The organism is Sphingomonas gei, assembly GCF_004792685.1.
GTDB classification, from domain to species: Bacteria; Pseudomonadota; Alphaproteobacteria; order Sphingomonadales; family Sphingomonadaceae; genus Sphingomonas; species Sphingomonas gei.
On the sequence record NZ_SRXT01000001.1, the window covers coordinates 346,030 to 401,732 of the forward strand.

At 65.1% G+C, this 55,703-nt stretch carries 57 protein-coding genes and 1 tRNA gene (2 of these 58 only partly in view); 35 read left to right on the forward strand and 23 right to left on the reverse strand.

Features of this window, described 5'->3' with window-relative positions:
* The 6 genes from E5A73_RS01375 to E5A73_RS01400 all read right to left on the reverse strand — a co-directional run.
* Nucleotides 1-205: the 5' end (the start) of a lasso peptide biosynthesis B2 protein gene (locus tag E5A73_RS01375; RefSeq protein WP_168355767.1), read on the reverse strand. 461 nt of this gene lie to the left of the window's left edge; 205 of the gene's 666 nt are visible here — the first part of the coding sequence; its start codon is at nt 203-205; its stop codon lies beyond the left edge, outside the window.
* 38 nt (nt 206-243) lie between these two features.
* The gene (locus E5A73_RS01380; RefSeq protein WP_135962009.1) at nt 244-375 is read right to left on the reverse strand and encodes a benenodin family lasso peptide; all 132 of its coding nucleotides are present in this window, start codon (nt 373-375) and stop codon (nt 244-246) included.
* Between the two features lie 128 nt (nt 376-503).
* Nucleotides 504-1,106, reverse strand: coding sequence for a GntR family transcriptional regulator (locus E5A73_RS01385; RefSeq protein WP_168355768.1), 603 nt, complete (start codon nt 1,104-1,106; stop codon nt 504-506).
* Entirely contained in the window at nt 1,103-1,984 is an 882-nt protein-coding gene (locus E5A73_RS01390) for a phytanoyl-CoA dioxygenase family protein (protein ID WP_135962011.1), read from the reverse strand. Before E5A73_RS01390 ends, E5A73_RS01385 begins: the two co-directional genes overlap by 4 nt.
* A 16-nt stretch (nt 1,985-2,000) precedes the next feature.
* Nucleotides 2,001-2,621, reverse strand: coding sequence for an acyl-homoserine-lactone synthase (locus tag E5A73_RS01395; RefSeq protein ID WP_135962012.1), 621 nt, complete (start codon nt 2,619-2,621; stop codon nt 2,001-2,003).
* A 78-nt stretch (nt 2,622-2,699) separates the two neighbouring features.
* Nucleotides 2,700-3,449: a LuxR family transcriptional regulator gene (locus E5A73_RS01400; RefSeq protein WP_135962013.1), complete on the reverse strand. Its 750-nt coding sequence runs from the start codon at nt 3,447-3,449 to the stop codon at nt 2,700-2,702.
* A 342-nt stretch (nt 3,450-3,791) separates the two neighbouring features.
* Between E5A73_RS01400 and E5A73_RS21985 the strand changes: the two genes are divergently transcribed.
* From E5A73_RS21985 to E5A73_RS01420, 5 genes are all read left to right on the forward strand, one after another.
* Nucleotides 3,792-4,142: a transcriptional regulator domain-containing protein gene (locus E5A73_RS21985; protein ID WP_420822556.1), complete on the forward strand. Its 351-nt coding sequence runs from the start codon at nt 3,792-3,794 to the stop codon at nt 4,140-4,142.
* The gene (locus E5A73_RS21990) at nt 4,129-4,503 is read left to right on the forward strand and encodes a DNA -binding domain-containing protein (protein WP_420822557.1); all 375 of its coding nucleotides are present in this window, start codon (nt 4,129-4,131) and stop codon (nt 4,501-4,503) included. The genes E5A73_RS21985 and E5A73_RS21990 overlap by 14 nt, the downstream gene beginning before the upstream one ends.
* Nucleotides 4,504-4,754: 251 nt before the next feature.
* A complete protein-coding gene (locus E5A73_RS01410; protein WP_135962015.1) occupies nt 4,755-7,046 on the forward strand; it encodes a hypothetical protein in 2,292 nt (763 codons plus the stop codon).
* A gap of 105 nt (nt 7,047-7,151) precedes the next feature.
* Nucleotides 7,152-8,087 carry a hypothetical protein gene (locus tag E5A73_RS01415; RefSeq protein ID WP_135962016.1) on the forward strand — a complete coding sequence of 312 codons (936 nt, stop codon included), beginning with the start codon at nt 7,152-7,154 and terminating at the stop codon, nt 8,085-8,087.
* Nucleotides 8,036-9,274, forward strand: coding sequence for a hypothetical protein (locus E5A73_RS01420; protein WP_206366353.1), 1,239 nt, complete (start codon nt 8,036-8,038; stop codon nt 9,272-9,274). Before E5A73_RS01415 ends, E5A73_RS01420 begins: the two co-directional genes overlap by 52 nt.
* A 40-nt stretch (nt 9,275-9,314) precedes the next feature.
* On the opposite strand, the gene E5A73_RS01425 is transcribed toward E5A73_RS01420, so the two are convergent.
* Together E5A73_RS01425 and E5A73_RS01430 are read right to left on the reverse strand one after the other, a co-directional pair.
* Nucleotides 9,315-10,247 carry a hypothetical protein gene (locus E5A73_RS01425; protein WP_135962018.1) on the reverse strand — a complete coding sequence of 311 codons (933 nt, stop codon included), beginning with the start codon at nt 10,245-10,247 and terminating at the stop codon, nt 9,315-9,317.
* A 49-nt stretch (nt 10,248-10,296) separates the two neighbouring features.
* Nucleotides 10,297-11,316 carry a DUF4238 domain-containing protein gene (locus E5A73_RS01430; protein WP_168355769.1) on the reverse strand — a complete coding sequence of 340 codons (1,020 nt, stop codon included), beginning with the start codon at nt 11,314-11,316 and terminating at the stop codon, nt 10,297-10,299.
* A gap of 54 nt (nt 11,317-11,370) precedes the next feature.
* On the opposite strand from E5A73_RS01430, the gene E5A73_RS01435 reads away from it, so the two are divergent.
* From E5A73_RS01435 to E5A73_RS01445, 3 genes are all read left to right on the forward strand, one after another.
* A complete protein-coding gene (locus tag E5A73_RS01435) occupies nt 11,371-12,309 on the forward strand; it encodes a DUF4238 domain-containing protein (protein WP_135962020.1) in 939 nt (312 codons plus the stop codon).
* A 590-nt stretch (nt 12,310-12,899) separates the two neighbouring features.
* Entirely contained in the window at nt 12,900-13,355 is a 456-nt protein-coding gene (locus tag E5A73_RS01440; protein ID WP_135962021.1) for a DUF2958 domain-containing protein, read from the forward strand.
* A 96-nt stretch (nt 13,356-13,451) separates the two neighbouring features.
* Complete coding sequence (locus tag E5A73_RS01445; RefSeq protein WP_135962022.1) at nt 13,452-15,308, forward strand: ParB/RepB/Spo0J family partition protein; 1,857 nt, start codon at nt 13,452-13,454, stop codon at nt 15,306-15,308.
* A 206-nt stretch (nt 15,309-15,514) separates the two neighbouring features.
* Here E5A73_RS01445 and E5A73_RS01450 read toward each other — a convergent pair whose 3' ends face one another.
* On the reverse strand, nt 15,515-15,889 hold the full coding sequence (locus tag E5A73_RS01450; RefSeq protein WP_135962023.1) for an excalibur calcium-binding domain-containing protein: 375 nt from the start codon (nt 15,887-15,889) through the stop codon (nt 15,515-15,517).
* Nucleotides 15,890-15,988: 99 nt separating this feature from the next.
* On the opposite strand from E5A73_RS01450, the gene E5A73_RS01455 reads away from it, so the two are divergent.
* Nucleotides 15,989-16,975 carry a hypothetical protein gene (locus tag E5A73_RS01455; RefSeq protein ID WP_135962024.1) on the forward strand — a complete coding sequence of 329 codons (987 nt, stop codon included), beginning with the start codon at nt 15,989-15,991 and terminating at the stop codon, nt 16,973-16,975.
* Nucleotides 16,976-17,029: 54 nt separating this feature from the next.
* On the opposite strand, the gene E5A73_RS01460 is transcribed toward E5A73_RS01455, so the two are convergent.
* Complete coding sequence (locus E5A73_RS01460) at nt 17,030-17,884, reverse strand: pPIWI-associating nuclease domain-containing protein (protein ID WP_135962025.1); 855 nt, start codon at nt 17,882-17,884, stop codon at nt 17,030-17,032.
* Nucleotides 17,885-18,411: 527 nt separating this feature from the next.
* Here E5A73_RS01460 and E5A73_RS01465 point away from each other — a divergent pair.
* From E5A73_RS01465 to E5A73_RS01480, 4 genes are all read left to right on the forward strand, one after another.
* A complete protein-coding gene (locus tag E5A73_RS01465; RefSeq protein ID WP_135962026.1) occupies nt 18,412-18,732 on the forward strand; it encodes a DUF736 domain-containing protein in 321 nt (106 codons plus the stop codon).
* Nucleotides 18,733-18,894: 162 nt separating this feature from the next.
* Nucleotides 18,895-19,128 carry a helix-turn-helix transcriptional regulator gene (locus E5A73_RS01470; protein WP_135962027.1) on the forward strand — a complete coding sequence of 78 codons (234 nt, stop codon included), beginning with the start codon at nt 18,895-18,897 and terminating at the stop codon, nt 19,126-19,128.
* A complete protein-coding gene (locus E5A73_RS01475; RefSeq protein WP_135962028.1) occupies nt 19,121-19,693 on the forward strand; it encodes a S26 family signal peptidase in 573 nt (190 codons plus the stop codon). Before E5A73_RS01470 ends, E5A73_RS01475 begins: the two co-directional genes overlap by 8 nt.
* Nucleotides 19,681-20,289 (forward strand): lytic transglycosylase domain-containing protein, encoded by a 609-nt coding sequence (locus E5A73_RS01480; protein WP_135962029.1) that lies wholly within the window; start codon nt 19,681-19,683, stop codon nt 20,287-20,289. The genes E5A73_RS01475 and E5A73_RS01480 overlap by 13 nt, the downstream gene beginning before the upstream one ends.
* Nucleotides 20,290-20,409: 120 nt before the next feature.
* Here E5A73_RS01480 and E5A73_RS01485 read toward each other — a convergent pair whose 3' ends face one another.
* Nucleotides 20,410-21,081: a hypothetical protein gene (locus E5A73_RS01485; protein ID WP_135962030.1), complete on the reverse strand. Its 672-nt coding sequence runs from the start codon at nt 21,079-21,081 to the stop codon at nt 20,410-20,412.
* Nucleotides 21,082-21,292: 211 nt separating this feature from the next.
* Between E5A73_RS01485 and E5A73_RS21675 the strand changes: the two genes are divergently transcribed.
* The gene (locus tag E5A73_RS21675; RefSeq protein ID WP_240699963.1) at nt 21,293-21,880 is read left to right on the forward strand and encodes a hypothetical protein; all 588 of its coding nucleotides are present in this window, start codon (nt 21,293-21,295) and stop codon (nt 21,878-21,880) included.
* Nucleotides 21,881-22,210: 330 nt separating this feature from the next.
* Complete coding sequence (gene rlxS, locus E5A73_RS01495) at nt 22,211-24,193, forward strand: relaxase/mobilization nuclease RlxS (RefSeq protein WP_135962031.1); 1,983 nt, start codon at nt 22,211-22,213, stop codon at nt 24,191-24,193.
* Nucleotides 24,194-24,245: 52 nt separating this feature from the next.
* Here the strand turns inward: rlxS and E5A73_RS01500 are convergent, their stop codons facing one another.
* Nucleotides 24,246-24,491 (reverse strand): hypothetical protein, encoded by a 246-nt coding sequence (locus tag E5A73_RS01500; protein ID WP_135962032.1) that lies wholly within the window; start codon nt 24,489-24,491, stop codon nt 24,246-24,248.
* Nucleotides 24,492-24,652: 161 nt separating this feature from the next.
* On the opposite strand from E5A73_RS01500, the gene E5A73_RS01505 reads away from it, so the two are divergent.
* From E5A73_RS01505 to E5A73_RS01520, 4 genes are all read left to right on the forward strand, one after another.
* On the forward strand, nt 24,653-25,456 hold the full coding sequence (locus E5A73_RS01505; protein ID WP_135962033.1) for a lyase family protein: 804 nt from the start codon (nt 24,653-24,655) through the stop codon (nt 25,454-25,456).
* Between the two features lie 23 nt (nt 25,457-25,479).
* Nucleotides 25,480-26,946 (forward strand): caspase family protein, encoded by a 1,467-nt coding sequence (locus tag E5A73_RS01510; protein WP_135962034.1) that lies wholly within the window; start codon nt 25,480-25,482, stop codon nt 26,944-26,946.
* A gap of 170 nt (nt 26,947-27,116) precedes the next feature.
* A complete protein-coding gene (locus E5A73_RS01515) occupies nt 27,117-28,610 on the forward strand; it encodes a hypothetical protein (protein WP_240699964.1) in 1,494 nt (497 codons plus the stop codon).
* Between the two features lie 164 nt (nt 28,611-28,774).
* On the forward strand, nt 28,775-29,680 hold the full coding sequence (locus E5A73_RS01520) for a HEPN domain-containing protein (protein WP_135962035.1): 906 nt from the start codon (nt 28,775-28,777) through the stop codon (nt 29,678-29,680).
* Nucleotides 29,681-29,908: 228 nt separating this feature from the next.
* Here E5A73_RS01520 and E5A73_RS01525 read toward each other — a convergent pair whose 3' ends face one another.
* The 3 genes from E5A73_RS01525 to E5A73_RS01535 form a co-directional block, all read right to left on the reverse strand.
* Complete coding sequence (locus E5A73_RS01525) at nt 29,909-30,196, reverse strand: type II toxin-antitoxin system RelE/ParE family toxin (RefSeq protein ID WP_135962036.1); 288 nt, start codon at nt 30,194-30,196, stop codon at nt 29,909-29,911.
* Complete coding sequence (locus E5A73_RS01530; protein ID WP_135962037.1) at nt 30,193-30,495, reverse strand: type II toxin-antitoxin system RelB/DinJ family antitoxin; 303 nt, start codon at nt 30,493-30,495, stop codon at nt 30,193-30,195. Before E5A73_RS01530 ends, E5A73_RS01525 begins: the two co-directional genes overlap by 4 nt.
* 69 nt (nt 30,496-30,564) lie before the next feature.
* Nucleotides 30,565-31,869, reverse strand: coding sequence for a hypothetical protein (locus tag E5A73_RS01535; protein WP_168355770.1), 1,305 nt, complete (start codon nt 31,867-31,869; stop codon nt 30,565-30,567).
* A 238-nt stretch (nt 31,870-32,107) separates the two neighbouring features.
* Between E5A73_RS01535 and E5A73_RS01540 the strand changes: the two genes are divergently transcribed.
* The 14 genes from E5A73_RS01540 to E5A73_RS01605 all read left to right on the forward strand — a co-directional run bounded on the left by E5A73_RS01540 (nt 32,108) and on the right by E5A73_RS01605 (nt 44,440).
* On the forward strand, nt 32,108-34,132 hold the full coding sequence (locus tag E5A73_RS01540; RefSeq protein WP_135962039.1) for a conjugal transfer protein TraG: 2,025 nt from the start codon (nt 32,108-32,110) through the stop codon (nt 34,130-34,132).
* 3 nt (nt 34,133-34,135) lie between these two features.
* A complete protein-coding gene (locus E5A73_RS01545; RefSeq protein WP_135962040.1) occupies nt 34,136-34,540 on the forward strand; it encodes a CopG family transcriptional regulator in 405 nt (134 codons plus the stop codon).
* A 41-nt stretch (nt 34,541-34,581) separates the two neighbouring features.
* Entirely contained in the window at nt 34,582-35,535 is a 954-nt protein-coding gene (gene trbB / locus E5A73_RS01550) for a P-type conjugative transfer ATPase TrbB (protein ID WP_135962501.1), read from the forward strand.
* A 2-nt stretch (nt 35,536-35,537) separates the two neighbouring features.
* The gene (locus tag E5A73_RS01555; protein WP_135962041.1) at nt 35,538-35,867 is read left to right on the forward strand and encodes a TrbC/VirB2 family type IV secretion system protein; all 330 of its coding nucleotides are present in this window, start codon (nt 35,538-35,540) and stop codon (nt 35,865-35,867) included.
* On the forward strand, nt 35,867-36,142 hold the full coding sequence (locus tag E5A73_RS01560) for a VirB3 family type IV secretion system protein (RefSeq protein WP_135962042.1): 276 nt from the start codon (nt 35,867-35,869) through the stop codon (nt 36,140-36,142). The genes E5A73_RS01555 and E5A73_RS01560 overlap by 1 nt, the downstream gene beginning before the upstream one ends.
* Nucleotides 36,136-38,577, forward strand: coding sequence for a conjugal transfer protein TrbE (gene trbE / locus E5A73_RS01565; RefSeq protein WP_135962043.1), 2,442 nt, complete (start codon nt 36,136-36,138; stop codon nt 38,575-38,577). The genes E5A73_RS01560 and trbE overlap by 7 nt, the downstream gene beginning before the upstream one ends.
* A 24-nt stretch (nt 38,578-38,601) precedes the next feature.
* A complete protein-coding gene (gene trbJ / locus E5A73_RS01570; RefSeq protein WP_135962044.1) occupies nt 38,602-39,357 on the forward strand; it encodes a P-type conjugative transfer protein TrbJ in 756 nt (251 codons plus the stop codon).
* 120 nt (nt 39,358-39,477) lie between these two features.
* Nucleotides 39,478-40,782 (forward strand): P-type conjugative transfer protein TrbL, encoded by a 1,305-nt coding sequence (gene trbL, locus E5A73_RS01575; protein ID WP_135962045.1) that lies wholly within the window; start codon nt 39,478-39,480, stop codon nt 40,780-40,782.
* A gap of 3 nt (nt 40,783-40,785) precedes the next feature.
* Nucleotides 40,786-41,583, forward strand: coding sequence for a conjugal transfer protein TrbF (gene trbF, locus E5A73_RS01580; RefSeq protein ID WP_135962046.1), 798 nt, complete (start codon nt 40,786-40,788; stop codon nt 41,581-41,583).
* Nucleotides 41,580-42,461, forward strand: a complete 882-nt coding sequence (gene trbG, locus E5A73_RS01585; RefSeq protein ID WP_240699965.1) for a P-type conjugative transfer protein TrbG — start codon at nt 41,580-41,582, stop codon at nt 42,459-42,461. The genes trbF and trbG overlap by 4 nt, the downstream gene beginning before the upstream one ends.
* Nucleotides 42,458-43,690: a TraB/TrbI/VirB10 family type IV secretion system protein gene (locus E5A73_RS01590; protein WP_240699966.1), complete on the forward strand. Its 1,233-nt coding sequence runs from the start codon at nt 42,458-42,460 to the stop codon at nt 43,688-43,690. Before trbG ends, E5A73_RS01590 begins: the two co-directional genes overlap by 4 nt.
* The gene (locus tag E5A73_RS01595) at nt 43,690-43,908 is read left to right on the forward strand and encodes a DUF2274 domain-containing protein (protein ID WP_135962047.1); all 219 of its coding nucleotides are present in this window, start codon (nt 43,690-43,692) and stop codon (nt 43,906-43,908) included. The genes E5A73_RS01590 and E5A73_RS01595 overlap by 1 nt, the downstream gene beginning before the upstream one ends.
* A 5-nt stretch (nt 43,909-43,913) precedes the next feature.
* Complete coding sequence (locus E5A73_RS01600; protein ID WP_135962048.1) at nt 43,914-44,150, forward strand: MerR family transcriptional regulator; 237 nt, start codon at nt 43,914-43,916, stop codon at nt 44,148-44,150.
* An 86-nt stretch (nt 44,151-44,236) separates the two neighbouring features.
* Nucleotides 44,237-44,440 carry a DUF6771 family protein gene (locus tag E5A73_RS01605; protein WP_135962049.1) on the forward strand — a complete coding sequence of 68 codons (204 nt, stop codon included), beginning with the start codon at nt 44,237-44,239 and terminating at the stop codon, nt 44,438-44,440.
* A gap of 53 nt (nt 44,441-44,493) precedes the next feature.
* On the opposite strand, the gene E5A73_RS01610 is transcribed toward E5A73_RS01605, so the two are convergent.
* A complete protein-coding gene (locus E5A73_RS01610; protein WP_135962050.1) occupies nt 44,494-45,399 on the reverse strand; it encodes a DUF2726 domain-containing protein in 906 nt (301 codons plus the stop codon).
* Nucleotides 45,400-45,469: 70 nt separating this feature from the next.
* On the opposite strand from E5A73_RS01610, the gene E5A73_RS01615 reads away from it, so the two are divergent.
* Nucleotides 45,470-46,681: a hypothetical protein gene (locus E5A73_RS01615; protein WP_135962051.1), complete on the forward strand. Its 1,212-nt coding sequence runs from the start codon at nt 45,470-45,472 to the stop codon at nt 46,679-46,681.
* Between the two features lie 137 nt (nt 46,682-46,818).
* On the opposite strand, the gene E5A73_RS01620 is transcribed toward E5A73_RS01615, so the two are convergent.
* The 6 genes from E5A73_RS01620 to gyrA form a co-directional block, all read right to left on the reverse strand.
* Nucleotides 46,819-46,893, reverse strand: a tRNA-Glu gene (locus E5A73_RS01620).
* A 42-nt stretch (nt 46,894-46,935) separates the two neighbouring features.
* Nucleotides 46,936-48,264, reverse strand: coding sequence for a PepSY-associated TM helix domain-containing protein (locus E5A73_RS01625; protein WP_135962052.1), 1,329 nt, complete (start codon nt 48,262-48,264; stop codon nt 46,936-46,938).
* Nucleotides 48,264-50,264, reverse strand: a complete 2,001-nt coding sequence (locus E5A73_RS01630; RefSeq protein WP_135962053.1) for a TonB-dependent receptor family protein — start codon at nt 50,262-50,264, stop codon at nt 48,264-48,266. The genes E5A73_RS01625 and E5A73_RS01630 overlap by 1 nt, the downstream gene beginning before the upstream one ends.
* Before the next feature lie 57 nt (nt 50,265-50,321).
* Complete coding sequence (locus tag E5A73_RS01635) at nt 50,322-50,738, reverse strand: hypothetical protein (protein ID WP_168355771.1); 417 nt, start codon at nt 50,736-50,738, stop codon at nt 50,322-50,324.
* Between the two features lie 54 nt (nt 50,739-50,792).
* Nucleotides 50,793-51,140 (reverse strand): DUF952 domain-containing protein, encoded by a 348-nt coding sequence (locus E5A73_RS01640; protein ID WP_135962055.1) that lies wholly within the window; start codon nt 51,138-51,140, stop codon nt 50,793-50,795.
* Between the two features lie 182 nt (nt 51,141-51,322).
* Nucleotides 51,323-54,067: a DNA gyrase subunit A gene (gene gyrA, locus E5A73_RS01645; protein WP_135962056.1), complete on the reverse strand. Its 2,745-nt coding sequence runs from the start codon at nt 54,065-54,067 to the stop codon at nt 51,323-51,325.
* Between the two features lie 266 nt (nt 54,068-54,333).
* On the opposite strand from gyrA, the gene E5A73_RS01650 reads away from it, so the two are divergent.
* Nucleotides 54,334-55,596, forward strand: coding sequence for a tetratricopeptide repeat protein (locus E5A73_RS01650; protein ID WP_135962057.1), 1,263 nt, complete (start codon nt 54,334-54,336; stop codon nt 55,594-55,596).
* A gap of 49 nt (nt 55,597-55,645) precedes the next feature.
* Here the strand turns inward: E5A73_RS01650 and E5A73_RS01655 are convergent, their stop codons facing one another.
* Nucleotides 55,646-55,703 carry the 3' portion of an Lrp/AsnC family transcriptional regulator gene (locus E5A73_RS01655; RefSeq protein ID WP_135962058.1) on the reverse strand. 410 nt of this gene lie beyond the right edge of the window, so only the last 58 of its 468 coding nucleotides appear in the window; the start codon falls outside the window, past its right edge; its stop codon occupies nt 55,646-55,648.

Genomic DNA, 55,703 nt, shown 5'->3' on the forward strand with positions numbered 1-55,703 from the left:
CACCGGCGCGCAACAGGCCTTGTTGTTCGAGTCCCTCCAGGATCTTCGCATCCTCCGGCGCCGAAGGGCCGGCGGCGGCCAGTCGTTGAAAGCTGCGTTCGGCGTCGGGGGAGAGGCAGAAATAGCGGTCGGCGCGCAGATCCAGGAAGACCGTCCGACCTGCGACGTGACAGAAGCTGACGCCGGGCTTGAGGATATGGGCCATGGCGATGGGCGCGCGGCCGGCGGCCGCGCGCCTCGCGATCATTCGTCGGTCAGGCCGGCGAGGATGCGGCCGTCGCCCACATCGGGGAAGTCGCCCTTGGGGCCCTTGGTCTCGACGCTGGCGGCGCCGAGATCGATCAGGTCGGACGGGGTCTCGTACTTGCGTTCCATGACACGTCTCCTTGCGCGCTGCGGACTTTCGCAGCGGGAGACAGGCTAGGCGCGACCCGACGCTATCCGAATTTTATAGTGAGAATATATCGCGATTGTTTTCGGCGGCGACGGGAAAGGGCTTGGGGTCAGCTATCGCGATAGGCCGCACGCACGATCTCATGCGCCATCCGGGCACGCCTGCGGAAATAGCCCGACACCTCGTGAAGCAGCGCACGTCGGCCGCGCTCGGCCGACGCCGCGATCGCATCTATTTGCGGGACGAGGTCCCCGAGCGCCAGCGTCTCCACCCTGCGGACCGCATGCAGCCGGTCGTTGATCGCCGCGATCGCGCGACGGTGCTCGAGATTTGCCGAGCCCTGCGCGATGGCCTGGAACAAGGCGGCGGTGCGCGCCGCGATATCCATGTCCGGCGCAACGGCCGGGCACAGCGGCAAGGATGCCGGGCTGCCGCTCCGGATCGCCAATGCGGTCACCTGTCCCGCCCAATGATACAGGTCCTGCAGGTCGGGCGCGGTCAGATGGGGCCGGTAGAAGCCCTCGCCGGTGCGGGTTTCGACCAGCCTCTCGCCGGTCAACTGATTGAGCGCGTCCCGCACCGGGGTCACGCTGCTGCCGAGCGATTCCGAGAGCAGGGCCGGGTCGAGCCGTTCGCCGGGATGGAATTCGGCATCGAGCAGGCGCGCTTTCAGCGCATCATAGACGCGTTCCGAAGTCGCGCCGGCATTCATGGCGCGTCTCGCTGTGCTGCGGCAAAGTCCGCAATCAGCGCAGCCTGATCCGGGCGCAGGGCATCGATCGCGGCAAGCGGGCGGACCGTGTCGGAATCCAGCAGGATCGAAGGGCATTGCCCTTCATAATTGCCGAGATTGGGTCGATGCTGGCGATAGCCGACCAGCGCGGCGAGCTCGGGCGCGAAGGCACGCGCGACCGCGGGCGGGTAGGCGAGCATCTGGTTCTCATAGGGCTTCAACCAGCCCAGCGAGTAGCCGACGACCAGCCCGCGCCGTGCCTCTTGGGTCCGGTTGGCGCCCGCACCGTGCAGCGTCGAGCCGAGGAAGAGCAAGGCATCGCCGGGGTCCATCGCGGCGGCGATGCCGGCGGATGCGGGCGGTGGGTCGAGTGCGGCGGCGCCGTGTGTGCCGGACCAGACCAGGGTCGCCCCGTTCTCGTCCCGGAACGGTGTTAGCGGCCAGATCACGTTGAGGAGGCATTCGAGCGCGCCGGCCGGGACCCGCCACATATCCTGGTCGCGGTGCGGCATCTGCGCCGGTGCGCCGGGATGAATCGCGATCGCCTGGGCGACGTTGAGCTGGATACAGTCGCACCACGGCGCCAGCACCGCTTCGGCGATCCCCTGCACGACCGCGTGCTGGACAAGGCTCGCCATGCGGTCCGAGCGGGCGAGCAGGCGGCCGAAGCGCTTGGTGGTCTCGCCGTAGAAGCCGCCCTGGCAAAAGGGTGTCTCCGCGAACGCCGGCGCGAGCTCCGCGTCGAGCGCCGCGATCGTCGCGGCGGGAAGGGCGGACCGCAGGATGCACCATCCGTCCCGGGTGAGTCTGGCGCGCGTCTGATCGATCGCGGCGGCCAGCATCGGGTTGTGACTCATATCGACTCTCCTCGGATCAGGCGGCTGCCAGGCTCTTGCCTTCAAGCAGGTCGGGGCGCGGGGCGATCCCCGCCGCGGCGAGCCGGCGCGGCGTATCGGGGTCGATGTCGATGGCGAGCGCGCCGAGCAGCTTGCCATCGACCGGCACCGGCAGCCCGAGCGGCCGGCAGCGCCAGCCAAAGGCGAGGATCTGCTGCAGCCAGCCCATCTCGGCGATGGCGGAATAGCCGCGGATCCCGTTCGCCAGCGCGTGGTCGGCTAGCGCGGCGACCAGCGTGTCGCGCACCGTGCGGCGCTCCTGCGCCGTCTGGCTCCGATCCAGGCAGAAGCGCGTCACCTCGAAGATGTCGTCGGCACGGGGCGGCGCGTCCTCGCACAGCTCGGGATAGAAGCTGTCGAGGATATGCGGCCGCGTGGTCGGCAGCAGCCGCGCCGATCCAAGATGGCCGCCGTCGCGGTCGGCGAGGATGATATAGTGCGCGTGCGCGTCGTCGAACTGGTCGACTTCATAGGTGCCGTTGAGGACCGGCACGTCCCATTTCAGCAGATCGACGAACACCCGCTTCCGTGCGGCGAACATCGCCCGCATCACCGCGTCCGGAACGGGGCAGGCTCCAGATCCCGTCACATGCAACATGGTCTCAACTCCTCGGTCGTGGGAGGACCAAGGGTCGCGATTAGCTGCCCGGCGGGATATGCCGGAAAAGGGGTATAGTCAGCGCTTGAAAATGTCGGTGAAGGTGAGCGTTCCGTCGAACAGCGCCCGGATCGCCACCAATGTCCGTTTGTTCACGCCGTACCGCTCGCACGCCTGCTTGATATGGCGCGCCACGGTCTCCTCGCTGAGCCCCAGGATGCGGCTGATCTCCCAGTCGCCCTTGCCGCGGGCGGCCCACAGGATGCAGTCGCGTTGTCGGTCGGTCAGCACCGGCGCCTCCTCTTCGGTATCGATCTTTCGCGTCGACCACAGCCGCCGCGCGCCCTCGAAGGCGAACAGGCCGGCCCATTGCGCCAGCGGCAGCATCGTCTCGGGCAGCGGCCGGTCGGCGCCATTGGCGAACGAGCAGGAGCCCAGCGTCTCGCCGGGGATATTGGCCGGCACGGTAAACCCGTCGCCGATGCCCTGCTCCGAGCCGAGCGCGAGCACGCGCCGGTCGCCGGCGGTCAGCGCGATCAGGTCGTGCATCCGCGACCAGGGAAAGCCGAGGCTCGTCTTATGGCTGGCGCGATGCACCGGGTCCGAAATGCCCAGCGCCTGTTCGTCATAATAATCGGCCCATTGCGCGGGGTAGTTATGCAGCCGGATCGCCGTGCCCGAGGCGCTCAGGATATCGACATGATGGGTCAGCGCGAAATACTGGAACCCCAGGATTTCGCATATCTCGACCATCGCCGCGGCCAGGTCGTCGCTGTTCGTCGCAGCCTCCACGGCTTGGACGAACTGTCCCATTGTGTGCATGCCCATCGGGCACCCACTCGACCATGGGCGGCATCTCAAGCTGCCGCGGACCCCGTGATCGACCTTTCATGCTCTCTCTGGCCGGACGGCGGCTTCTCACACCGTCGTCAGGCAATAGGCAGACAAATCGTCGCATCTACAGTGGCTTGGAGAGCAAAGGAGTCAAGTTTATATTGTCAATATATTTGGAATCCGTCGGAGAGATCTAATCATCCATTTTGGAGGAATTTACCTCCGGTCCGATTGGACTGTCGCTCCTCATGACGTGGCAGGGCTGATCGCATGGCGGGCGACTGGCGCGACGCGCGTTCCTATGCACGGCTGCGCGGCATCGATCGCGCCGGCCTGATGTGGGAATGGCTGCGCCGCGACCCCAGCTATGTCGCCTGGTACACCCGCGCCAGCACCGCGACGCGCGGCGCGAGCGGGCTCGCACCCGGCGCCGACCCCGTCCTGTGGGGGATTCACTTTCGCCGAGCGGCCGGAGGTCGAGGCCCCCGACGCGCGGATCCTCTGGCGTGCCGATTTCGATCCGGGGACGCTCCACGTCGTCGCGGCACCCATCGGGCGCGGCGATCCCGATGCGATCGATCCCGCCGCACTGGCACCCTGGCTGACGATCGTGCGCGACGGGCAGGGCGAGCATGCTGTGCTGTCGGATGGCTGGCACCATATCCGGCTCGATGTGGAGCAGGGTAGTCTGGCCGCTGGCGAACCCGTCCTGCTCCACTATCGGCTGAAGGGGATTGCGACCGCGGAGCCGCGGATCCTGCCGTTGCGGCGGCTGATCGACCTGTGCCGCAACCGCCGCTTCTCGAAGTCGCTCTATCCGCCCGACCCGCGGGTGGAGCGCTGGATCCTGGCGCTCCGCGTCCATGATGCCGTTATGGACGGCGCGAGCCAGCGCGAGATTGCCCGTGTTCTGTTCGACGATGCGCCGGTGCGCGGCGAGGGGGATCGGCGGTCGGATTCGATCCGGTCCCGGGTACGGCGGCTTGTTGGCGAAGCCCGTCGTCTCGCCGGCGGCGGCTATCGGGCGCTGATGCGGCGGGGGGACTGAGGTGAGGGCTGGCGCCCCGCACGCCGGCGGCGTGCGACCGCCGCTCTATGGCCGCCTGCGGCCGGCCACCGAGCCCCGCGCGGCGGGTCTCGGCCTGACGGTGACGATCGGCTGGCGGGGTAGCAGACGCGCGACCCCCACTCGGTAAGGACCAGCAGAGCAAGTTGGGGCCGTTGCGCGGAACGGCAACGGAACTAGCGTGAAGCGACGTTATGTTCTATGTTCGTTCCTTGATATCTGGAGTCCGCGAATTGAAGGGTTCGACCGCAGATAGTTTGGGCGACATCTACGCCGACCGGCCCGGCATGGTGGTCAGGGAGCTCAAGGGAGCGGGCATTGATCGCGACGCGCATCGGTCTTCCTCGATTGACGAAGCTCGGAGTGCGATGGAGGCATTCCCCCGGCACATGGATGAGATCCTCGCCGTTTTTCGGGAGGCCTACCCGCTTCACATCATCGCGACGATCGCGTGCTGGGGCATGAGCCACCCCGCCGGACCGGACGAGGTTTCGACCGACGGGCTCATCAAGGGGATCGAACAACATCATATCGAGCTGCTTCAGGCACTGTTGCTGACCCTTGAGCACTGGGAATGGGGCCGTGAGCCCGCCAGCAATCAGCAGATCCAGACTGCGATCGATGCGGTGCAGGCGCTTGCGACGGCCTTCCATAGACGAAGACTGATCCAGCTCGAAGATCTGGGCGATGACCTGGATCGCTTGATCAGCGCGGGATTGCAGGAGCGGATGCGCGACCACACCCAGATGGTACGCAACTGGGGCTATTATGACGACATGGTCCGGATCGTCCGGTCACTCCATGCGCCCCTGGATGACGCTTTCGCAGCGCGTCACGGGTACAGCCCAAGCGATATGGTCGATATTGCCGAGGCGCTGGTCGATCTGCACCAGGAGCGGATCGGCGGACGTTTCGTGCTCCTCAAGGACATTTTCCGCGGTCGCACCCGCAAAGCGATCGTTCATGGGTTCTTCTCGCGCTACGAAGGCGTGGCCGGAGACCCAGACGCATTCCTGGCGTCGCTCCCGAAGCGGATGCCGCTTCGCCATCTGAGGACCATGCTGCTGAGCCATGCCGACCGCTGGCTCGTGATGGAGATGCGGGTCGAGCCGGGCGTGATCGCGGAGCGGCTCGGCAAGCCGGTGGCGCTGGTCACCAAGGTTTTCGAGGCGCTTGCGCTGCGCCCCGGATCGCTGCGGCAGCACGAGAAGGAGCATCTCTTCCTTTCCAATCCCGTGTGGCTGAAGCCTGCCGTGCAGGTCGATAGCGACTTCCTCTTTTTCGCGCCGCAGTCGCACGTCAGTTTCCTGCCGGCGATATTGCGCACCCTCGTCGCGGAAGCTGGAATGGCCAAGGCGCTGGAGAAGCGGCGAACGGTCTATCTCGAGGAGGAGATGGCGCGCGTCATCGGTGAGGTTCTTCCCTCGGCGACGTTGCTGCCCAATGTGAAATGGTACTGGGAAGGCGTCCGCTATGAAACGGACCTGATCGCCGTGCTGGATCGGGTGGTGCTGATCGCCGAAGCCAAGTCCGGTGGGCTGACCGCCAGCGGCCTGCGCGGGGCACCCGATTCTGTCCGCAAGCATGTGCGGTCGCTGGTCGTCGAGCCCGCGATCCAGTCGGCGCGCTTGCGCGATATCCTTCTGGCGGCGAGGAATGGAGAGGGCGATGCGCGCGCGGTTGTGGAAGGGTTGGGTCTCGGGGTCGATCCCGCGAAGATCGACACGATCATCCGCGTTTCGGTGACCCTGGACGATTTCTCGACATTGGCGTCCGCCCAGGCTGACCTGAAGCGGACGGGATTGGTTCCGGATGATGTCGACCTTCCCCCGACCATGGGGCTGGCCGACCTTTGCACCTGCGCGCATATCCTCGACGACCCGCTCTACTTTCTCCACTATCTCGCCAAGCGCGAGCGGTTCCAGAGCCAGGTTCCGATCTTCGGTGACGAGCTGGACTATCTCGGCACCTATCTGGTTTGCGGCCTCGAGTTGCCGGAGATCGAGGCCGGCACGCACAAAGGCATGTTCAGCGGCATGTCTCAGGCGATCGACCGCTATTATATGGGACGCGGCATCGGACGGCATGGCCCAAAGCCACGCCCGGCGGTGGAGCTCTATGTCGCTGCGGTCCTCGACCGCCTGCGCTCGCGAGCGACGCCGAGCTGGACGACGATGGGTCTCGCGCTGCTCGATGCGGTCCCCCCTGGCTCGGAAGAATTTGTCGAAGAGGCGCTGGAGGAGCTCGCAGAGCAGGTCAGCGCAATCGGTCCTGATCCGGACCGACCAGGCGCACTGGTGGCAAGCGGCGCCTGCGGACATGCGGTCGCGGTGTTTCACGTCTTTCCGAAGGCGCTTGAGGACGGGGTGCTCGACCGGATGGTGCTACTCGCCGACGACGCGATGGAGACGCTCGACACGCGGCGGTGCGTCGCGTTCGCGCGCATGCTCGAGCGCTGGGATCTTCCCTACGCCTATGCGGCGCCGATCCGGGTGCCCGCGGAACCGCCAGTCGCAGCCGGCTAGACAATGCCCTCCAGCGTTCACACCATTCCGCGCAACCGGATGCGCTGGATCCCGCGGGACCTGCGCCTCGCGCACGAATATTGTTTCTTTCTCCATGACGAGTGTGTGCGGCTGCTCGCCGAATATGAGGCGGCCAGAGCGCACATCGTCACGGTCAAATTTCGCAGTAAGGTCGAGAACAAGGCCTTTTCGAAGATCGCCAGGACGAGCCCTGTCGAGGCCATGCGCGCTACCGGCTATCCCGAAGAGGCGCGCCGGGTAATCCTCAACACCATCACCATGGCGATGGTGTCAGACTGCCTGCATCACCTCTATGAGGCGCTGCGCTGCATGGAGAAGCGCAAGGTCATCGTTGCGCACAACCTACTGCGCAAGCCGCTCACCGACAATCTGATGTATCTGTCCTGGATGCTCGGCGACGAGGACGCCTTCTATGCGACGTTCACCGCGGAGGATGGCGATGCCGTCATATCGCGCGCGATGGCCAGTCAGCGCTTCGCCATCCTCGAAACGACCCTCGCGGCGCTCCCGATCTCCAATGTGTTGACGGCAGCATTCGTCCATCGGAGCCTCTTCGACCGCAACAATCCGTCCGGCCTGTACGGGTTGTTCCAGCACGCGGTCCATCTCGTCACTGCGAAGCATGCTGAGCTGCGAACCGAGGCGGAGAATTTCAACTTCATCTTCAAGAACTATGCCGACGACGATCTGTACGAGCTTCTCTACGACATACTCCCCCAGCTGATGCTGTACCTGGCGCATGTCATTGCCGGGCTCTTCGACCGGATGCGGCCGATGGACGCCGGGGCGCACAGGGCGTTCGAGGTACGCTCGATTCTCGGTCTCTATTTTGTCGAGGGCGGCGAGAATGAGGGACATGCCCTTGCTCAACTGGAGAATGTGCGTGGCTTCCACTGCGCGGCGTGCAAGCATCCCTTCTCGTTGACGCCGCACAACGGGGCGCGGCTTGTGCTTTCGGAATCCTACCGATGCGTCAGCTGTCGGCGGGTCCAGCCATTCCCCTATTCTTGGCTGTTTTAGGCAGCGGAGTGGGATTGGAATGCTGGCGTGCGAACCTCGATCCGGATGGAACAGCGATGACCGACGAGACCAGTGAGGACAGATTGAAGCGCCTGGCGCAAGCCGGCGATTGGGTCATGAAGTTCGCCGAACTCCAGGGGCAGGATGGCGAGCCGCCGCGATCGATTACCTTTGTCGGCATCGAATTCAAGCCATTGGCCTATCAGCAGCTCGTCGACGCGCGGTTGCACCAGCCGGTGACCGTGCCGCTCGACTGGCACAATGCCAGATTGGTCGAGACGGACGTCCCGGGCGTCGATCTCGACGGCATCGCGAAGGGTAACGCGACGCTCGAAAGCATATTCTCCTCGACAACGGTGAGCCTTCAGCGCGGCGGCTGGCTTCCCTCGGGGCTGGCTGTCACCCGTCGCGGAGTGACCGTGCTGCCCGACCGCAACGTCGTCGCCCAGATCAAGGCCCGGTATGACGGCGGTGCCGTCGTCACGGCGGATCGCGACTTCCTCGACATGCTCGCCGATCTTGAGGTGCGGATAAACCCGTTGCTGTTCGCGATGGAAGGAAACGGGCGCGGCGTTCCTGCGCCCTCGCTTGTGGAGGCGCAGCTTCAGGAGGCCGTCCAGCTCATCCGCGAGGCGCTGCCCAAGGCGGAACTGGTCATTGGCGACGACAATCTGAAGGGCGCGCTCGGTCTGATTGAGGATACCCGCCCGGGCCTCGAGCGAAGGCAGGCCTTTTTGCTCGATATCGCACCGTCGCTGGACCCACCTACCAGCCGCCGCATGCTCGATGCGCGGTGGCGGGAGATACTGGAAGCAGCCGATCGCCATGGCGTGCCGCTTGCCACACTGGTCGTCCTCGCCGCGTTGAGCGCAGCCGCCGTGCCCAATTCCGGGAGCCCGGCCAAGAAGGTCCTCAAGTTCCGCCCGGGCTATGCCGAGGGCGACGCCTATAACGCGCTCGCCGACCTGCGATCGCTCGAACTCCTGATCCACCTCTACGCACTGTTTCCGGAGGAGCGGCCGGCGCTCTTTACCGCGGACAAGGCGCTGGCGCTGTTCTGGACCGGCATCCAGCCACACGGTTTCCGGATGGAATCGGATGGGCTGACCTTTGACCTTGCCCCGGTAGAAGCGCTGCTTCCCGGCGATACGATCACGCGCTGGCAGGAGGCGATCCGGGCAGAATGATGCGAGACCCGGCTGGTTCAGGTCGATGCCGAAGTGCCGCTCACAGGTCGAATATCGAGGTCATCAGCACCGCCCCATAGTGTTTGTCGAGGCGTGCCTGCCGGGCCAGGTTCACGAACGGCTTCTCGGCGACGACCATGTCCGCAAAGGGCACGACCATCGTGAACGCCGCCATGTCGCGTAGATCATTCTCGGTGATCGCGCGCGCTTGGTCCTCGAGGCGCACGACCAGTTCGCGCTCGACGTTCAGGATCGGGATGTCGACAGCGATGCTGCGCACCAACGGCGAACCGATATCGCGGACCGTCTGCCAATCCAGTCCGAGCTGTCGCCCCGTCGCGAGGATAAAGTCGAGCTCGTCGAGGATCAGCCTCGCGCCATAAGCGCGTTTCCGCAGCGCGAGCGCCTCGCCAGCGGCGACCGGACGCCTGGACTCGATGCCGGCGATGAGCGCCGCCGAGCTTGCGCTGTTGCGTCGCACCGCCTCGAGCCGGACATCCTCGTCGCCGAAGGCGAGATAGTCGAAAAGCGCGCCAACAGGATCCGCTCGCAGGAAATCGAGCACCGGCTGAGGAATGTCGAAGCCATAGTCTTGCGGCGAATAGTCGGCCGCGGCTTCGAACCAGAGATCGGACAGGAACCACTGCGCGTCCGGCTCGGCCCGCGCGATATTGTGATGACGCGCGAGATAGGCGGCAAGGGTTTCCCCGAGAATGCGGCGCCGGCCACGGAACACCCGACCGCCGCTGATCACCGCCTGGGTCCGCGCCATATTCGCCCGCCTGGCCGGCTCGTTGATCTTGGCGGTCTCATAGATATTGGCGAAGGACAGGGGCACCGCGATGGCCTGGGCCCGGACGCCCTCGACGACCTTGGACAGGGCAGCATGCTCCTTCGGGAAGCTCGCCTTATCCCAGGCGCCGCGCGCCAGCGCCACCCAGGCGTTCTGATCGAGATAGAGTAGACGGGTCACTGATTACTGTTGCTTCCTTCCGGTGTCAGATGCCGTCTATCGGGAGATACTATGATGCGGCGTCGTCGTCTTCCGCTGCCTTGGCCTGCTTGCGGGCCAAGACCCATTTCCCGAGCTTCTCGATCTGTGCCGGATCCGGACCGCCGAACATGGTGCTCTGATTGGCGACGATGCGGTTGAACTCTTCGAGCGCCGCGGGATCGAACTTCGCCAATGTGATCGTGCCCTCTGCCATGCCGGGGCCGATTGCCAGCCTAGGGGTGATGGGAAGCCAGGCCTCGCCGTCTTCGTCCTCAAGCGACTGGCCGGTCCGCACGACCGGCATGCTACCGATGATGAAGCCGTCCCCTTCGTCGGGCAGCTGCAGGATCACCAGACCCCGCCGGGCAAACAATGACAGAATGCGCGCGCTATCGACCGCCAAGCCCTGCACCTTGCCACCCTGCATCAGCCGCTTGCGGCTCTCTGGCGTATCGAGTTCCGCCAGCCGGTCCAGCTGGTCGGGATGGCGTGCCCGCAGTTCAGCAAAGATCTCGTCGAGCGCTTCGCTGCCTTTGAGTGAGGCCGCCTGTCCGAGGAAATCGGGCACGCGCTTCCATTGCGTATAGAAGAAGCGGTCGAGCATGGCTTTTTCCGCTTCGTTGAAGGTCGGCGCCATGCCGAGTCGCGCAGCGTCTTCGATCTTCTTGAGCAACGGCTCGGCCGCGGTTTCCAGCGCGTTCAGGCGCTTCTCGAACCAGGTGTCCTTCTCGCCTGCTTCATTCTCGGTCGAATAAAGATGCGTCTCGCCGAACGTCTTGTTGTGCCGCTGGGGCATGACCTTCCCGACATGCCTGTTCCAGACGTGAAGCCATTTCTTCGCATCGATGAATCGCTTGAGCTGCATCTTCGCGACGAAATGCTGGAATTTCTCGGTATTGGCGTCGGCCACAGGGTTGCCTTTTCGAACATTGGCAGTGCCCAGCCGAATGGGTGAGCGGTGCGTGCCTCGCGCGATATTGGTCGTAGCGCCTCGCCGGTCCAGCCATGCCCCCTCGGAATCGGAATTTCCGATCGAAATCTCGTCCATGCGCGACATTGAAGTCGGACACTTCAGCCCCAAGTGCCTATCTGTCGAAAGGGCATGGACACGATGCTTCCGCCAGTACCGAAGAACCAGCATTATGTTTGGCGCTACTATCTCGAGGCTTGGGCCGTCGACGATCTCCTCGCATGCTATCGACAGCGCGATCGCAAGCCGATCAGAACCAACCCCAAGAACATCGCAAGCCAGACCTATTTCTACCGTGTTCCTGCGCTGTCCGAGGCCGAACTGAATTATCTGGAGCTGGTCATCGCGAACCGTCCGGACGAGGGCGCGCGCCAGGTACATCGTAACTTCGTGAAGCTGTTCCAGATGCCCGCCAAGGTGCGGCAAATTGTCGAACGTCACGGTCGGCCCGATGTGCGTGCGGCGTCCGAGGCGCTGCTGGATCATGCCGACCGGAGCCTGGGCGAGCGTTATCAGGTCGGGATCGAGAACAAGGGATTGCCCCTACTGGAACGGTTGAAGGCGCGAGATGCCGCGTTCTGGAAGGATGGCAGCGGCATCGACGACTTCCTTTTCTTTATCGCGAACCAGTATCTGCGCACTGCGCGTATGCAGAACCTGATCGCGCGGATCACCGCACCGCCAGGCGTGGATCTAGGCAAGGTCTGGTCGATCGAACGACATATCTGGGCGACCGAGATTGGTGCGGCGCTCCTGCGGGAACGTGAGCGCTATCGCGCCGTCATCCTTGTCAACAGGACCAGGATTCCATTCATTACAGGCGATCAGCCGGTGATAAATCTCAATCCGTCCCGCGCACGCGACGTCAAGCTCTACTATCCAGTCCGGCCCGACACTGCGCTGCTGCTGACCACGGACGACTATGCGCCGGACGGCGCCAAGGAAATCTCGGCGTTCGACGCCGAGCGCTACAACTATGAGATGTACCGGTGGTCGGACGATCAGATTTATGGTCTCGACACGGCCTATCTTGCGGAGGTCTGCGCGTTGGACAAGATGCCGCTCCCCTGAGTGAAGGTGACGCTAGGTGCCGCCCAATTGATCCAGCGGAGCGGGGCGATGACGCACACTGCCGGGCCGCTGTGCTGGCCCGGGCAGGGTGCGGCGCCTGATCGCGGCCCCGCGGGCACACGCGCTCTGCAGCCGGGCGGCGCGCCCGGTTTCGCGCCCGGCGACAATTGCCGCCTTTGGGCGCGAAGCCCGACCCTGCGCCGCTCATCCGGCTGCGCCGCGCGGGGTCCCGTCCTTGTTGGGTCGGCGGTGAACCGCCGAGGATGATACGGTCGCCGCTGGCGCGGCGGCGTTGTTTTGGCCTCTCCCGGTGGCGCGGGAGTGGGCGGCGCGCCCTGCTAGGCCCGCCCGCGTGCCCGGCAAGCCGGGCTGCGCCCGGCTCCTTCACTGCCGTTGCGGCCCCTTCGGGGTGCCTGACCCGCTCGAGGCGGGCCTCTCCGGGCGCTCTTGCCGCCCACCCCCGCTTCCGGGGGAGGCCATGGGGTTTTGGGGCGGTGGAGGAGGCTTGCGATGCGTCCCGACCATCCGCGTCCCGCGTGCCGCAACCGGCGGGATTTCTTGCGCGCCTTCCAAATCGAAGGGGCCTGACCATGAAGCTGCTCACCGCCGACCTCCGCGCTGCGTTGCTCGCCAACGCCGCCGCGCACGCCGCAGACGACCGGGGGCACGACCCCGTGCCGGTCGTCAAATTCTTCAATCCCATGGGGCCCGCGACATGGCTCGCGACCGAACTCGATGCCGATGGCGACACCCTGTTCGGGCTCGCCGATCTCGGCTTCGGTTGCCCGGAACTCGGCTATTTCAGCCTGTCCGAGATCGCCGCGCTGCGCCTGCCGCTGGGCCTGCGCATCGAGCGCGACATCGGCTTTGCGACCATCGCGCCGCTGTCGGTCTGGGCCGAGGCCGCGCGCGGCACCGGGTCGCTTCTCGGCGCGCAGGCGGTGATCCGCGCCGTCGAGGCGGCGGGCGCATCCACCCGGCCATCGACCGACCCGGACGGCGCGGCCACCGCGACCGATCCCGACCCGCTTCCGCCTGCCGATTGAACAGGCGGCTGCCGCGCGGCGCGGTTCGTCGCACCCAAGCCGGTCCCGCCATTCATGGAAGGAGCGACGGGACCGGCGCTCACAAGGAGCATCCCCATGAAACTCGACTTCATCCCGCTCGACAAGCTGGTCGTGAGCCCGACCAACATGCGCCATGGCAAGCGCCCGCCCGATGTCGCCGACATCCTGCCGACCGTGCGCAAGCGCGGCGTCATCGTCCCGCTGATCGTCCGGCCGAATTGCGCGCCGGATGGCTATGAGATCGTCGCGGGCGCGCGGCGCTTCACGGCGGCGGGCATCGTCGCCGGAGAGCGCCGCGCCGAAGGCGGCGAGGGCGAGCCGCAGGACGACATGCTGCCCTGCGCGATCCTCGAAACGGGCGACGACGCCGACGCCATCGAACTCTCGCTGATCGAGAACACGGCGCGCCTTGATCCCGACGAGGTGACGCAGTGGGTGACCTTCACCCGGCTGGTCAAGGAGGGCCGCAGCCCCGACGACATCGCTACGACCTTCGGCCTGCCCGACCTGACCGTGAAGCGCATTCTCGCGCTCGGCAATCTGCTGCCGCGCATCCGCACGCTCTACGCCGACGACAAGATCGACCGGGTGACGGTCCGCCACCTGACCATGGCGAGCAAGCGCCAGCAGCGCGACTGGCTGTGCCTGATCGACGACCCGGAGCAGCGCGCGCCCACGGGGGCGCAGCTCAAGGCATGGCTGCTCGGCGGCCAGTCGATCCCGGCCAGCCTCGCCCTGTTCGATGTCGAGGCCAGCGGGCTCGCGACGGTCGCCGACCTGTTCGGCGAGGATCGCTGCTTCGCCGATCCGGCGGCGTTCTGGACCGCACAGGACGCCGCCGTTGCCGCGCGCCGCGACGCCTATCTCGCCGAGGGCTGGGGCGAAGTCGTGATCGTGCCCAAAAGCGAGCATTTCTCCAGCTGGGAATATGAGAAACGCCCCAAGCGCAAGGGCGGGCGCGTCTATATCGACGTCCGCGCGACCGGCGAGGTCGCGTTCCTCGAAGGCTATGTCACCCGGCGCGAGGCCGCGCGGGTGCCGAAAGCCGACGCCGTCACCGCCGAGAAGGCCAAGCGCCCCGAACTGACCTCGGCGCAGCAGAGCTACCTCGATCTGCATCGCTTCGCTGCCGTCCGCGCTGCGCTCACCGGCCACTCCGGCGTCGCGCTGCGCCTGATGGTCGCGCACCTCGTCGCTGGGTCGTCGCTCTGGACGGTACGCCGCCAGCCGCTCGCCTCTCGCGATGCGGCCACGCAGGAAAGCGTCGAAACCTGCCGGGGCGAGACGGTTTTCGATGAGCGTCGCCGTGCGGTGCTGGCGCTGCTCGGCATGGACCCGGAGCGCGAAACCTTGTGCGGCACCAGCAGCGACGACCGGGGGGTGGTCGGCATCTTCCTGCGCCTGCTCGACCTGCCCGACGCCGCCTTGGGCGACGTGATCGTCATTGCGATCGGCGAGACGCTGGCGGCGGGCGACGCGGCGGTCGAGGCGGTTGGCCTGACCCTCGGGCTCGACATGGCCGACTGGTGGCAGGCGGATGGTGCGTTCTTCGACCTCATCCGCGACAAGGAGGTGCTGGGCGCGATGGTCGCCGAGGTCGCGGGCGAGAAGATCGCCGCCGCTAACGCCAAGGAGAAGGGCAAGACCTTGAAGCGGATCGTCAGCGACCATCTCGATGGCGTCGGCGGACGGGCCAAGGTCGAGCGCTGGGTGCCGCGCTGGATGGCGTTTCCGCCTGCTGCCTATACCGTGCGCGGCGGGGTCGGCACGGTGCGGGCGAACGCGAAGGTCGCCACCGTGAGGGCTGATCTGGAGGCCAGCGCGGTGCCGGATCGCGACCCCGATCCGACCGCGCCCGAGGCAGCGGCGGTCGTGCCGGACCTCGATGCGGCGAATGACGCCGGGGCAGCGCCTGAGGTTGCCGCCGCCTGAGCGGAGACGGGACGCGCGGGGATCATCCTCGCGCGTTTCCCGCGCAACCGGCATCGGTCGCGGACCGCCGAAATCCGGCCGCGCGCCCTCGCACCTGTGGTGCTCGGGCGCGCGGATTTTTGTGCCCGCGACAGCGCGCGGTAAATGCATCGCCTTCAGATTCGATCAGCACTCTCCACGTCATGGTCGGCCTCGACGTTGGGGGATCAACGACCTCGATAGGGTTCACAGGCAATGCCGTCGCTGTCCCCGTCCAGGCCTTCGCGATAGCCAGGTTCCCCGGCATAGATGGGGGCCGTGCCGGCAGCACGCGCGTCATCGCATCTTCGCCAAGTATCGCCGGGTTGCGGTTCCCGGGCGCGGACGATCCCCGTTAGAACGCCGATGGGCTTTACGGTTTTGTAGAGTGCCGCTCGGCCGTTCGGGGTCGTCGCAACGCTGGCTGTGCCGAAGACCGCGCCCGCAATCGCTGCGATACCCAGGAGGTGCAGCGCAGACTGCCGATCCTCACCCCTTCGCTTGCGGCGATAGCGCACGCCCAGGCGGATCGGAACGGCGCGGAAGGGTTTCCGGGAACGCATACCGGCAAGGGTATCGGGTATCGGTAAATGGCAGGTTCCATTGACCGGGAGCGGTTGGTCAGGGGGATTGCACCGGGCGCGGCCCCGTAGACGAATGACATGGTTGCGAGCTCGTTCCTGCTGGCGTTATCTTCGCAGCGGGGGGAGAACGACATGGAACCATGGCCAAAAATACCTGAAGATGTGGTCACGTGGTTCCGGACGACCTTTGGTGAGGCAAATCGCAGGGTCTGCGAGCGGCTCGTCAATGTTCCCAACATCCGCGAAACTTCGCTCGATGATGGCCTGATCGAAGCGCTGATCCCCGATAGCGCGCCGAGGCTTCTACCATCCGGCGCGATCGTGCGGATGGACACGCACAATATTGGCGGCCTGCGACGTTTGGGCGCACCGCATTGGGATTGGGACTTTCCACAGCGGCGTCGCTGGGAGACGGCGGATATTGCCATTCTGGTTTTCGTCTATCGGCGCGATACGCTCATCGCGAAGAAGATCGGGCTCCTGCAATCAAAGCGGCTGTTCCCGACGAATCAAGATGTCGACGACGAGGATGAGATCGGGTTCCTGCACGGTATGAATGCGTTCATCCGGCGAGACGGACACCAGGCAGCGGCGGCGTTGCACCGAACTTATCGCTTCGACGAGACATGCGCCTATTCCGCGATTCATGCCGGCGATCGACAGGTCGAGCTGATCGATGCGCTCAATCGCGACTTCGGCAAGGGAGTCTACTATCTGCTCTACACCCCGCCCGAATTGCCTTTCTCCGTCGACTATCCGCTCCGGCAGCGTATTCGCGTTGAAGACATGCCCGTCGGCAACCGGGTTATGGATGCGGATGACGTACATCGCGTTCTGGCCGCTTTGGGCGATGGTCAGTCCCCGACGTTCGCGCAGCTGCAGGCCGGGAGCGGCGCCCGTAACTGGCCCCTCGAAACCTGGGCGAGCGACCTGTTGCTCACCTGCCAGGTTGGCCAGCAATTCGACGACAGTACCGATGATCGTGTACGGTATTTCCTTGAGCGGCGGTCCGGCCCGATCGGTGCCGCGCTCGCTGCGTCGATCACCCTGTCCGAGGAAGCCTAAGGCAAGCCCTGCGCGTGGCTGGATATCCTTCAGGTTCGCGCGGAACAGGAGCACCTATTCGTAGTAACTGCTCGTATCGACTTTCAGACGGATGGCGTAGGGATCGATTTCGAGCGGATTGCCGGCTTCCCCGCTGACCTTGGCGCGATAGGGATAGCCGTCGCTCGATCGCATGCCGATATCGTTCGCGACGTCGGAGTCGGAGCCGTATTGGAGTTCGACCACGACTTCGCCCGTGACCACGAAATCGATATGCTCGGCATCGAGGCGCTTGACCTCGATCGTCTCGATCCAGTGATGGTCGACCCGGGTGTGGGTCGAAAGCTCGTCGAGCTCCTGGATCGTATCGAGGATCATGCTTTCGAACACCGCGTTGTGCAGCGCGCCCGCGACCGCGTCGTTGATCCGCTCACGGGCATCCTCGGTATCGTCGAGAAGCGCGGGGATCTCGACGAGAACGTCGTGGAGCATGTCGCGCACCTCGGACCCTTTATGCACGACCGTATCCGCTCTGACATGCGTCGCCTTGTGCAGGCCATCCATTGCCTGGAGCAGGGGTTTGGCCAGCGCGGCGGCGTCGAGCTTCAACTTCTCCTTGACGAACGCGTCTGGGAGGCCCGCCTGGACGATGTAGCGCGCCCGCTGCGCGCGTGTGACGGTTTTGGTGTCCTTTGCCTGTTCGAACCATACGCATCGCCGCACCTCGTCGTCAGGGGCCAGGGTGTGAAGCACATGGGTCACGAGTTCGCGCAGCCCGCTCGCCACGAGGTTGCCGCGGATCGGATTCTGCTTGTCCCGCGCGGCGCGCATCACACCTTTGAGGATCGTCTTCAGGAACCTGTCCCGCGGCATCGCCGCGAGCACCGCGCGTCGCGCCTCGTCGATATCCGCCCAGCTTGTCCCTGTCATTGCCCTGTTCTTCCTTCGCGATCGTGCGCACCGATCATGCCAAAGCCCGGACGGTGCGAACCTGACGTGCCGACGTGGTGGCTGAGCGGATCGCCCGCAAGCTGTTGCACATAGGGCGACGCTCCGCCGACGCCGATCTGCCGTGTGTCAGCCCGATTTGCCGGCAGGGGGATGGGTTTCGGCAATGCGGTCTGGGCGCGGGGCGGCGGATCGAGATCGACACGCCTGCCGCCTATCGCGGGGCTTTGATCGAAGCCGGACCCGGTCTCGCATGGCACGCCCTGTACCGTTCTCGGCTCCTCGGGCGCATGACCTGGAACGGCCGCCGACCTCCCGAAACCATCGCCTTCCGGCTTATTTCCCCGACCGCTGGCGCGGTCTCCTCGCGGTCGCTTCGCTGCAAATAAGCCTTTGGCTCCGGTCCTCCGCTGGCGCTTCGGCCTGCCGGTTCGGGTGTCCGTCTGGCCGTCCCTGAGGTCCGCCCATCGCCCGGAACGGTTCGGGCGAGCATCTCAAGGAGACCTGCAATGTCCGCCATCGGTTATGTCACCCGCGAAGGAAACGGCTTCAAGGGCGAGCTTCGGACCCTCTCGATCCGCACCGGCATCACCATCGTCCCCAACAGCCGCAAGGCCAAGGACACCCAGCCCGACTATGTCGTCATGGCGGGCGGCGTCGAGCTCGGCGCCGGCTGGAACCGCCGCGGCGAGATGTCCGGCAACGACTATGTCTCGCTCAGCCTGGCCGCCCCCGAATTCGGGCCGCGCCGGCTCTACGCCAATCTCGGCCGCGCTGCCGGCCAGGACGATGACGAGACCTTCGCCATCATCTGGAACCCGGCCGACTGAGCCCTCCCGCGCTCCGCGCCCCGACCGGGCGCGGATCGCCTGGCCGGCACGGGGGTCGAAAACGCATAGGGCTGTTTCCGACCCTGCCGGGCATGGCGTTCGAGGTTCAATTGGGTGTCCGGGCGGCGCGATCCGGCTGCCGCCGCATAGCGGACGACCCCGATGAGCGAACCCGACGACACCGGGTCGCGCGCGCAACAGGCGCGCGCGATCTGCCCATTCCTGACGACCAAGCAGACCGCCTTCCATCTCGGGCTCGCGCCCAGCACCCTGAAGGGCATGCGCACCGAGGGGCGGGGGCCGGTCTGCCGCCTGCATGGTCGTGCCTGGTACTATCACATCAACGATATCGAGGCCTGGTCGAACGCCCGGCGCAAAGGCGGCGACCATGGTTGAGCGCCGCGACCTTCCGCTCTTCGCCTGGGGCGAAGCCTTGCGCGCGGCCCGCCGCCGCCGCCGCAAACTGACACGCCGCGCGGCCGCGATCGCACTCGGCTGCAGCTGCGTCCTCGCGACGGCAATCGTGCCGCCGCGGCCGCAGCTGGTGTGGAATGCGAGCGCCAGCGCGCCGGTAGGGCTCTATCGCGTCACGCCCGGCGTGCAGCTCGACCGCGGCGATATGGTGATCGCGCGGGTCCCGCTCTCGGTGCGCGCGCTGGCCGCGCGCCGGCACTATATTCCGGCGAACGTGCCCCTGGTGAAGCGCGTCGCCGGCGTGCCGGGTGACCGGGTCTGCGCCATCGGACCCACGGTCACCGTCAATGGGCGAGCGCTCGCGGCGCGGCGCGCCAACGACCGGCTCGGTCGGCCGCTGCCCTGGTGGATCGGTTGCCGGACGTTGCGTGATGGTGCGCTGTTCCTGCTGATGGCCGGCACGCCGGATTCGTTCGACGGGCGCTATTTCGGTCCCACCGATGCTGCGGACGTGGTCGGCAAGGCGACGGCGCTATGGGTACGCTGAGATCTCTCGCGCTCGCCGCGTCGCTTGTGCTGGCGTGCCCGGCGGGGGCGCAGACCGTCTCCGCCTGGCGCCCGTTCTCGATCGAGGCGTCGCAGCGCTTCGGCGTGCCGGTCGCGTGGATCGAGCGCGTGATGCAGGCGGAAAGCGGCGGCAGGACGAGGTTCGGCGGACGGCCGATCGTCAGCCGCGCAGGCGCGATGGGGCTGATGCAGCTGATGCCGGGCACCTGGGCCGAGATGCGTGCCGCGCTCGGGCTCGGTAGCGATCCGTTCGATCCGCGCGACAACATCCTCGCCGGCACCGCCTATCTGCGCCGCATGTACGACCGGTTCGGGTATCCCGGCCTGTTCGCGGCCTATAATGCCGGGCCGGGACGATATGCCGCCTATTTGGCCGGCCGTCAGTCGCTGCCGGACGAGACGGTCGGTTATCTTGCAGCTGTCACCTCTGGTCGGCCAGCAGTATTGGCGGCAAGCATCGAGAGGCGTCCAACCATATTCGTCTCGCTTGGAAACCTGTCAGGCGCAGGCCAGACCGCCCCGTCGCGCCCGGATGCGCTTTTTGCGGTGCGCCGTTCAGACACCCGCATTCCATAATTTTGGGCCGTCCGGGCGCGCAGATCGGCTTCCAATGCAGCCGCTGCTCGACGACCCGTTCCGCTGGAACGGGCCGATCGAGATCGGCGGCAATAGCGGGCTCTCGCCGCTGGAATGGGATCAGGCCGCGCGACGCCTGGGCGGCGGTAGGTCGCGCAGCGGCAGATAGAGCAGCTTGAAATAGTCCTCGGCGAGCTGACGGGCGGTGTCCGGCAGCAGCTTCTTGATCGAGCCGGTGAACGCCTTGGCATAGAATAATGGCTTGCCGGGGGCGCCGCGCGCCCGCTCCTGAAACAGGCGAAACATGACCCGGACAAGCTCGCTGCTTTCCGGTCCGCTGACATGCTTGTCGCAATCGGAATCGATCGTCACGCAGTCCCATTCGAGCTCGGCATAGTGTCGCGCCATCTTGACCATCATCATCGGCCGATTGCGCGCTTCACAGACACGGAAATGACGCTCGTTTGCGCCGCGATCGCCCTTCCTGAACCAGGTATAGGGTGTCTCGTCGAGCACGTCCTCGCGCATGGCGGCAAGGTAGGGCTCCGCCTCGATATTGGCGTAGCCGAATGCTTCGATCCGTCGACCGAATAGTTCGGGCTCGGCATCGGCCAAAGCGGGAGGCTTGCCGGTCTCGCCGACAATGGCCGCGCGCAGCGCGGCATTGGTGCCGAAGCCGAGGCTCGACGCAAGCGCTTCGGTCAGATGTCCGGAGCGTATTTCAGGCAAGGAAATCCGCAGGGCCGCCTTGGCGGCGTCGACATTGGGCTGAGTCAGGATGAATAGGGGCATGACGAACCGTCCTCGTGTGAAGGCCGCTTATCGCCGATTACAAGACGGCCCGAGGGTCCGGCTGTCGAAGTCCTGTCACTCTACTCTGCTTGGACCCGGCGACAGGTCTGGTGAGAGAAACCGAGCGCATCATAGCAAGGCGATCGCAGCCAGCAAGGCAGTCGAGCGTCAATCGTGTGGATAAGGGGGGCTCGTCTCGGATCGTCCGAGCATGGCGGCTGCCGACGCGCCTGTGCAAGGCCGGCGGCCCCTCCAATTTTGCTGCGAGATGGAGCGCGCTGCGCGCGCAGTTTTGTTCGTAGCAGCGCAACATAATCGGTTCCTCCGCCGCCGCTTCGCGGTGCCTGCGCTGCGCTCCGGCAGCCCTGACAGGCACGCCGGCAACCGCCGTCGAGAGGCTGTCTTCGAGGTGGAAGACGTCAAGCGACAGGAGGTTCTCATGACCATGTTTCAACCGATTTCGCACTGTTCGGACCGCGTGATGGCAGCGCTCGTGGCGGGGCTCGAGCTGGAGTTCGGGCGCGGCGCTGCGGAGGCTTTGGCGGCGCGGTTCATCGCGGCGGAGGAGTGCGATTGCACCTGGGATGCGCGGCTAGAGGAGCGCTGGCTGGGCGCCTATGAAGCGCTCGGCGAGGACGATTTCGAGCTGGACCGCGTAGCGATGATTGGCCGGTTGGACGGCCGCTGGGTGGTCGCGGTGTGCATCGTCGATGGCGATGGCAGCGCCCACGGGATGGTCGGGCGACGGTGGTTTGCGAAGGCGCAGGCGGCGCGGAAGGCGTTCGCGACCGTGCATTGATCGGTACGCAGATGCAGCCGGGATGCGATGTCGGACAGGCATCGCGTCTCGGCTTTTCTGTCCTCGGCTGGGAGAAGGTGGGAAGGTGCGAGGATGCAGAGGGACAGGCAGGAGGAAGGGGCAGCGTAAGGCAAGATAAAGCTGCGGCACCGGTGGTGCCGCAAGTGATTGTCTGCACATCGTTTTCTGTGGATATTCCTGGCACTGCCCGATGGGCACCAGTGCCGTTCCGGCCGGAATCAACGGATTTCCGCGGGGTTCGGTGGCACCGGTTTTCATAGGCCCGGAGGCGCGTCATGCTCGCCTGTGATCGATGGCGGAACGTCCTTCATGGCCGACGAAAACGAGTTCGAACCGCGGCTCGGCCGCATGCGCAGCACCGGCGGCAAGCGCGCGCGGAAATATCTGGGGCGCGTGCTCGCGGCAACCAATCTCGCGCGCGGCGGGGCCGCGCTGCTTGGGTCGCACCGCAAGGGATTCTCGGGTAGCAGGATCGGCCGGGGCGCCGGGGTCGGGCGCATCCTGGCCGGTCGCGGCAGCCGCGCGGCCTATGGCGCCCGCCGCGTCATCCTCAAGGCGAGCATCGTCAAGCTCGCAGGCAAGGGGGCAGGGGCTGCGATCGCGCACCTGCGCTATCTCCAGCGCGACGGCACCACGCGCGACGGCGCACCCGGGCAACTTTACGGGGCCGACGACGACGCGGTTGACGGCAAGGCGTTTCGCGAGCGCTGGGCCGGCGATCGCCACCAGTTCCGCTTCATCGTCTCGGCCGAGGATGGCGCCGAATATGAGGATCTCAAACCCCTGACCCGCCGGCTGATGGCGCGCGTCGAGGAGGACCTGGGCACGAAGCTCGATTGGGTCGCGATCGACCATTTCAACACCGGTCACCCGCACACGCATATTGTCGTGCGGGGCAAGGACCAGTTCGGGGCCGATCTCATCATCGCGCGGGAGTATTTGACGAGGGGCATGCGCGAGCGGGCGTGCGAGCTGGTCGACCTTGATCTCGGGCCGCGTTCAGCGCGTGAGATCGAGGCGGGCCTTCGCGCCGAAGTCGAGCAGGAACGGCTGACCTCGCTCGACCGGTCGATGCTGCGCGACGCGCAGGCCGGCATCGTGTCGACGGCACGGGGGGACGCGTTCGACCAGGCGCTTCGCGCCGGGCGGCTGGCGAAGCTCAGGCGGCTCGGTCTGGCCGAGCCGATCGGCGGGGCGAGCTGGCGACTGGCGCCGGGCCTGGACGACACACTTCGCCGTCTGGGCGAGCGCGGCGATATCATCCGCACGATGCAGCGCGAATTCGCGCGCCGTGGCCTGGAGCGGGCAGGCGCCGATCAGGCGATCTACGACCCGTCCTCGCCCGACGCTCGCCCATTGGTCGGGCGCGTCGTCGGACGTGGCCTCGCCGACGAACATGCCGATCACCACTATCTGATCGTCGACGGCATGGATGGCCGAGGCCATTATGTCGCGATCGGCAAGGGCGCCGGACTCGGTATCGTGCCCGAGGGCGCGGTGGTGCGGATCGACCCGCAGCGTGCGGAGGTGCGCGAGGCCGATCGCACCATCGCTGCCGTCGCGGCCGCCAATGGCGGCCGCTACGACATCGATGCCCATCTCGCTCACGATCCGAGCGCGACCCAGGCTTTTGCTGAAGCCCATGTCCGCCGGCTCGAAGCGATGCGCCGGCTAAGCGGAAATGTGACCCGTGAACCCTCCGGGCAATGGAGCATCGCTGCCGATCATCTCGAGCGCGCTGCGGCGCATGAGGCGAAGCTGCTGCGGAACGGGCCGGTGGCGATCGAAATCGTTTCGGCGAAGCCGCTGTCCCAGCTGGTCGGGGCGGATGCCGCGACCTGGCTGGATCGCAATCTGGTTGCTGCCGATCCGGTGGTGCCGCGCGAGACCGGGTTCGGTGCCGATCTGCGCGACGCGCAGGATCGTCGCCGGCAATGGCTTATCGCGCAGGGGCTGGCGGAGGAGGCAAGGAGTGGGACGACCTATCGTTCAGACCTGATTGCTACCTTGCAGCGGCGCGAGCTTTTGCGGGTTGCCGGGCAGTTGTCCGAAGAGTTGGCGCTGCCTTTTGCGGAGGCTGGGCCCGGCGCGCGGATCGAGGGCGTCGTGCGACGCCGGGTCGACTTGGTCAGCGGGCGGTTCGCGCTGGTCGAGAAGAGCCGGGAATTCACCTTGGTACCCTGGCGGCCGATGCTGGAGCGGCAGATCGGCAAACCGGTCTCCGGGATCATGCGCGGCGACGGAACGAACTGGTCGATCGGTCGCGGGCGAGGCGGCCCTGCAATCGAGTAAGTCAGCTCAGCCCTTGTCGACTCGCCCGCAAACGGCTGAAAAGGCCAAGAGATCAGCGGCGGGCACGATCCATCTGTCGACTCATCTCAGCAGGCAGATCGTCAATGACATGCGCGTGCAGGAAGTATTTCATCCGATGATCGTCGGGATCCTGCGAATGCTGGGCCAGATCGATCAGGAGATCGAACTCTTCGTCGTCGCGGATAACGTGGATGATATCGCCGACGCGCGGGACCACCTCGAACTCACGTTCCACGGATATTCCACCTGCGCCAAACTGGATGCTGATCAAAGACATTGGCCGAACCCTCCGTTGCGAGAGATGTGCGTCGTCATGTGGACTAATTCAACGGGGAGTCCCATGATCAGGAAGGTTTCCAGACGGAGCCAATCGGCTCACACTGACCAAATCGTCAAATCCTGAATAGGTTCTCCTTCTCGAATAGCCGGAATGATCTGATGTCGAATCGCTTTCGCTGGACCACAATCATCCGCGCGATCGAATTGCTGGTACAATGCAGCACGCAGGCCCAGTTGATCGTAATCATTGAGGAATTCGGGTTTGGTGATGACATGGACCGCCGTCGTGCTGAGGACCGGACCAGCCCGAAATTGGGAACGATGATGATCAGCGCGATTCGGCGTGAGCCGAACCGCCGCGATAGCGAGGGCGAGCTGGCTCCCGAGAGCTTGGTCCGCCGCGCGGCCCAATTGCTCGATGATCCCTCAGACCTCTCGCCCTGGCAAACATTCCAGGAAATTCCCGCTGCTGCCGCACTACGGGTCAGCCTCGCGACCGACGGATGGAGCGTGCGGCAGAAATTGTTAGTACCGGTGACGGCGGTTCCTGTGGTGGAGGTGGTGTCTCGCTTGCGGGCCGCGCTCATCGATCGAGGCTATGAGGATGCCGATCGTCGGTTACGGCAGGTTGAAGCGGGTCTCGACGAGGGACATTGGGAATCTGCCAACGCAGATATTCGAGGATTTCTTGCTGCTCTCTTCACCGCAATAGCTAAGGCTCGCGCTGGTGTGGGTGAAATTACCGGCGAGGAAGGGGATGCCCGGAAGTTCCTACAGCGGTCGGGATTTTTCAAACCGGATCCCCGCGACGCTGGTAAGTCGTTGGAGGCCGAGCTCGTTCGTTCGCTCTTCGCCTTGCTTGGCAGCGAGGGCGCCCACGCCGGCGTGAGCGATCGTGATACGGCGACATATCGATACGCGATGGCCGCATTGACTGCGGATTTCTTTCTGCAGCGAGCCTAACCTACTAATGGAGATCCGTTGAAATGTCGCGCTCCCTTGCCGCGCTCGTGATCGGCAATTCGAAGTACAAGAAGGCTGGCAAGCTCAAGAACCCGGCTAATGACGCCGCTGATATGGCTGTCGCCCTCGCCGGATGTGGCTTCACCGTCACGACGCTAATCGACGGCACGCACAAGCAAATGGACAAGGCCTTGCTCGATTTCAAAGCGAGCCTCAAAAAAACTGACGTTGGCCTGTTCTTCTTTGCCGGGCACGGTGTGCAGATCGCGGGCGAAAACTACCTCGCCGCGGTCGATGTGAAGGTAACAGATGAGGCCGAGGCAAAGCATTCCTCGCTGGCGCTGAATAGAGTCATCGACATGATGGAAACGTCCGACACCAAGACTGATATTATTATTCTTGATGCATGCCGTAACAATCCATGGGCACGCGCCTGGCGCGGAGACGACGCGCGCGGGCTTGCGCCTGTATATGCGCCGCGCGGCACGCTCATTGCCTATGCGACGTCACCAGGTCAGCTGGCGAGCGATGGCAAAGGGCGCAACGGCGCTTACACTGCCGCCCTGCTCGAGCACCTTGCGACCCCTGACGTTTCGGTTGAGGCGATGTTCAAGCGGGTACGGAACACATTAAGCGCGGCGACGGCGCAGAAACAGATTTCTTGGGAACATACCTCACTAGCAGGTGAATTTTACTTCAACCTGAGCGTTGCGCAGCGGATTACAGACTACGGCCCTGCGGCACTCAGCGATGACCTATTCGAGATCGACACTAAGAAGAAATCGCATAAGATCATTTCTGAACTCAAATCATTGACGTGGCCACGTCAAAATCCAGCGATGGCCGGCATCACCTCCGGTATGATCGGCAAGGTGGCCAAGGATACCTTGTTTGTAATGGGGAGAAATATTTACCAGGCATCGACTGGTAATTCAAATTCCGCCACGTCATTTATTCATGATTTTAACGCGAAAACCGCAGGCGCGCCGATAGTAAGTCGCAAGGCGATTCTCGATGGCATGCTGTTTGAGATTTTCTTCGACAAGACCGGTGCGCTTCGCGACGAACCGAAATTTCGCCGCTTCAATGAGGTTTTTGAACTACAGCGATTTGCCGCGCTGAAAAGCAGCTTCGACTTCCTCGCCGCCTGCTTGCTCCCCTACGCGGGTCGCTATTATGCGATTCCTGGCAAGGGTCACGAAGTCGTGGCCGATGTCAGGCTTGGGAAGAAAAATAACGAGGCGATCGTGGAAGTGTTTGTCGGGGGGCAACAGGTCCTACGGATCGACGATGACGAGCCGGGTGGTTGGGGTGACGCCGACGACGGCAAGATTCACTATCGCAAGCGAACTAAGAAGCAGGTCGAGGAATGGTTGAGTGAGCAGCTCATCGTGCCGGAGAGATTGTTGAAAATTAGCTTCAGCCATCCGGTCGCAGCGGACGAAATCTTGCACCTGCCAATGGGTTGGACCTGCCGACTCCCAGCATAAGCAGGTGTCCGTACCGCTATCAGCATTGCGCGGTGCCACGAACATTATCTCCGCTAGGCACCTTGACCAGAGAATGCGCGAAGGGAGCTGTCGAGCTAGTCTCGATCAACGCCGCCTTGACGGAATCGAACTCGCTCTATCCAATTCACGTTTGGGGGAGTGCGGTCACTATGAGCGAAGCGAAACGACGCGCGGCGTTACGCGCGGAAGCGTATCCGTTTAGCGCACCGTTGGATAGAAGGCGTTTCAATCACTACGCGATCGGGACTCGCCTCTCCATAGTTCATCATGTTGCGGAAGAGGTATCCTGGTGGTCGGCTGCGGACGACCGTCTGATTGCCGTGGTCGTGCACGATCGGATCGATGACGACTATGGTTGGATCATTCTTGCCCGAGATCGGATCGGCAGGTTCCGGGCGGTTCTGCTCGATACGAGCCTCCCGTCCGCATTTCGGGCCGAAGAAGCGCTGCGTCTAGAGCTTGCGCGCGTGGTGCGGGAGGAGAATATCGCGGTACTCGGCGACCAGGCAGACACGCCGAATTCGCCCGTCGACCTTTTGGCGGTGCCGGACGCGGCCGACATGGCGGCGCTGCATCCATATTTCCTAGAGCTGCTCAACCGGCCGGCCCGCTCGCCGGGTCGAGCGGTGATCCGTGAGATTGGGCCTTGGCTGACTCCCAAGGATCCTCATCTCGTACAGGAATTTCAGGGGCAGGGGTTCGACCAGCGCCTTTGGGAACTGTATCTGTGGGCGGCGTTTCGCGAGTTTGGCCTTGATGTCGAATTGCTCGAGGCGCCCGACTTTCGGTGTACGGCACCGGGTATAGACTTCACTGTGGAAGCGACAACGGCTGCACCTTCGACGATGGGACCGCTTGCCTCGCATCCCGATCCGAAGACCGATGCCGAGATCGAAGAATTCCTCAAGGGCTATATGCCGATCAAATATGGTTCGGCGCTTCACTCGAAGCTGACCAAGACCAACGCCAAGGGCAAACACTATTGGGAGCGGGAGGAGAGCGCGGGCAAGCCCTTTCTGCTCGCGATTGCGGACTTCCACAAACCGGCGACGGAGGACAGTCCGGCTTCGCTGACATTCACCCAATCAGCCCTCTGGCAATATCTCTACGGCCAGCGCGTTCGCATCGAGGAACGCGACGGCGCCCTCGTGGTGATTCCGGTACCAATCACCGAGCATCAGTTTGGCGAGAAGACCATACCATCGGGATTCTTCGATCAACCGCTAGCCGAAAATGTCTCCGCGGTGATTTTCTCCAACGCGGGTACCATCGCGAAATTTGACCGGATGGGGGTTGTCGCCGGCTTCGCAGAACCTGGAGTTCGCTACCTTCGAATGGGCTACCGGTACAGCGCTGCTTCCGAGTCCACCAACGGCATTTCGTTCGTCGATGACCTTTTGTCGGACGGATATGAAGAATGGTGGACCGAAGAAATCCAGGTCTTTCACAACCCGAATGCTCTGCATCCCTTGCCAATCATGACGCTGATGGGGGCAATACATCACGCCTTTGAGGATGGCGAACTCAAGACGCTCGCGCCGGAGGGCGCGGTCATGACCTCCTACACGATGCTTCTCTCGACCTTTAGGGACGACGGGGCCGCGTCGGCAGCGCCCTCCAGTGAAGATGAGGACGCGCCATGACTTGGGCTGGGGTGTCCGGCGGCCCCGGAAGTTGAGAATCGCGCTTGAGACGCGCGCCCGTGAGGGCCATCCGACGCCGCCGAACCAGCACTTCCTATCGATCAATCTGTCTCGGTGCCAACCCGCGCTTGCCATTCGCCCCGCGCTCGCCGAAGATTCCCTTGATGAAGAATGACGTGGATCATCTGCCTGAGGTGCAACGGGGCGAACTGGAGCGGGTCCAGGGCGTCCTGATGGAGGAGTTTGCCGAGGCGATCTCCAAGGCGACGACGCCGAGCCGCAAGAACGGCAAGATCCTCAAGATCATCTTGTTCGGATCGTATGCGCGCGAGGATTGGGTCGACGAGCCGGAGAACGGCTACCAATCCGATTTCGATCTGCTGGTGATCGTCAATCACGACGACCTGACCGACATCGCGCATTATTGGTATGTCGCTGAGGATCGCATTCTGCGCGATGCGGCGATCGTGCGACCGGTCAACATCATCGTGCACTCGCTCGACGAGGTGAACCAGTCGCTGAAACGCGGCGAGTATTTCTGGGTCGATATCGCCCGGGATGGTATCGTCCTCTACGAGCTGCCCTGCCATCCGCTCGCGACGCCAATGCCGCTCACCCCGACCGATGCCTATCAAATGGCGGAGGCATATTTCCGAGAGTGGGTTCGGAAAGTGGATAGCGCGATCAAGCTCGCGAAATTCGCTGTCGGTGAAGACGAGAATAAGGACGCAGCTTTCCTGCTCCATCAGGCCACTGAGCGCGCGTATATCTGTTTCCTGCTGGTTCGGACTCTCTACTTCCCGCGCTCGCACAACATCAAGTTTCTGCGCTCGCTCGCTGAAGGCAGCGAGCCGCGGCTGATCGAGGCATGGCCGCGCGATCGACGCATCGACCGACGGCGCTTCCAGCTGCTCAAACGCGCCTATGTCGAGGCTCGATATTCCAGCGCCTACGAGATCAGCGTCGAGGAGTTGAACGCGATCCTTGATTGCGTCCGCGCGCTTCGCGACATTGTCGCGCAGGTCTCGCGCGAGCGGCTGGAGGATCTGCAGGCAGCGGCCGGTCAGTAAAAGCCATTCAGATCAGCCGCCTGGCTTGAAACCAGCGGGCGGCGACCCGACATTCTTTCTATCGTTCAATAACGGAAAGGAGGTGGTCAGATGTCTCATTGTTACATGCCGCACGCGGCAGGATTTTCGAGCATGACCTCCACCGCGGGGGTCCGGCTCGGCTGAGCTGTCCGCGTTCGGATGACAATGGAAAGGCCGTCCCGAGAGGGGCGGCCTTTCGCATTTGGTTTAGTCGAAGGCATCCGGCCACATTCGCGCGCCATGAATGACACGCAGAATGCGGACAACGCCGTGGCCGATCTCGTAGGGAGCGATATAGGGCGTCCGAGCGATAACCAGCTCGCGGGTTCCCTCTACACGCCCGAGCCGCCCGCTCTCGGGATACTCGGTCAGGCGCCAAGTTGCGTCGCGAATGCGATCGTCGACCAACACCGCGGCGTGTGGGTCGTCAGTCTCGATATAGTCGAAGATCGCGCGCCGATCTTCCAGGGCGCGCTGGGACCAGACCAGCTTCACGCATCGCTAGCCTTGCGAAGCGCGGCGGCGCGACGTGCGGCGAACTCCGCCTCCACATCGTCGCTCGAGATATCGGGGCGATCGTCCGTCAGCGCTTCATGGACCTTGGCGCGGAACCAAGCGTCATAGGCTTGGCTGTCTGCGGCCAACTCGAACGGCAACCTGCCTTCCCGCGCGGTGCGGGTGAGCAGGATACGGACCGCGTCGGAGACCGTGAGCCCCATTGCATCGAGCACCGCGGTCGCGCGATCCTTCACGTCGGGATCGACGCGGGTTTGGATGAGGGCATTGGCGGCCATGGCGTGCGACTCCTGAGTGCTGTAGGTATTGTAATGCAATTGCATTACAACTGCTAGCGCATATCGTGGCTAGCCATCCGGCTGGGCCTCCAGCGGATTCCGCAGCGGTCGGGCCGAAGCATCATCCTGGAACTCGACGACGATCCAATCATCGTCTTCGTCAGGGCCTTTCTCTTCGATCCTGATCGCGGAGATGGTCTCTCCTCGGTCCAGGTGAAGTTTGAAGATGTTGTTCGTCCCGTTGACGCTCAGTTTCTTCATGAGCCGCTCTGGGGTTTCTCTGCCCGCCAACGTGTCCAGAAACGCCCTGGCGGAGATTCGTATCTGCGTCCGTTCGCCCTTTCGCCAACTTATGCTCATGGGCAGATGTCTTCCTCTGCTAAGTGGTGAGAACACGCCCTGCTCATGTAGTTGGCGCGCTTGGTAGCCCTCGCGACGGGGAGGCGGAAGCTGCGCGGCAAGCGCATCGAAGCCGCTGGTTTCGATTTCCAGGCCAGGGCGGCAGAATATGGCAAGTTTCCATTCGATGGTTTCTTCGAGGGAATCGAGCCGGCGGCGTTCCCTGATTGGGGTGATTACGGCAATGACGTCCAGCCTCGCCGCGGGCCTCGCGAGGAAATCAGATATGATCTGAGATCCGCTGACGACGCGATTGGTGTAGTCGCGCGATTCCAGCCGGCGCAGAGCGGTGCTGCCAACGTCACCGAGGATCACACAGCGGAGGCCCTTGAACAGCGGGCTTTTTAGCTGCCGTGCCTTTGCTCGCAGAATTTCATGGACATAGTTGTCACGCAGGCTCCGGATTTCCGGCGGCATCGACGATCGGAAGTTGTAGCTAGACTGCGACCGATCGTGCCAAGTGATCACGACGTCGAGTTCACCCTCCTGCAGCCGGATCGCGTCGCCATCCTTGCGATCCTGCCGATACAGCCACTCCCGAAGAGCGTTCCGGATATAATCCGAGACCAGCAAGTCTCGCGGGACCTTAATCCACCGCAGGGACTCTCGGGCTACCCATTTCGAATCCTCATGGAAGAAGTACGACAGATGACGCGAAGCGCCGCGACGGATCTTGTTCGCTTCGTGGGAGATTTTGCGAGACGCGTTCCGCATTCCCTCATCGCCTGGCAGAGCAGCGTCCGAGATCGCCGCGATTTCCACGACGGTTTCGTGGCCGGGGATGAGCTGCTCTGAAAAGGCATCCGGAAGTGATGATGCTCCAAACCAGTACGGCTCGATCTCGGCGGTGCCGATGTTGCCCAAGGCCCATACGAGCGCGAGTTCCATTTCGGCCGGAAGCGCCTGATCGATCCGCTTGCTCTCGATGCGGCGAAGCAGATCCTGAGCCTTCTCGCGATCGATTAGCGGCGACAAGTCCGTGAGCATCGATTGAAGCCGTCGCCGAGCAAAAATGGCTATCTCTCGTTCCTCCGGTACGGATGGCCGAAGCATTGCTCTTCGGCCTCAACGGCCTGTTTCACAAAGTAAGCCAACTGCTTTGCGACCGTCATCCTTCATAACCTGCCGCACAGCGCCCCTTAGCGCCATGTGATTTTTGGCTTCGGTGGAAGAGTCATTGCCCGTCGGGATTTCCCCCGGCGGGAGCCTTTTCGTGACCCCCACCAAGCTGCTGATCGGACAGATCCTCATCGTCTTCGCGATCGTGATCGCGGGCCTGTGGGCCGCGACGCAATGGGCCGCGGCGATGCTCGCCTACCAGCCTGAACTCGGCGCGCCTTGGCTGACCCTGCGTGGAGTGCCGGTCTATCGGCCCTGGGCGCTTTTCTCTTGGTGGTATCACTATGACGCCTATGCGCCGCATGTCTTCGACAAGGCGGGCATGCTTGCCGGCGCGTCGGGCTTTCTTGGCTGCGGCGCGGCTATCTTCGGGTCGCTGTGGCGCGCGCGTCAGCGCAACAATGTCACCACCTATGGCTCAGCGCGCTGGGCGAGGCCCCAGGAGATCGAACTGGCGGGGCTGCATCGCGACCGCGGCGTACTGCTCGGCCGGTTGGGCGGACAGTATCTCCGCCATGACGGCCCCGAGCACGTCATGGCATTCGCGCCGACACGCTCGGGCAAGGGCGTCGGGCTGGTCGTGCCGACGCTGCTTTCCTGGACCGGCTCGACCGTCGTCCATGATATCAAGGGCGAGAACTGGACGCTGACTGCCGGATGGCGGTCGCGCTTCTCGCACTGCCTGTTGTTCAACCCGACCGACGCGCGCTCGGCGCGCTACAATCCGCTGCTCGAGGTCCGCCGCGGCGCCGACGAGGTACGCGACGTCCAGAACATCGCCGACATCCTGGTCGATCCCGAGGGCGCGCTCGAACGCCGCAATCATTGGGAGAAGACCAGCCATTCGCTGCTGGTCGGGGCGATCCTCCACATCCTCTATGCCGAGGAGGAGAAGACGCTCGCCCGCGTCGCCACCTTCCTGTCCGATCCGCAGCGCAGCTTTGTCGCGACGCTGCGGCGGATGATGTCAACCAACCATCTCGGCACCACGGATGCGCCGCAGGTTCACCCGGTCGTCGCCTCGGCCGCGCGCGAGCTGCTCAACAAGAGCGAGAACGAGCGCTCGGGCGTGCTGTCGACCGCGATGTCGTTTCTCGGCCTCTACCGCGATCCTACCGTCGCCGAGGTTACCTCGCGCTGTGACTGGCGGATCGCCGACCTGATCGAGGGCGAGCGGCCGGTCTCGCTCTACCTCGTCATCCCACCCTCGGATATCAGCCGGACCAAGCCGCTGGTCCGCCTCGTGCTCAACCAGATCGGCCGCCGCCTGACCGAGCGGCTCGAGCAGCCCGGCACTTCGACGCGCCGATACCAGTTGCTGATGATGCTCGACGAGTTTCCCGCGCTCGGGCGCCTCGACTTCTTCGAGACCAGCCTCGCGTTCATGGCCGGCTACGGCATCCGCGCTTTCCTGATCGCCCAGAGCCTCAACCAGATCGAGAAGGCGTATGGCGAGCACAATGCCATCCTCGACAACTGCCATGTTCGCGTCGCCTTCGCGACCAACGACGAGCGCACCGCCAAGCGCATTTCTGACGCACTCGGCACCGCGACGGAGCAGCGGGCGATGCGCAACTATGCCGGGCACCGGCTCGCGCCCTGGCTCGCCCATGTCATGGTCAGCCGCCAGGAGACCGCGCGCGCGCTGCTGACGCCGGGCGAGGTCATGCAGCTGCCGGCGACCGACGAGCTGGTGCTGGTTTCCGGGCTCGCGCCGATCCGCGCGGCCAAGCTGCGCTATTTCGAGGACGACAACTTCAGCGGGCGGGTCATGCCGGCGCCGGCCCTGGCCGATGGCGTCTATGGCGATCGTCCGCGCCAGCGCTCCAACGACTGGGGCCGGTTCGCACGCCTTCCCGATGCGCGGCTCGAGTGTGCCGGCGATCTGGCCGACGACGAAGACGGCGGCATGCAGCAGCAGCGCCATCCCGGGCTTGCCGAGGAGGCAGCGGTGCACCCGACCGAGATCGATCCCGCCGTACAGGTCGCGCTCGACGATGACGACAATGTCGCCGCCGACCAGCGCGCCATGGACCAGGCACGCGCCCTAACGCCCGCCGCACGCAGCTTCGGCATCAACGAGGGCGCCGCGCATGGCGACCTCATTCCGGGGCTGTGAGCGATGAAGGTCCGGCAGAACCTCTATATCGACCGCGAGCTGAGCGACGCGCTGGAAGCGCTCGCCGCCGGTCCGGGTGCCAACAAGTCGCGGCTGGTCAACGATGCCGTTGCCGCTTGGCTCGCCCGGCGCGGCTCGAAGGAAATAGACGACCTCCTCAAGGTCCGGCTCGACCGCATGTCGCGCGAGATCGGCCTGGTCCGGCGCGACATCGACGTGGTGCTCGAAAGCCTCGCACTGTTCGTCCGCTATCAGCTGCTGGTCACCGCACCCTTGCCCGAGGCCGACAGCGCCGCGCTGGCAATCGGGATGGACCGGTTCGAGAAGTTCGTCGGTCAGGTCGGCCGCCAGCTCGCCAGTGGCCGGCGCACGCTTGCTCCCGTCGAGCCGGCGGAGAAGGCATCGTGAGCGGCGCGGCGGACACTGTGTCGGAAGGCCGACGCCGCGCGATGCTACGCACCGCGATGGGCCCGGCGATCGCCGCGGCGCTGGCCGACCCGCTGGTACTCGAGGTGATGATCAATCCGGACGGCGCGCTGCGGCTCGACCGGCTGGGTGAGGGGCGCACCGATACCGGCACGCGGTTCGAGCCCGCCCAGGTCGAGCGCATCATTCGGCTGGTCGCCAGCCACGCCCGCACCGAAGTCCATGCCGCATCGCCGATCGTCTCGGCCGAGCTGCCGCCACACGGCGAAGGGGCGGGGGAGCGGTTCGAAGGCGTGCTGCCGCCGGTCAGCCTCGCGCCCTGCTTTTCGATCCGCAAACCGGCGACCCGGATCTACACGCTGATAGACTATGTCGCCGACGGCATCATGTCGGCCGACATCGCGCGCCTGTTGTCGCTGGCGGTCGTGGAGCGACGCAACATCCTCGTCGCCGGCGGCACCAGCTCGGGCAAGACGACGCTGGCCAATGCGCTACTCGCCGAGATGGCGCATCTCGACGAGCGGGTGATCCTGATCGAGGACACGCGCGAGCTGCAGTCGCCCGCGCCCGATACTGTAGCGCTGCGCACCCGTGCCGGCCATGTCACCATGGCAGATCTGGTCCGCTCGACGCTGCGCCTGCGCCCCGACCGCATCATCGTCGGTGAGGTCCGCGGTGGCGAAGCGCTCGACATGCTCAAGGCGTGGAATACCGGCCATCCCGGCGGGATCGCCACGGTCCATTCAAACAGCGCGGCCTCTGCGCTGCTGCGCATCGAGCAGTTGATCCAGGAAGCCGTGATCACCGTGCCGCGTCGTCTGATCGCCGAGGCGATCGACATGGTTGTGTTCATCGCCGGACGCGGTTCCGCCCGACGCGTGGACACGCTCGCGCGCGTCGCTGGCCTCGATCCTGACGGCAATTACGCCCTCCTCGACCTCCCCATCGACTTCACCAGCGCAGCCCAAGGAGATTGATCATGCGCCTGTCCGTACCTTGCCGCCCTCCGCTTGCCCTGACCGCGCTCACCCTCGGGCTTGCGGTCGCCATCTCCGCACCTGCCTCTGCAAGCGGCTCGGGCATGCCCTGGGAGCAGCCGCTCCAGCAGGTGCTCGAATCGGTCCAGGGACCGGTCGCCAAGATCATCGCGGTGATGGTCATCATCACCACCGGCCTGACGCTGGCGTTCGGCGAGACCTCGGGCGGCTTTCGCCGGCTGATCCAGATCGTGTTCGGCCTGTCGATTGCGTTCGCCGCCTCCTCCTTCTTCCTGAGCTTCTTCAGCTTCGGCGGCGGGGCGCTGGTCTGATGCCCGCGCCCGTCGGCCATCACATCGAAGGGTTCGAGGCGCCGATCCATGGCAGCCTCGGCCAGCCGATCCTGCTCGGCGGCGCGCCGCGTGGGTTGGCGATCGTCAACGGCACGATCGCCGCGGCGGTCGGGCTGGGCCTGCAGCAATGGCTGGTCGGCCTGGTCCTGTGGGCGGTCGGCCACAGCCTCGCGGTCTTCGCCGCCCGCCGCGACCCGGACTTCGCGCCCGTCCTGCTCCGCCACCTCCGCCAGAGGAGCTATCTCGCATGCTGAACCTGCGCGAATATCGCAGCCGTGCCGACCGGCTCGCCGATCATCTGCCCTGGGCGGCGCTGGTCGCACCGGGCGTGGTGCTCAACAAGGACGGCAGCTTTCAGCGCACGCTCCGCTTCCGCGGGCCCGACCTGGAGAGCGCGACCGAGGCCGAGCTGGTCGGGGCCTGTGCACGGGCCAACAACGTCCTCAAGCGGTTCGGATCGGGCTGGGCCCTGTTCTTCGAGGCCGAGCGCGTCGAGGCGCTGGGCTACCCGGCGAGCGACTTCCCCGATGCCGCTTCCTGGCTGGTCGATGCGGAGCGTCGCGCCGCCTTCGAAGCCGAGGGCGCGCATTACGAGAGCCAGTATCATCTGACGCTCACCTTCCTGCCGCCCGCGGATGCGAGCGATGCCGCCGGCCGCTCGCTGGTCGAGCGCGACGCGGATGCCGGCGGCCGCGACTGGCGCGCGGCGCTGGCCGGCTTCGTCGCCGAAACCGACCGCGTGCTCGACCTGTTTGCCGGCTTCATGCCCGAAGTGCGTGGGCTCTCGTCCGAGGAGACGCTGGCCTATCTCCACGCCTGCATCTCTACCCGCCGCCAACCGGTCGCGGTGCCCGAGACGCCGATGTATCTCGACGGACTACTCGCCGACACGCCGCTGGTCGGCGGGCTCGAGCCGAAGCTGGGCGATACGCATCTCCGCACCGTGACTGTGCTCGGCTTCCCGAACATGAGCCGGCCCGGCATCCTCGATGCGCTCAACGCTTCGGATTTCGGCTATCGCTGGGTCACCCGTTTCATCGCGCTCGACAAGACCGAGGCGACCAAGGCGCTGACTAGGATCCGGCGCCAGTGGTTCAACAAGCGCAAGTCGATCGCCGCGCTGCTGCGCGAGGTGATGTACAACCAGCCGGCACAGCTGCTCGACAGCGACGCCGACAACAAGGTCGTCGACGCCGACCAGGCGCTGCAGGCGCTCGGTGCCGACTATGTCGCATTCGGCTACCTCACCATCACGATCACCGTCTCGGACGAGGATCGCGCGCGCGCCGACGAGAAGGTCCGCGCGGTCGAGCGGATCGTCAACGGTCTCGGCTTCACCTGCGTGCGTGAGGGCGTCAACGCGGTCGAGGCGTGGCTGTCGTCGCTGCCCGGCCATGCCTATGCCAATGTCCGCCAGCCGCTGGTTCACACCCTCAACCTTGCCCATCTGATGCCGCTCTCGGCGATCTGGGCAGGACCTACGGCCAACGCCCATCTCGGCGGTCCGCCGCTGCTGGTCGCGCAGACCGCGGGCGCGACCCCGTTCCGCTTCTCAACCCATGTCGGCGATGTCGGCCATATGCTGGTGGTCGGACCGACCGGCGCGGGCAAGTCGGTGCTGCTGGCGCTGATCGCGCTCCAGTTCCGCCGCTACCCGCGAGCGCAGCTCTATATCTTCGACAAGGGTTTCTCGGCGCGCGCTGCGGTGCTCGCCATGGGTGGGGCGCATCATGCGCTCGGCCTGGGAAGCGGGGCGGGGCAGGAGGGTGGAGCGCTCGCCTTCCAGCCGCTGCGGCATATCGACGATCCCAACGAGCGCAGTTGGGCGGCCGAATGGATCGCGGCGCTGCTCGCGCACGAGAAGGTTCTGGTCACGCCCGACGTGAAGGAGTCGGTCTGGTCGGCTTTGGGTTCGCTTGCCTCGGCGCCGGTCGAGGAGCGCACGCTGACCGGCCTCGCGCTCCTGCTGCAGTCGAACGCGCTCAGAGTCGCGCTCACCGCCTATACGCTCGACGGGCCCTATGGCCGGCTACTAGACGCGGCCGAGCAGGCGCTGGCGCTGTCCGATATCCAGTGCTTCGAAACCGAGGCGCTGATGGCGCAGGCCAGCGTGGTCGCTCCGGTGCTGACCTATCTGTTCCACCGGCTCGAGGAGCGCTTCGACGGTCGTCCGACGCTGCTGATGCTCGATGAGGCCTGGATCTTCCTCGACCATCCGCTGTTCGCCGCGCGCATCCGCGAATGGTTGAAGACGCTCCGGAAGAAGAATGTCGCGGTGCTGTTCGCGACGCAGAGCCTGGCGGACATCGCCGACAGCAGCATCGCGCCAGCGATCCTCGAAAGCTGCCCGCAGCGCATCCTGCTGCCCAATGACCGCGCGATCGAGCCGCAGAGCCAGGCCGCCTATCAGCGCTTCGGCCTCAATGCCCGGCAGATCGAGCTCGTCGCCCGCGCGACGCCCAAGCGGCATTATTACCTCCAGTCCGTCCGCGGCAACCGGCTGTTCGAGCTGGGGCTTGGCCCCGTGGCGCTGGCCCTGTGCGGTGCCTCCGACCCTGCCAGTCAACAGCAGATCGATGCGCTGCTCGCCGGGCACGGTCCCGGCACCTTCGCCGCTGAATTCCTCGCCGCGCACGACCTCGCCTGGGCGGCGGCGCTGCTCGGCGACTTCACGCCCCCGCTTCGCTGACCCCCGACCCAAAGGAGAAACCCCATGTCCCGGCGAAACCCATCCCGTCCCATCTCCAAATATCTCGTCGCAACCGCGCTCGCGCTCGGTTCCGCCGGTTCGCTCGGCATGGCGCTGTACGCCACGCCGGCGTCCGCCCAGATCACGGTGTTCGATCCGACCAATTATTCGCAGAACCTGCTCACCGCAGCGCGGGCGCTCAGCCAAATCAACAACCAGATCCAGTCGCTCCAGAACGAAGCGACGATGCTGATCAACCAAGCGAAGAACCTGACCCGGATCGACTTTCCGGAGCTACAGGCGCTTACCCAGACTCTCCAGCAGATCGACCGATTGATGGGGCAGGCGCAGGGAATCAGCTTTCGGGTCGAGCAGGTCGACAGCGAGTTCCGCCGGCTGTTTCCGCAGAGCTTCAACCAGGCGCTGACCACCAACGATCTCGTCGTCGGTGCCAAGGCCCGTCTCGACACATCGGTTGCGGCATTCAACCAGACGATGCAGGTCCAGGCACAGGTGGTCGGCAATGTCGCCGCCGATGCGCAGACGCTCGCGGCGATCGTGGCGAAGAGTCAGGGCGCCGAAGGTGGTCTCCAGGCGCAGCAGGCGACCAACCAGCTGCTCGCCCTCACCGCCAAGCAGCAGTTCCAGATCCAGAACATGATGGCGGCGCAGTACCGGGCCGAGACGCTGGAGGCGTCGCGTCGCGCCCAGGCCGAGGCCGAAGCCCAGGCAGCTACCCGCAAATTTCTCGGCGACGGCACGGCCTACCACCCTCGCTAGGGGCCTCCCGTCCGAGCGTGACGGCGGGCATCGCCCCCGGTCCGCCGTCACTCCCGCGGGGCGCGCTCCAGCTCCCCCAGCGCGTTCCGCGGGACCGCCGACCACCAGCGGAGATCAGCCGTGACCGACCTCAACGTCATCGACCAGTTCATGCAGGCGTTCATTCGCTACATCGACAGCGGGTTCGGCCTGCTGGGCGGGGACGTCCATTTCCTGGCGGCGACGCTGATCGGCATCGACATCACCCTGGCCGGTCTGTTCTGGGCGCTGGGCGGCGAACAGGATGTGATGGGGCGCTTCCTCAAGAAGATCCTTTATGTCGGCGCGTTCGCCTTCATCCTGAACAGCTTCTCGACGCTCGCGAATATCGTCTTCAATTCGTTTGCCGCGGCAGGATTGACCGCGGGCGGTGGCACAATCTCGGCGGACGACCTGCTGAAGCCCGGCAGGCTGGCCGGCACCGGCTTCTCCGCCGCATGGCCACTGCTCGATCAGGTCTCGCAGCTGCTCGGCTTCACGACCTTCTTCTCGAACTTCCTGACGATCGCCGTGCTGCTGTTTGCCTGGGCGCTGGTGATCCTGTCGTTTTTCGTTCTCGCGATCCAGTTGTTCATCACGATCCTCGAGTTCAAGCTGACCACGCTCGCCGGCTTCGTGCTGGTGCCGTTTGCGCTCTGGAACCGGACCAGCTTCCTCGCCGAACGCGTGCTGGGCAGCGTCGTCAGCTCGGGGATCAAGGTGATGGTGCTCGCCGTCATCGTCGGCATCGGCTCGAACTATTTCAACGATTTCGTCGGCTCGCTGCAGGGGCAGGAGCCCGACATCGGGAAGGCGATGAGCCTCGCGCTCGCGTCGCTCACCCTGTTCGGGCTCGGCATCTTCGGCCCAGGCATCGCCACCGGCCTTGTGTCTGGCGCGCCGCAGCTCGGTGCGGGCGCGGTCGCCGGTACCGCGCTTGGTGCTGCGGGCGTCGCTGCATTGGGCGGCGGGGCCGCTCTCGCCGGTACCCGCGCCATCGGCGGGGCTGCGCTCGGCGCCGTCCGCGCCGGCACCTCGATGGGCTCGGCCGCTTCGACTGCCTACAAGCTCGGGCAGGAGGGCGCCGGCTCCACCAGCGTCGGCGCGGGCCTGAAGGGCGTCGCAAGCGCGGCGGGCGGAGCGCTGCGCAATCGCGCCGCCGGCGCCTTCGGCATCGGTGAGGCTGCTGCGTCCGGCCGGCAAGCCGCCTTCGATTCTCTCACCAACCGGCAGGCGCCGGCGGCAAGCGCATCCGGCCAGACTGGCGAGCAACAGCCTGCCTGGGCGCAGTCGCTGCGCCGCCAGCAGGACGCGCGCCACCATCGTCAGGTCGTCGCCCACACGCTTCGCGAAGGCGATCGCGGTGGCGCGTCCGCCACTCCCGACATCAAGGAAAAGGAGGATTGATCGATGCTCTTCAAGCGAAGCGTCCAGCGCTACGGCCGGACGCCAGAGCCGGACACGCCCTTTCACCGCGCCGGCCAGCTCTGGGACGAACGGCTCGGATCGGCGCGCGTCCAGGCGCGCAACTGGCGGCTGATGGCTTTCGGCGGACTGGCACTTACGACCGCGATGTCCGGTGCGCTGATCTGGCAGTCGCTGCAGAGTCGCGTGACGCCCTATGTCGTCGAGGTCGATCGTCTCGGCGAGGCGCGCGCGATCAGCGAAGCGGAAGCCGGATATCACCCTACGGACGCCCAGATTTCCTGGCACCTGGCCCGCTTCATCGAGAAGGTGCGGTCGGTCTCACTCGACCCGGTGCTGATGCGGCGCGATTGGCTGTCGGCCTATGATTTCGCCACCCAGCGGGGTGCGGTGTTCCTGGGAGACTATGCCCGCTCAGCGAACCCGTTCGGCGCCGTCGGCCAGAAGACGGTGTCGGTCCAGGTCACCAGCGTGGTCCGCGCCTCGGATCAGTCGTTCCAGGTCAAATGGATCGAGGCGGCGTTTGACCGAGGTGCGCAGGCCGGCACGTCGCACTGGACCGGCATCCTCACCGTCAAGCTCAGGCCGCCCGCCTCGGCGGAGGTGCTGCGCAAGAATCCGCTCGGCCTCTATGTCGATGCGATCGATTGGAGCCGCGAGATCGAGCCGGCGGTGAGCCCGACTACCCCGCCGCCGGCGCAGCCGGCACCCGACGTTCCGATCACCGCTGCGCCCGCTGCCGCCATGAACCCAATCCCCACCAATCCGGAGAACCGGCAATGAAACGTTCCCGCACCTTGCCCTCGCTCCTTTCGATGGCGATCGCACTCCTCGCGCCTGCCAGCGCTTTCGCGCAGGACTCGTCCACCGCCGAGACCTCGCATCGGGCCACATCGACGATAGCAGCGGCGAACCGGGCGGCTACGCTCGAACCGTCGCCGCCGGCGTTCCTCAATGCCACCGCGGTGATGCCCTATGCCGAGGGCACGATCTATCAGGTGACCACCGCCCCCGAGCGGGTGACCGACATCGTGCTCGAGCCCGGCGAGGTGCTGGGCGCGGTGGCGAGCGGCGACACGGCGCGCTGGGTGATCGGCGATACGACGAGCGGGGTAGGGGCGGGCAAGCGCGTCCATATTCTCGTGAAGCCCTATGCCGCGGGTCTTTCCACCAATCTCGTCATCACCACCGACAGGCGAACCTATCATATCGCGCTCGCCAGCGTGCGGAGCGTCGGCATGTCGGCGCTGGCCTGGACCTATCCGCAGGATGCGCTGCTGGCGATCAAGCGATCCGAGGAAGCTGCGGCCGCGGCTGTCCCGGTGGCTGCCGGGCTCGATGTCGATCAGCTGCATTTCAACTACGCCATCTCGGGCGATACGCCGCGATGGCGGCCGCTGCGCGCTTTCGACGACGGCAGGCAGACCTATATCGAATTCCCTGCCAGTCTTGCGGTCGGCGAGGCGCCGCCGTTGTTTCTCGTCGGCGCGAAGGGCGAGGCCCAGCTCGTCAATTACCGCCTGCGCGGGCGCTACTATGTCGTCGACAGGATCTTCGATGCCGCCGAACTCCGTCTCGGCACCAAGCGTCAGGATATCGTCCGGCTTACCCGCATCGGCGAGGCCGGACGCCGCGGCCGGGCGAAGGGGAGGGCGTCGTGAGCGACGATACGGCCGAGGTGCCCCAAGGCGCCGTGCCTTCGACCCAGCCGAAGGTCGATCCGGAGACCTTCGTGCTGCGCGCGCGACCTGGTCGCGCTATCCGCTTCAAGCGGGGCGTGATCGTATCGCTGGCCGCCATCGCCGTGACTGGGGTTGTCGGTACGGCCTGGTTCGCGCTTGAACCGCGGGCGCTGCACCTCGCCGCTGATAGCGAGGACAAGAACATCGCGGCCAAGCCGCCGACCGACACGCTGAGCGCGCTGCCGGCCAGCTACGGCACGGTGCCGAAGCTCGGGCCGCCGCTGCCGGGGGATCTGGGCAAACCCATCCTCGATCGCCAGCGCCAGCTCGCCGGGGAAGCGATACCGCCTGTGCCGCCTGCGGTGTCGACGGCCCCGAAACCCGCCGATGACGCCCGCCAGCGCCGTGCCGCGGAACTCAAGGCTGCGCGCGAGTCCGGGCTGCTGGTGCAGACAGCCGGCCAACAGAGCCAAGGCCAGGCGATGCCGGCAGTTGCGGCGCCGATACCATCGGCTGATCAGGCGGGTGGCGTCGCGGTCGATGTCGATCGCGATCCCAATGGGCAAGCGCACAAGGCAGAGTTTGTTCGCAGCACCGACAAGGCCGGCGATAGCAACCCTCATGCGGTAGCGCCGCGCCCATCACCGTTCACCTTGTCCGCGGGTAGCGTGATCTCGGCCAGCCTGATCACGGGTTTGCGGTCGGACCTTCCCGGTTTGGTGACCGCGCAGGTGACCGAGCGGATCTTCGACAGCGCAACCGGCCGCATTCTCCTGATACCGCAGGGTGCACGGCTCATCGGCGCATATGACAGCGTGGTCGCCTTCGGGCAGCGCCGCGCGCTGGTCGTATGGCAGCGGATCATCTTCCCTGACGGAAGTTCGATCCGCCTGGATAACGCGCCCGCCACCGATCCGTCGGGCTATGCCGGCCTGGCCGACAAGGTGGATTTCCACACCTGGACGCTGCTCAAGGGCGTCGTGCTGTCGACCCTGCTGGGCGTCGGCTCGGAATTGCAGTTCAGCGGCGAGAGCGATCTCGTCCAGGCCGTGCGGCAATCGACCCAGCAAAGCGTATCGCGCGCCGGCGACCAGCTCACGTCGCGCAACCTGCAAATCCAGCCGACGCTCACTATCCGTCCGGGTGCCCCCGTCCGGCTACTGGTGCACCACGATCTGATCCTGAAACCCTGGCTGGAGGAACAGTGATGGCCGACCTGCGTCTTCCGCGGCTCCCCGACCGCACGCCGGTGAAGGTCGGGATACAGGTAACCCCGCAGCTTTTCGCGGATCTCACGCGATATGCGGCGCTCTACAAGGAGACCTATGGTCAGGAAGAGGCCATTGCTGACCTGATCCCGTCGATGCTGACGGCCTTCCTCGACAGCGACCGGGTATTTGCCAAAACCCGGCCTGGCGGAAAGTGAGTGCCATGTCCGCTGCCAATCGAATTGAGGGAAGGGCTGGGGGAGACGCATTCGAACCGATCAGCGTTCGCATCCCCACGGCTGTCGCCATGACGGGATTCAGTCGGTCGAGGATCTATGAGCTGATCGCCACTGGCGAGATCGAGATTGCCAAGGATCGCCGGAGCACGCTGATCCTCGTCTCCAGTTTGCGGGAGGCTGTCCGCCGGCGGATCGTCGCTCGAGACTTGCCAATCGGGTAGCGGCATTCCTCCGTTCGTCGCATCGAAGACGGTCGACCGGCGCAAGCCTCTTTTCATTTGTTCTCGGTTTGTGCCATTTCTGGGGCATGGAACGATTCGCCCCAGAACCTTCGCGTGCCGCGATCTCATCTGCCATTCTGGCCGCACCCGGCTGGGCGCGCGTCGGGATCACAATGCCGAACGACCGATTGCGCGAACAAGCCGCGGAAGAGCTAGCGCGCGCTATCGTCGACCGGCTGCATCGTGCGGAGCCCAGCGTGGATGTGGATCAGCTGGCATTGCCGATCTGATCCAACGCGCGGGCGTACGGCCTGGGCAGGAGCTGGCAAGGAGCCAATATCGCTCAGCGATATCGCAATCCGTCTTTGCCATCCCACACGATTTCGAAAGGGAATGCCCCGCTCGAATGCGTGGGGTGCGGGCTGTACTTTTCGCAAAAGTGATCGAAGATCCGTCGGAATTCAGCCTTCGTCGCAGCCTGGATGTCGCCGCGCCTGAACCGCGCGAGACGCTCGCCAAGCTCACATCCGTCGATCTCGTCGAGTAGATCATAGTGGGGGAATACCAGATCCTGGCGTCTCACAGCCGTTTTGGCCCAGAGGATATGATCGTTGAAGTAAAGGCAGGAGAGGCGGCAGGCCGTCCCTTCGATGTCCCGTCCGGTAAACGATGACCATCCGTGAGGCACAGTGGGATCGAGCGTTTTGAAGAAGGCGTGAAACGACTGGGTCGCTGGCGCGGACAACCAATAGGGAAAGCGCGGGCCATCCCCGATCGAGTCGAACGCCGACGGATCGAACGGTTCATCGAGTGGGATCTGTCCGCTACGCTGCCCCTCGTCGAAGATTTTCATCAATTCTGTGACTTCGATGATCCAGCGCAGCACCGACATGCCGCGGTAGGACTTCGTCACATGACGATCGTTGATGCGCAGGAGGCCAAGCCCGGCCTCGCGCAGAAGCGCGTTCTTGATCCGATCGCGCTCTTGTTGTCGTGCATCTACGTGGAACGGCCCATCGTATTCGACGACCATCACCGGACGATACACATCGTCAGTGACGACATAGTCGCAATGACTTCGTGTGAAATAGTCGAACTCTCGCTGACTCAGATGAGCGTGCCCCTTTGCGATGACGTCGGATAAGCGGGTCTTGGCGAACACCCGCAGACCATTGTCTTGGGCAATGCGCTCGAGCTCGCGAAACGCGACTTCCTCCGATCGGTTCAGCAGGCGATCTACGATCTTCATGGCAGCCGTCCGATTTTGCGGAATATGATGGGCATGGCAATTGCCTCTGCCATCCAGATAGAGAGATGTGATGTCAGACGAGCCCGCCGTTTTGCCCGATCAGGCACGCCGCCTTGAGGTGCTGCGTCGGCGGCTAAGCCGCAAGCTGGCCGGTTTCACAGTCGAGATTCCCGAAGAGAATGCGCGCGCTGCGATGATGCGTTATCGCCCGGCTCGCGGGTTGTTTCCTGTGCCTGAGCTGGTTCTCTTCACCTTGCGCGACGTGATGGACTGGCGTTGGCACGGCCATGGCGAAAAGGTGCGCTGGACTGTCTACGGCGCGATAGACGGTCAGCGCGTGGCCTTCGAGCATCAGAAGTTTGGGTTCGCGGTTTTCGTGCCCAAGGATCGCCTCGATCTGCAATCGCGTGTCGAAGGCCAACTCCGCAGCGCAATGCGCGAAGTCGAAGCCTATCTTCGGCCATTTGCGGAGGCTCAGATCGACAACGGTGAAGTGATGATCGTCAATCGCTTCGCCGAGTTCGATGAGCGCTACCGTTTTCACCGTGAGCTCGCCGACCTCGCTTACCGGCGCGGCGCAGCACCGCCTTCATCTGCGGAGGCCAACGGCGAACAGAGCGAAGGCGAGAAGATGAGGTCGATCAGCGCCGATATGACCGCGAGACTCAACGCGGTCATATCGGCAGAGCGTGAGGGCTTCTTCCATTCGACGGCGATGATAGACGCCTATTTCAGCTGCCTCGAACACCGACTGGTGCTGCTTCGTGCATTTATGGGCAAGCCATTCGGTGAAGGCGAAGTCCTCGCGCTGCTGGGTATGAGATGGGGAGATAAGCTCAAGCTCGTCTTGCCCGGCCCATCATCGCGATCTGCGGCCGACGTCGTTGGGAAGATGCATCGGATCAAGGAGCGTATCCGGAACCCCTTCGCCCATGGTGGTGTCGAGAACGACCAGGGATCACTCTTCTTCCGACTTCCCGGCATTGGCCCGGTGCCCGGTAATTTTACTCGGTTTGGCGACAGCGTGCGGTTCTCGATGCTGCCGGTCGACGCTGACGATCACGCTGAGAGTTGCGCGACTTTTGATAAGTTGGATCGATTGCTGGCTGCAGGGGACCTCGCCGGCCCCGATCAGTTCATCAAGGATAGTGTCGATCCGGTATTTGATGCCCATCACTGCGCCGAATACGCAGAAGCGATCGCCGGTGGGCCCGATGCCATCAATGCTTATATCGAAGCCTGGTCATCTGCTTGGGAACGGCACGTCAACATGGACTACTGACGCCGAGGCGATTCGCCCGATCGTTAGCGACCCCAAATTCCTGGGTGATCCCCCGAAATCCCGGGAGCTTTAAGAGAGAAATTTGAGAGAAAAACTGATTCAATGGGCGCGGATTGCCGCTAACCCATTGAAAACGCTGGTGACCCCTACGAGAATCGAACTCGTGTTTTCGCCGTGAGAGGGCGACGTCCTAACCGCTAGACGAAGGGGCCGTGCTGCGGAAGGCGGGCAATTAGGACGCACTCGCCCAACCGTCAAGCGCGTATCGGAGCGCGCCCGAGCCAGCGGCGCAAGCCCGGCCAGCGCGGCAGCAGCAACCAGTCGGCGACCACGGCCAGCCCAAGCGTCGCGCCGAACAGCGGCATGGCCAGCGCCAGCAGCAACACCAGCGCGATCAGCATTGTCCCGTAGCGTGGTCGCGACAGCGCGATCGGCGCACCCAGCAGCCCCTGCGGTCGCCGCCGCCACCATATCGCTGCCCCCGACACCGACAGCGTGGCCAGGAGAAGCGCCGTCAATGTGCCGAGCAACTGGTTGGCTAGTCCGAACAGCGCGCCTTCGTGCGCGGCGATGCCGTAGCCGACGGCGCGATCGAGCCAGTGGCGATCGGCGAAATCGCGGCGCGAAGTGAGTGCTCCGGTGGTTCCGTCGACGGTTATGCTGGTGCGTTGCGGACGATCGGCGGCGTCCGAGCTCACAGTCCACTCCGTGCCCCTGGTGGGTGGGGCCAGCAGCACCGGCGGGGCGATGCCGAGCGGATAGACCGCGGCGACCACGCGATCGAGATCGCCGCCGGGCGCGGCCCCGTGCGCCATCGTCATTCCCGCATGCTCGGCATGATCGCCCAGCATCGCGTTGCGGGCTCCTGTAGGCCAGTCCTGTGGACCGTCGAGCGTGCCGGCGACGGTGCGCACTTCCTTGAAATAGCTGCCCCAGAATTTCGCCCAGGGGAGCCCGGTCGAGATCAGAAGCAAGGCGAGCACTGCGACCCAGATACCAGCCACGGCATGCACGTCGCGCCAGAACAGGCGTTTGCCGCTCCGCAGCCGCGGATAGAGCACCCCGCCGAGCCCGCGCGCCCGGCGGGGCCACCACAGATACAGGCCGGTGAGCAGCATCGTCACCGTCCAGCAGGCGGCGATCTCGACCAGATAGCTTCCGGGATTGCCCGCGCGGAAGGTGCCGTGCAGGTCCGAGACCACACGCAGCGGGCGCTCGCTCTCAGTCGCGGTGCCCAGCACGCGCAGCCGGTAAGGATCGACATAGACCCGCGTCTCGATCCCCTTCCGGCCGACGATGATCCGCGCCGCCTCGCCCGGCCTCTCCGGGAGCTGATATTTGTGCAGCGTGGCGCCGGGCATTGCCGCCATCGCGGCCTTCACCTGCGCGGCGGCGCTGGCCCGCGGGCCCGCCGGCGTCAGCGTATCATAAGGCCGCTCCAGCCACGCTTCGATCTGCGGCTTCCACAGATAGATCGTCCCGGTCGCCGCCAGCCACAGGACGAAGGGCATGCAGAACAGCCCGGCATAGAAATGCCAGCGCCACACTGCATTGTACCAGCGCGAAGCCGGAGCGGCCGCCATCAGAACGCCGCCCGCACGCCGGCGAAGACGCTGCGTCGCTCGACCGGAGTGAAGATCTGGCTGCTCTCGTCACGCAGCGTGGAAGGATTGTCGGGCACGTACCGCACGATTGCGGAAATATCGCCGGCCGCCTTGCGCCCTGCGAGATTGCGGGCATCGGCGAACAAAGTAACCCCCGGCATAACCGCCGCCTCCGCGCTCGCCCCGAACAGAACATAGCCGCCGATGCGCATGCTGTTGGCATAGTCGACCCAAGCACCGCGCGGTACCCATTCCATGTTGGGCGCGACGTGGAGCCCGTCGTCGCCGAGCCGCAGTTCGGCGCGATAGAATTGCTCGGGGATCACCGGCAATCGATTGTCCCCGAACTGCGCGTCGTCGCGGAAGCGGAAGTCGTTGACTTGCCAGACCTGCCGCAGCCGCAGCCAGGCAGTGAGATCGAGATCCAGGCCGAGCTCGACGCCCTGGTGCCGCGTGCGCCCGGCGTTGAAGGTCGAAGCGGGAATGCCAAAACCGACGTCATATTGGAGCAACTCGCCATCGAGATCGGCGCGATAGATGCTGAGGTCGAAGCGCAACGGGCCGATCCGGCCGCGCCCGCCAATCTCGACGGTCCAGCCGCGCTGCGCGTCGAGCGGAACGAACTGGGAGAGCTGCGCCAGTTCGATAAAGCCGGGAAGCTCGTGGCTGCGGCTGAGATTGGCATAGAGCTGGACGGCATCGGCCGGCTCGAACAGCAGCCCCAGCTTGGGCGAGAGCTGGTCGAAGGTCGCGCGATTGCTGGTGGTTGCGGGGAAGACCTGGTCCTGCCGCCGCAGCCCCGAGGTGTAGACCGCCCCGGCGATCAGCGTGAGCCGTTCGGTCGGGCGCAGCCGCGCCTCGGCATAGGCGTCGATCGTGCGTGCGCGCTGATCGGCCTCGAAGGTCTTCGCGCCTTGCTCGCCGTCCAAGTTGAAGAAGCGCCGCGACGCGACCGAGCCGAAGCGGGCAGTGACGCCTGCGGTGAAGCCGAACATGCCGAAGTCCTGATCGAGCCGGGCATAGCTGCCCCAGTCGAGCGATTTCTGGTCGATCAGTTGGTAGATCGGGTGGTGGAGTTGCTTGGCGTTGAGGAACAGCCCGACATCGAGCTTGCCGGCACCCAGCGTGATGCTGGTGCGGTTCTGCAGGCGCAGCGAATCGATGTCCCGCGCCTGATCATTGAGGAAGTTGCCGCTTTGCGGAGTCGCGAGCGTTGCTGCATAGGTTAGCGACCCCGGCAATTCCTGCCGAATCGCCTGCGCGCTGGCATAGAAGCGCGTCTCGACGCGGTCGCTCAGGCGCAGCCCGGCATTGCCGTTGACGCGAAGCGCCTTGCGGTGCGCGTGATCGCGGTCGCCGTCGGAGCGGTCGCCGGCGATCGCGAGCCAGGCGTCGCCGCGTTCGTCCGCGAAACCGGCGCTGGCGAGGCCTCGAACCGTGCCAAAGCTGCCGCCGTCGAGACGTAGATGTACGCCGTTCGACGAGCGCCCGGTGGGTGTCACGCCATTGATCGCGCCGCCCAAAGTCGATGCGCCGAAGCGGAGTGCGTTGGCGCCGCGGAACACTTCGATATGCTGGAGGAAGGCGGGATCGAGCTCCTGGAAATCGCCATTGTCGTCGGCCAGATTGATCGGGACGCCGTCCTGGAGCAGCGTCAGCCCGCGCATGTGATAGCCGCGGCTGATCCCCGAACCGCGGATCGACAGCCGCACTTCCTGGCCGAAGCGCGGCTGGGCATAGACGCCGGGCGAGAAAGCCAGCGCGTCGCGCAGCGAGACGGCGAGCTTTTCGTCGAACGTGTCGGCGGAGACGACATTGGCGCCTCCGGGCGTCTCGTTGACGCGCTGAATGGCCTCGCCGACCAGCTTTTCGGCAGTGACGACGATCTCGTCGCGCGCGGCGGGGGCTTGCTGGGCAAAAGCGGGAAGGGCGGCGAACAACATAGGCGCGCCGAGCAGCGCGCGAACGGACTTGGACATCAAGAAGGATCCTCGGCAAAAACGAGCAAAGGCGCGCAGGGGCACGCGCCGGCAGCGTCAGCCGAGGAGAGGGGGGCCGGTCGCGCGAGGGGGAGGGGCGGCGAGTCCGCGGCCTGGTGCGGCTTCGAGTCGGACGTGCCGGACCGGCTCGGCGTGCAGCGACGGTAGCGGCAGCGCGAGCGGATCGGCAGGCGCCAGAGGCTGCGCGGCCACCCCGAATGCGCAGGGTTGGTCGCCCTTCTTGTGCTCCTCGGGCACCGGCTTGCCGGTCGCCTTGGCGAGCATCGCCTTGGCTTCGCCGAGCGCTGCGGGACCGCTGAGCCCGCTGTCGGCGCACCATGATAGCGTGACTTGCCCTGCGCCGAGCTGCGGCATCCAGCCGGCGGGGGCCGCCATCCGCAGCAGCAACGCACATCCGACCAGCAACAGTGCAAAGCGCTGCCAATTGGTTCGCATGTCCGCCGCCTTGGTCACATGCCGGCCCTTACCGCAGCCAGTCGCCGGGGCAAGCGGGCAATTTGTCCACCCTCAGCCGGTCACCGGCAGGCGCAGGCTGCCGTCGGGCTCGTAATGGAGTTCGCTATAGGCGATGACTGCGTCGAGCGGGAGCGCGCCATAGAGGTGCGGGAACAGCTGGCCGCCGCGTGAAGGTTCCCATTTCACCGACTCGCCGAGCGCTTCGAGATCGACTGCGGCCAGCCACAGCCCGTCCTGTCCGGCAAAATGCTTGTCGATCGTCTCGCGCAGCTGCGCCGCGATCGAGAGATGGATATAGCCGTCCTGCAAATCCACCGGCGCGCCGGCGAAGCTGCCGTCGCGCTCGAGTACGGACATTTGTTCGGCGGTGAGAACTTTATAGGCAGTGGTATCGGGCATCTGCTTCTCCGAGATGCTTAGCGTGAATGCGCGATTATTCCCATCAACTATCGTCATCCCCGCGAAAGCGGGGGACCCATCTCGTGCCCTGTCCAAGCGAGCAACAGCTGTCGTGTTCGCGGCGCGTGCCGGAGGTGGGTCCCCGCTTTCGCGGGGATGACGGCAATTGCCTGACTTTAGCGTTACTGTCCGTCCTCCGGCCCCGCCGCGAGGTCCTCGCTTGTCGTCGCGTCGGGGACGGCATCGCCCGCTACGGTACCATCCGCCAGGTTGATCTCAGCCTCGTCCTCGCTCTCCTCGATCCGTGCGGCGGAGACGACATGCTCGCCGGGAGCGACGCGGAAGAGGATGACGCCCTGGGTGTTGCGCCCGGTGACGCGCACCGAGCCCACCGTCGTGCGGATCAATTTGGCCTGGTCGGTGACCAGCATCAGCTGCTCGCCGTTATGCGCGGGGAAGCTCGCCACCACCGGGCCGTTGCGATCCGAGCTGACGATGTTGGTGATGCCCTGGCCGCCGCGATTGGTGCGGCGGTACTCGTACGCCGAGGTACGCTTGCCAAAACCGTTCGCGGTGACGGTGAGGATGAACTCCTCCGCCGCCTCGAACTCTGCCATCCGCTCGGCAGACAACGCGATCTCGCGCTCGCCTTCCTTCCACGGCGCGGCCTTGAGATAGTCCTCGCGCTCCTGCGGAGTAGCCTCGAACCCGCGCAGCACCGAAAGCGAGATCACTTCGTCGCCGTCGGCCAGCCGCGCGCCGCGCACGCCGGTCGAATCGCGGCTCTGGAACTCGCGAACGTCGGTCGACGCGAAGCGGATCGCCTTGCCCTGCTTGGTCGCGAGCAGGACGTCATTGTCCTCGGTGAGCAGCGACACGCCGATCAGCCGGTCTTCCGATCCCTCTTCGAAGCGCATCGCGATCTTGCCGTTGGTGCGGATATTGGCGAACGCGTCCATCGAGTTGCGGCGCACTGAACCCTTGGCAGTGGCGAACATGACGTGGAGCGCCCCCCATTCATTCTCGTCCTCCGGCAGCGGCAGCACCGTCGAGATCGTCTCGCCGGTGGCGAGCGGCAGCAGATTGACCATCGGCCGGCCGCGCGTGGCCGGCCCGCCCTCGGGCAGGCGCCAGACCTTCATCCGGTAGACCTTGCCGTGCGTCGAGAAGAACAGCACCGGGGTATGCGTCGACGTAACGAAGAGGTGCGTGACCGCGTCCTCGTCCTTGGTCGCCATCCCGGCGCGGCCCTTGCCGCCCTTGGCCTGCGCGCGGAAGGTGTCGAGCGGGGTGCGCTTGATATAGCCTTCCATGGTTACGGTGACGACCATGTCCTCACGCTCGATCAGATCCTCGTCTTCGATCCCGTCGGCCGCAGCGGCGATCTCGGTGCGGCGCGGCGTGGCATAGGCATCGCGGACCGCAGTCAACTCCGCGACGATGACTTCGTAGAGCTTGGCGCGGTTGCCGAGAATCTCGAGCAGTTCGGCGATCGTCTCGGCGAGCTTGGCGAGTTCGTCGCCGATCTCGTCACGGCCGAGTGCCGTCAGGCGGTGCAGGCGCAGATCGAGGATCGCGCGAACCTGTACCTCGGACAGGCGATAGCTGTCGCCGGTCACCTCGGTGTCGATCGCCTCGACCAAGCGGATGTACGGCGCGATCTCGGCGATCGGCCATTCGCGGGTGAGCAGGCGATCGCGCGCAACCGCCGGGCTCGGCGAACTGCGAATGATCTTGACCACTTCGTCGAGGTTGGTGACGGCGATCACCAGGCCGAGCAAGACGTGCGCACGGTCGCGCGCCTTGGCGAGCTCGAACTTCGAGCGCCGCGTGATCACTTCCTCGCGGAATTTGACGAAGGCCTCGATGATGTCGCGCAGATTGAGCAGTTCGGGGCGGCCCCCGCGGATCGCGAGCATGTTCGCCGGGAAGGACGACTGCGCCGGGGTGTTGCGCCAGAGCTGGTTGAGCACGACCTCAGGCGTCGCGTCACGCTTGAGATCGATGACGATGCGCACGCCTTCGCGGTTCGATTCGTCGCGGATGTCGCTGACGCCTTCGATCCGCTTTTCCTTGGCGGCTTCGGCGATCTTCTCGACCAGTGCGTTCTTGCCCTGCTGGTACGGGATCTCGGTGAGCACGATCGAGCGGCGCTCGCCGCGCTGCTCGGTCTTGTGCCGGCTGCGCACCATGATCGAGCCGCGCCCGGTCTGGTATGCCGAGCGGCAGCCCGAGCGTCCGAGGATGATCCCGCCGGTGGGGAAATCGGGGCCTGGGACGATCTCGATCAATTCTTCGATCGTGATCGCGCCATTCTCGATATAAGCGAGGCACGCGTCGATCACTTCGCCGAGATTGTGCGGCGGGATGTTGGTCGCCATGCCGACTGCGATACCGCCCGCGCCGTTGACCAGCAGATTGGGGTAGCGGGCAGGGAGGACCGTCGGCTCGCTTTCGGAGCCGTCATAATTGTCCTGAAAGTCGACGGTGTCTTTGTCGATATCGTCGAGCAAAGCCGACGCGACCTTGGCGAGCCGCGCTTCGGTGTAGCGCATCGCCGCGGGGGGATCGGGATCCATCGAGCCGAAATTGCCCTGGCCGTCGATCAGCGGCACCCGCATCGCCCAATCCTGGGCCATGCGCGCCATCGCGTCGTAGATCGAGCTGTCGCCGTGGGGATGGTATTTGCCCATCACGTCGCCGACGAGGCGGGCAGACTTGCGATAGGCGCGGCCGGCGACATAGCCGCCTTCCTGCGCGGCATAGAGGATGCGGCGGTGGACGGGCTTCAGGCCGTCGCGGACGTCGGGCAGTGCGCGCGCCACGATCACGCTCATCGCGTAATCGAGGTACGAGGTCTTCATCTCGTCGACGATCGAGATCGGAGTAATATCGGAAGGGTCGGCGAGGATGGTCTCGTCGGTCAAAGGATCGCGCTTTCGGAGTTTGTGACGTTATGATGGCTCTAGCGCGCCCGATACCACCTGCCAAGCCCGCGCGCTCGCGCGTACGCGCGCGTAGGGGGCCGATCCGCGCTCATCTCGAGGGCGGCCAACATGGAACGACGAACGCGTTCAATCGTCGTTCAGCACGCGCTGGCCATCGCGAAGTCAAACACGTCCGCTTGAATGGCGCGCGGCAGGCATTTACAGGACCGCCAAACCGTCGGCCGGTTCCACGAGGAGAGTTGTACATGACGTTCGTTTCGAAGCTGGCGCTGGCTACCGCGCTGACGCTGGGCGCCTCCATGAGCGCCGCTCCCGCGTTCGCGCAGAAGGCCGACAAGGCTGCTGCCGTGCCCGAGCTCAAGGTCAGCGACGAGTTCCGCAAGCCGGCCGCCGCCGCCGATGCAGCGCTCAAGGCGAAGGATCTCGCCACCGCCGAAACCCAGATCGCCGCCACCGAGGCTTTGGCCAAGAACGACGACGAGAAATATTACGCGGCCTATATGCGGCTCCTGCTCGAGCTCGAGCGCAAGAACCAGGCCGGCCAGATGAAGGCACTGGGTCTTCTCGCGAGCAATCCGAAGACCCCGGCAGACCGGGTCAGGGTCTACGGTGCCCTTTACGAGTATATGGTCGGTGCGGAGCTGATCAATCAGAAGAAGCCGGCCGAGGCGATTCCGGCGCTGATCAAGGCACGCGAGCTCGGCTCGACCGAGCCCGATCTGCCAGTACTTCTCGCCAATGCCTATGCCGCGACCGGCAAGAACGCCGAATCGATCGCGGAGGTGAATCGGGCGATCGAGGGTTCCAAGGCTGCCGGGCGCAAGCCGCCGGCCGATTGGTACAAGTTCGTCATCTCGCGCGTGAACGCAGGCGGCGATCGCGCTGCCATGGCCGACTGGCTCAAGCGCTTCATCACCGAATATCCGACCGCCCAGAACTGGCGCTGGGCGATCCAGATCTTCCGTCAAGGCGCGCCGGCCGCTGCGAACAGCAAGACCGACAGGCTCAACCTCTATCGCCTCCAGCGCGCGACCAACGTGCTGGCCGATCGGGGGGACTATGCCGATTACGCTTATTCCGCGCAGCAATCGGGCCTGCCTTGGGAAGCCGTCGCAGTGATCGACGAAGGCCGCAAGTCGGGCAAGGTCCCGGCGGGCGATGCCGACGTCCAGCGTACCTACGCTGCGGCGCAGACCGCAGTGAAGTCCGAGGGTTCGCTCGAAGGCGTCGCCAAGCAGTCGGCCACCGCCAAGGACGGCCGCACCGCGCAGCAGACCGGGGATGCGTTTCTCGCCTCGGGCAATTATGCACGCGCGGTCGAACTCTATGACCTGTCGCTCCAGAAGGGCAGCGTCGACGCCGACGAAGTCAATCTCAACCGCGGCGTGGCGCTGCGCGCGCTTGGCCGGAAGGATGAAGCGCGCACTGCATTCCAGGCAGTCAAGGGCGCTTATGCGAACATGGCGCTGCTCTGGCAGACTTCGCTCGACGTCCCGCCGCTCGCCTGAGGCGGCGGCGCAAATTAAAGGGGAAGGGCGGCCGCTTGTGCCGCCCTTTTCACATCTCGGGAACCGGCACCCCGGGCAGCGCTTTCGACGTGCGGATCGTCAGCGAC

What these genes read in the sequence shown, in the direction of transcription:
- E5A73_RS01615 (WP_135962051.1), top strand. Translation starts at nt 45,470, where the DNA reads ATGTCAGACGAGCCCGCCGTTTTGCCCGATCAGGCACGCCGCCTTGAG.
- E5A73_RS01400 (WP_135962013.1), bottom strand. Translation starts at nt 3,449, where the DNA reads ATGGGCATGCACACAATGGGACAGTTCGTCCAAGCCGTGGAGGCTGCG.
- trbB (WP_135962501.1), top strand. Translation starts at nt 34,582, where the DNA reads ATGCTACGCACCGCGATGGGCCCGGCGATCGCCGCGGCGCTGGCCGAC.
- E5A73_RS01530 (WP_135962037.1), bottom strand. Translation starts at nt 30,495, where the DNA reads ATGGCCGCCAATGCCCTCATCCAAACCCGCGTCGATCCCGACGTGAAG.
- E5A73_RS01465 (WP_135962026.1), top strand. Translation starts at nt 18,412, where the DNA reads ATGTCCGCCATCGGTTATGTCACCCGCGAAGGAAACGGCTTCAAGGGC.
- E5A73_RS01510 (WP_135962034.1), top strand. Translation starts at nt 25,480, where the DNA reads ATGTCGCGCTCCCTTGCCGCGCTCGTGATCGGCAATTCGAAGTACAAG.
- E5A73_RS01430 (WP_168355769.1), bottom strand. Translation starts at nt 11,316, where the DNA reads ATGGACGAGATTTCGATCGGAAATTCCGATTCCGAGGGGGCATGGCTG.
- E5A73_RS21675 (WP_240699963.1), top strand. Translation starts at nt 21,293, where the DNA reads ATGGCGGCTGCCGACGCGCCTGTGCAAGGCCGGCGGCCCCTCCAATTT.
- E5A73_RS01480 (WP_135962029.1), top strand. Translation starts at nt 19,681, where the DNA reads ATGGGTACGCTGAGATCTCTCGCGCTCGCCGCGTCGCTTGTGCTGGCG.
- E5A73_RS01470 (WP_135962027.1), top strand. Translation starts at nt 18,895, where the DNA reads ATGAGCGAACCCGACGACACCGGGTCGCGCGCGCAACAGGCGCGCGCG.
- E5A73_RS01520 (WP_135962035.1), top strand. Translation starts at nt 28,775, where the DNA reads ATGAAGAATGACGTGGATCATCTGCCTGAGGTGCAACGGGGCGAACTG.
- trbE (WP_135962043.1), top strand. Translation starts at nt 36,136, where the DNA reads ATGCTGAACCTGCGCGAATATCGCAGCCGTGCCGACCGGCTCGCCGAT.
- E5A73_RS01395 (WP_135962012.1), bottom strand. Translation starts at nt 2,621, where the DNA reads ATGTTGCATGTGACGGGATCTGGAGCCTGCCCCGTTCCGGACGCGGTG.
- E5A73_RS01640 (WP_135962055.1), bottom strand. Translation starts at nt 51,140, where the DNA reads ATGCCCGATACCACTGCCTATAAAGTTCTCACCGCCGAACAAATGTCC.
- E5A73_RS01595 (WP_135962047.1), top strand. Translation starts at nt 43,690, where the DNA reads ATGGCCGACCTGCGTCTTCCGCGGCTCCCCGACCGCACGCCGGTGAAG.
- E5A73_RS01445 (WP_135962022.1), top strand. Translation starts at nt 13,452, where the DNA reads ATGAAACTCGACTTCATCCCGCTCGACAAGCTGGTCGTGAGCCCGACC.
- E5A73_RS01505 (WP_135962033.1), top strand. Translation starts at nt 24,653, where the DNA reads ATGTCGAATCGCTTTCGCTGGACCACAATCATCCGCGCGATCGAATTG.
- E5A73_RS01545 (WP_135962040.1), top strand. Translation starts at nt 34,136, where the DNA reads ATGAAGGTCCGGCAGAACCTCTATATCGACCGCGAGCTGAGCGACGCG.
- E5A73_RS01605 (WP_135962049.1), top strand. Translation starts at nt 44,237, where the DNA reads ATGGAACGATTCGCCCCAGAACCTTCGCGTGCCGCGATCTCATCTGCC.
- E5A73_RS01500 (WP_135962032.1), bottom strand. Translation starts at nt 24,491, where the DNA reads ATGTCTTTGATCAGCATCCAGTTTGGCGCAGGTGGAATATCCGTGGAA.
- E5A73_RS01440 (WP_135962021.1), top strand. Translation starts at nt 12,900, where the DNA reads ATGAAGCTGCTCACCGCCGACCTCCGCGCTGCGTTGCTCGCCAACGCC.
- E5A73_RS21985 (WP_420822556.1), top strand. Translation starts at nt 3,792, where the DNA reads ATGTGGGAATGGCTGCGCCGCGACCCCAGCTATGTCGCCTGGTACACC.
- E5A73_RS01380 (WP_135962009.1), bottom strand. Translation starts at nt 375, where the DNA reads ATGGAACGCAAGTACGAGACCCCGTCCGACCTGATCGATCTCGGCGCC.
- rlxS (WP_135962031.1), top strand. Translation starts at nt 22,211, where the DNA reads ATGGCCGACGAAAACGAGTTCGAACCGCGGCTCGGCCGCATGCGCAGC.
- trbG (WP_240699965.1), top strand. Translation starts at nt 41,580, where the DNA reads ATGAAACGTTCCCGCACCTTGCCCTCGCTCCTTTCGATGGCGATCGCA.
- E5A73_RS01625 (WP_135962052.1), bottom strand. Translation starts at nt 48,264, where the DNA reads ATGGCGGCCGCTCCGGCTTCGCGCTGGTACAATGCAGTGTGGCGCTGG.
- E5A73_RS01390 (WP_135962011.1), bottom strand. Translation starts at nt 1,984, where the DNA reads ATGAGTCACAACCCGATGCTGGCCGCCGCGATCGATCAGACGCGCGCC.
- E5A73_RS01485 (WP_135962030.1), bottom strand. Translation starts at nt 21,081, where the DNA reads ATGCCCCTATTCATCCTGACTCAGCCCAATGTCGACGCCGCCAAGGCG.
- E5A73_RS01435 (WP_135962020.1), top strand. Translation starts at nt 11,371, where the DNA reads ATGGACACGATGCTTCCGCCAGTACCGAAGAACCAGCATTATGTTTGG.
- E5A73_RS01460 (WP_135962025.1), bottom strand. Translation starts at nt 17,884, where the DNA reads ATGACAGGGACAAGCTGGGCGGATATCGACGAGGCGCGACGCGCGGTG.
- E5A73_RS01450 (WP_135962023.1), bottom strand. Translation starts at nt 15,889, where the DNA reads ATGCGTTCCCGGAAACCCTTCCGCGCCGTTCCGATCCGCCTGGGCGTG.
- E5A73_RS01610 (WP_135962050.1), bottom strand. Translation starts at nt 45,399, where the DNA reads ATGAAGATCGTAGATCGCCTGCTGAACCGATCGGAGGAAGTCGCGTTT.
- E5A73_RS01455 (WP_135962024.1), top strand. Translation starts at nt 15,989, where the DNA reads ATGGTTGCGAGCTCGTTCCTGCTGGCGTTATCTTCGCAGCGGGGGGAG.
- E5A73_RS01560 (WP_135962042.1), top strand. Translation starts at nt 35,867, where the DNA reads ATGCCCGCGCCCGTCGGCCATCACATCGAAGGGTTCGAGGCGCCGATC.
- E5A73_RS01555 (WP_135962041.1), top strand. Translation starts at nt 35,538, where the DNA reads ATGCGCCTGTCCGTACCTTGCCGCCCTCCGCTTGCCCTGACCGCGCTC.
- E5A73_RS01600 (WP_135962048.1), top strand. Translation starts at nt 43,914, where the DNA reads ATGTCCGCTGCCAATCGAATTGAGGGAAGGGCTGGGGGAGACGCATTC.
- E5A73_RS01420 (WP_206366353.1), top strand. Translation starts at nt 8,036, where the DNA reads ATGCGTCAGCTGTCGGCGGGTCCAGCCATTCCCCTATTCTTGGCTGTT.
- E5A73_RS01475 (WP_135962028.1), top strand. Translation starts at nt 19,121, where the DNA reads ATGGTTGAGCGCCGCGACCTTCCGCTCTTCGCCTGGGGCGAAGCCTTG.
- trbJ (WP_135962044.1), top strand. Translation starts at nt 38,602, where the DNA reads ATGTCCCGGCGAAACCCATCCCGTCCCATCTCCAAATATCTCGTCGCA.
- E5A73_RS01515 (WP_240699964.1), top strand. Translation starts at nt 27,117, where the DNA reads ATGAGCGAAGCGAAACGACGCGCGGCGTTACGCGCGGAAGCGTATCCG.
- E5A73_RS01630 (WP_135962053.1), bottom strand. Translation starts at nt 50,264, where the DNA reads ATGTCCAAGTCCGTTCGCGCGCTGCTCGGCGCGCCTATGTTGTTCGCC.
- E5A73_RS01650 (WP_135962057.1), top strand. Translation starts at nt 54,334, where the DNA reads ATGACGTTCGTTTCGAAGCTGGCGCTGGCTACCGCGCTGACGCTGGGC.
- trbF (WP_135962046.1), top strand. Translation starts at nt 40,786, where the DNA reads ATGCTCTTCAAGCGAAGCGTCCAGCGCTACGGCCGGACGCCAGAGCCG.
- E5A73_RS01385 (WP_168355768.1), bottom strand. Translation starts at nt 1,106, where the DNA reads ATGAATGCCGGCGCGACTTCGGAACGCGTCTATGATGCGCTGAAAGCG.